We start from the raw sequence: 44,068 nt of genomic DNA, 5'->3' as shown, positions 1-44,068 counted from the left end.
GCACCCAGCGTGGCGACCACCACCGCGCTCAGGGCCAGGACCAGGTTGTACTCCCAGCCCTCCTTGACGATGAAAAAACCGTTGGCCCGATGCACGGTCCAGGCCGCGACGATCATCAACGACACGAATCCCGCCGCGGGGATCGGGGTCAGCAACCCGGCGGCCAGGCCCAGCCCGGCAGCTGTCTCGGTGGTCGCCGCGATGGTCGCGTGGTACTTGCCGGGCTTCATCCCGATGCTGTCAAACCACCGCGCGGTGCCAGGTATCCGGCCACCGCCGAAGAATTTGTTCAAGCCATGCGCGGCAAGCGTCAGACCCAACACCAGCCGCAGGATCAGTAACCCGAGATCGTAGGGAGTCATAGCGTCAAAACTAAAGCATCGGGCATAGCTGTAACAGCAGCGGCGGAGCAGCCGAGGGCGGGTGCCAGGTGTGGGACCATTGCTGGCGTTCCGGCAACGACGAGGGGGTGCGGTATGGCAGGAGTCGCGCGACGCCACGCCTGCCCATCAGGCACCCTGCGCGACGCGGTGGTATTGCTCGACGGCCGGACGCAGCATCCGCGAGAGATCCTGGGGAACAAAGGCCACGGCATCGACACGATGCGTCGCCACGCTTTGCCGGTGCCGCCCGCGTTCTGCATCACCACCGAGGTGGGGCTGCGTTATCTCGCAGAGCCGGGGCTCACGATCGATGCAATCTGGGAAGACGTTCTGGACCGGATGGGGTGGCTGGAGGAACAGACCTCGCGCACGTTCGGTCGAGGTCCGCGCCCGTTGTTGGTCAGTGTGCGCTCCGGAGCCACCCAGTCGATGCCGGGCATGATGGACACGATTCTGGACCTGGGCATCAACGACGTCGTCGAGCAGGCTTTGGCCGCGGAGACCACGGCCGAGTTCGCCCGCGATACCCGTCGACGGTTCAGCAGCATGTATCGGCGCATCGTCTCGGGCGGCGACGCCGGTCCCGAGCCCGACCAAGATCCCTACGCCCAGTTGCGCGCCGGCATCGAAGCCGTCTTCGCCTCGTGGCACTCCCCCCGCGCCGTCGCCTACCGCAACCATCACGGGCTCGACGAACAAAGCGGCACAGCGGTAGTGGTGCAGGCGATGGTGTTCGGCAATCAGCCGGTGAAGTCCGGCGCCGGCGTGCTTTCGTCACGCAATCCGATCACCGGAGTCAACGAGCCGTTCGGTGAGTGGCTGTCCGGCGGCCAGGGTGACGATGTGGTGTCCGGGCTCGTCGACGTCGAGCCGATCACTGCGCTGCGCGCCGAGATACCGGGCGTCTACGAGGAATTGATGGCCGCGGCCCGGCGGCTCGAACAGCTCCACGCCGACGTCCAGGAAATCGAATTCACCGTCGAAGACGGGAAGTTGTGGCTGCTGCAAACCCGCAGCGCCGAACGATCGGCACCCGCCACCGTGCGGCTGGCGCTGCAGCTGCATCGCGAAGGCCTGATCGACGACGCCGAGACGTTGCGCCGAGTGGCTCCGGCAGACGTCGAAGCGGTACTGCAGCCGGCATTGCAGCCGGAAAGCCGTCTGAGGGCCGAACTGCTGGCCAAGGGGTTGCCTGCCTGCCCGGGCATCGCGACCGGCACGGCCTACACCGACGTTGGCGAGGCATTGGACGCCGCCGAGCGGGGCGAGCCCGTCATCCTGGTGCGCGACCACACCAGGCCCGAGGATGTGCTGGGCATGCTGGCAGCCCAAGGCATCGTCACCGAGGTCGGTGGTGCGGCGAGTCACGCAGCGGTGGTCAGCCGCGAACTCGGCACGGTCGCCGTAGTGGGCTGCGGCGTCGGCGTCGCCGCAGCGCTGGCCGGCAAGGAGATAACTGTGGATGGCTACGAGGGCGAAGTGCGACAAGGGATTTTGGCGTTGACGGCATGGTCGGAAGGCGACACACCGGAGTTACGTGAGCTGGCCGAGATCGCGTTGCGGGTCAGTCCGCTGCGTGCGCATTCCAGCGGCGACTACCCCAGGATCGACCCGTCCGAGCCGGCTGCGCGTGCGGCCCTGGCAGCGGGACACACCGACGTCGTCTCCCCGACGCCACTGATCAGCATGCTGCACGCGATCCGCGCACGGACCAACCGATGAGCGAGCTAGCGGTGCTGCAGACCGTCCGGTTGAAGGGCCGGGTGAGTCCGTCCGACCTGGCCATGACCCTGGGCGCGGAGGTGACCGAGACGGTCCGCCGACTCGCCGCCGACGGGCTGCTCGTCGAGGGGCCCACCGTGCGGATAACCCCGGAAGGGCGCGCCCGGTTGTCCGAGTTGCTCGCCGCCGAGCGCCAAGGCATCGATGCAGCCGTGCTGACGGCGGCCTACGACGAATTCCGTTCGGTGAACACCGAATTCAAGGCTCTGGTCACCGACTGGCAGCTCAAGGACGGCCAGCCGAACAATCACGACGATGCAGACTACGACGCCGCGGTGCTGGCTCGTCTCGACGGCGTGCACCGACGGGTGCTGCCGATCATCGCCACGGTCACCGAGCAGCTGCCGCGGCTCGCCGGCTACCCAGTGAAATTGACTGCGGCACTAAAGAAAGTGAAGGCGGGCGAGAACGCTTGGCTGACAAGGCCGTTGATCGACTCCTATCACACGGTGTGGTTCGAGCTGCACGAGGAATTGATCCTGGCGGTCGGCCTCACCCGTGAGGAAGCCGCCAGATCCGGTGACGCGCAGTGACTTACGCGCAATGATCTACAAGGCCGCGTCCAGCAGCCGGAGATAGCTGTCGATGTCTGGTACCGCCGACTTTGCCGCGTGCACGCTGATCGCCACGGTGTCGCCAATACCGTGCACGCCGTGCGTCAAACCCATCGCCGTCGAGAGGGCGGGATAACCGGCCGTGAGCACCACCGGGGCTGCACCGAAAGTCAGGTCTGCCGCACCGCGGTAAACGCTGGACAACACGGTGTTACCCGCCACCTGGCCCGGCCGGACGTTCGGATCGAAACGCGATACCCCCCAACGCAACAACGACGCAGGGACTGCCGCGAAGGCTCGGTCGCCGGCGCGGGCCGCGGGGTGTCCGAACCGGCGGCGGGCGTCGGCGAGGTCGTTCGCGATGCGCTGCATCCGGTCGCCGCGGCCGAGGTTCGGGTACATGCCGACCACGGCGTTGCCGAAATGGTTATAGGCGAGCGGCGTACCAGGTTTGGCCATCGGCACCTCCGCGCCCAACGAATCAGTTTGCCCGCCAATCAATCCCGCCATCGCCTCAGCTACCGCGGCCAGCACCCCGACGGTGACCGTCGGCCCGGCTACTTGGCTCCGCCGTCGCACCAGCGTCCGTACTGAGCGGGCCGCGCCCGGACGCGTGTTCGTGGTTACCAACGGACGCAACCCCACCCCCGGCCGCACCAGACCGGCCTCGGTGTCCCGCACGAGTTGGCGGTGAGCGCGGGCGGCTGCAACGGCCAGCCGCGGTGGGAACCCGCCCCGCGGCACGGCCACCTGGTGCACCGGCTCGGGCCGGCCGAACAGCCAGGCTGCCATGGCCGAAGCCCGGGCGCCGTCACCCAATGCGTGCGCAACCTGCAGCACGGCCACGGCTCCGGGTCCGGCGACTCCCGGAATAGCGTGCACCGGCGTGAACACGTGTAGGCGCCACGGCATGTGCCGGACGTCGAGCTGGTCATCAGCCAGCCCGACCACCGCGGCCAGACAACCGTCCCAGTTGTCGTCGGCCAGTTCGTGGCGGACCACCTGATCGGTCCCGACCGGCGTGGGCACCCACCGCGGATAGCGCACGAGGCATTCGTCGGCCACCCGCATGGTCAGGTCCGGGCAGCGGCGGGCGCGCTCGCGGACACGCTCGATGGCCGCGCCCAGATCATCGGGTTCACCGCCGAAGGCATACAGCAGGAACTGATCGCTGGGGATCTTGGCCGACATCCAGTAGAACTGCGCGTCGACGGCGGCCATCCGGTGCCCGCTCACCACCTCAGCCGGATGAACCGATGAAAGTCAGGATCAGATTGGCGACCTTGTCCGGCTGCTCGAGCTGCAGGAAGTGCCCGGCCTGCGAGACGACGGATACCCCGCTGTCCTTGGGCAGTATCGGTTCCACCCAGCGCGTGAAAGCCGCTGTCATACAACCGTCGTCCTGGCCGTGCAGGTACAGCGTCGGCAGCCGCGGGGCTTCGGTCCAGTGCCGGTGCAATTCCGCATACTGCGCGGGAGGTCTGGTGTTGCGGATCGTGGCGCGGTACGGGCCCAACGCCGCGCGCCAACTTTGCGGCGTTCCGATCGCGGCGTCGACGTGGCGCAGATCGTCCTCGGCGCGGTAGCCGGGCGACCAACGCCGCCACAACAGCGGAACCACCCAGGATGCGGATCGCTCCGGCAACATGGGCAACTGGAAATAGCTGATGTACCAGCTGCGCACCAGCTGGCGGGACAGCTCGCGAAGTAGGCGGCCGCGGTCCGGTACCCCGTCTAGGGTCCGGAAGGCGCCCGACGGCGGCACGGACATGATGACCGCCTTGGCGAACGGGCTTTCGGGCATGGCCGCCAGGCCCGTCGCCGCGATCGCACCCCAGTCATGGCCGATTACCACGTCGCGCTCGGTGCCACCCGCAGCCGTCCGGACCCGCAGGGCGTCGTCCATCAACGCGCCGATGTGATAGCTGCCGTCGGCCGGGATCGCCGAGGGCGCGTAGCCGCGCATGAACGGCGCGACAACCCGCCAGCCGGATTCGGCCAGTCGCGGTGCGAGTTTGCGCCATCCGTATGCGGTGTCCGGAAATCCGTGTAGACACAACGCAATCGGGGCGTCGTCGGGTCCCCAGGTGAGCGCCTTCAGGTCACCGTTAGGACCTTTCACGTCGATCCAGCGTGGTTCAGACAACTCGACTCCTGTTCGCCGTTTGCTCGACCAGTCCAACGTAACCGGCCGTCAACGGGACAAGAACGGCGACCTCGGCCGCACCACGCCGACCAGGGCAGTACGGCTCAGGCGGTGGTGACGGCCTGCTCGAGATCGGCAATCACGATCTTGCGCATCCCGTGCATCGCCTTGGTAGCCGCGGCCGCCCGGGCCGGGTCCGGATCGTTGATCAACTCCAACAACCGATCCGGCACAATCTGCCAGCTCAGACCGAAACGATCCTTCAGCCAGCCACACTCGGACTCCGCGCCGCCATCGACCAGGCGGTCCCAGTAGTAGTCCACTTCGTCCTGGTCCTTGCAGCTGACCATGAACGAAACCGCCTCGTCGAAGGAGAACGCGGGGCCACCGTTGATCGCGAAGAACCGCGCACCGTCCAGGACGAACGTTCCGCACGCCACCGAACCCGGCTCCCCTGGGCCCACCTCGGTATACCGGGTGAATCCCTCGATGTGCGAGTTCGGAAATACCGAGGTATAGAACTCCGCCGCCTCCTCCAGGTTGTCGTCGAACCACAGTGAGGGCGTGATCGTTGGCATTGGTCGCCTCCTTCTTGTTTGGTCATCTGCAGGGATAGACCGCGGCGGCGACGAGAACTCATCGGCTCTGCGGTGACGAGGCCCCACGTTCTCCCGCTTGCCGAAAAAGATTACAAGTGTAATCATCCATCGGTGGGCTCGCTGGACGGCAAAGTCGCCGTCGTCACCGGAACCAGCCGCGGCGTCGGCGTCGGCATCGCGCACGAATTGCTGCGAGCGGGAGCCACGGTCGTGGGCTGTTCGCGCACGCACCTGGATGCCCTGCCGGGTGTCGAATCGGAACCGCAGTGGGCGCAACGCAGCGCCCAACTAGTCTGCGACCAAGGCGATTACCACGCGATCGATGCCTTCGTACAACACGTCGTAGACCGCTACGGCCGCATTGACATCCTGGTGAACAATGCCGGCGGCACCGTGCCTGCACCCCACGTCGATGACATTCCGGAGCTGGTGCAACGACTGCAGGGCACCCCGCGCAGCGCCGACGACTTCGAACGCACCGCACTGTTCCACGCGTTCGCGGTGCAGATGAACCTGATCAGCCCGATGTGGTTCGCGATCCGCGCCTACCGGCAGATGAAGACGCAGGACGGCACCGGTTGCATCGTCAACATCTCCAGCGGGGCCGGCCACCCCGCGGGGGCACCGACGCTGGTGTCCTACGGCGCCGCCAAAGCCGGGCTCAACCATCTGACTCGTTCGCTGGCGCAGGAGTGGGGGCCGAAGGTTCGTGTCAACTGCGTGGCGCTGGGCCCGACAATCACCGACAACTTCCGCGCGTTCGTGCTCGACAAGGACGACCCGACCGGCGCCGAATATTTCGCGAAGGTACCGATGAAGCGCGGTGGTGAACCCGCCGAGGTGGGCCGCACCGTCGTCTTCTTAGCCTCGGGCACAACCGATTTCATCAACGGGACCACCATCGAAATGGACGGCGGCATGCTGCCGGGCGTGCTCTACGAGGCCGGCCTGAAGACCATCACCGACTTGATGTGAGGAGATCGCGGTGGGCAACCATCTGAGGCGCAGGGTCATTCAGTATTCGACGGGCAATGTCGGCCGGCACGCCCTGCGGATGCTGATCGAGCGACCCGACCTCGAACTGGTCGGGGTGCACGCAGCCAGCCCGGACAAGGTGGGGCGCGATGCGGCTGAGCTGTGCGGGCTGCCCGCGCCCACCGGTGTGCTGGCCACCGACGACGCCGAGGCGCTGCGGGCCCTGGCAGCCGACTGCGTCGTCTACACCTCGCAAGCGGAGACCCGGCCCAAGGATGCGGTCAAAGAGATCGCCGGGTTCCTGCGGGCCGGGACGAATGTCGTCGGATCCTCCTTCGTCTGGCTGGTGGCCCCCGATCAGGCGGGTGACTGGCTGCGCGAGCCACTGCAGCGGGCGTGCGCCGAGGGTGATTCGACGCTGTACATAAACGGTGTCGACCCGGGTTTCTCCGGGGACACTCTGGCCTACACCGCGCTGAGCCTTACCGAACGCGCGACCAGCATCACGGTGCAGGAGATCTGTGACTACGCCAGTTATGACGACGCCGAATTCACCGGTGTCAGTTTCGGTTTCGGCGCGCCACCGGATCACACACCGGTGATGTTCTTGCCCGGTGTGCTCACTTCGATGTGGGGAGTCCAGGTGCGCAGCCTGGCCAAGGACCTGGGCGTGGAACTCGACGAGGTGCGGGAACGCTGCGAGAAGTGGGTCACGCCCGAGCCGATCGACTGCGTGATGATGCATGTGGACCCGGGACAGGTCGCGGCCGTCCGGTTCGGTGTCGACGGCATCCGCGACGGCCAGACGGTCATCACGATGGAGCACGTCAACCGGCTCGGAGCGGCCGCCGCGCCGGACTGGGCCTATCCGCCGGACGGCCGGCCCGGCGTGCACCGCGTCGTCGTAGCGGGAAGTCCGGGTGTCGAAATCAACACGCACCTGGGTGGGCACATCGATCACAACGAGGGCGGAGTGATCGCCACCGCGGCGCGCGTGGTCAACCTGATCGATGCGGTGTGCCGCGCCCCCAGCGGAATACTGGCCGCTCACGACCTCCGACCGCTCGACCACCTGCACGGCGTAATGCGGTGAGGTTATGACCAGGCCGCGCAGGCCACCCGGCGGGGCGCAGGCGCGCGCCGAACGCAGCCGTCAAACAGTCATCGACGAGACGGTGCGTTACGTGCTGCAGGAGGGGTTCGCCCCGCCCAGCATCAGGCAGATCACCGAACGCGCCGGAATGACTTGGGGCGCAGTTCAATACCACTTCGGTGATCTGCACGGCATCCTGATGGCGGTGGTGGACAGAGGATTTCGTGAGCTGCTCGACACGCTCGACACGCTGCCGGCCCGTGCGGCGCTGATCGCGACCGAACACCGGCCGGCATTCGTCGTCGAGGCAGTCTGGGAGGCATTCTCCAGCCCCACTTCGATGGCGGCTCTGGAAATCCTGATCGCCACCCGCGGCGCCCGTACCGCCTCCGCCAACGCGCACTTAGCGGCTATGTCGGCGCGGATGGCCGAGATCGGCGAGCACCTCGGCTCCGGTTTGGCACCGGCGCAGGCGACACGACTGGGCAACCTGATCTGGAGCACCATCCGCGGTCTGGTGGCGGTTCAGCTGACCTGGCCGAAGCCGTTGGACAGCAGCCGCGACCGCGAGATGCTGATCGAAGTCATCACCGCATACCTGGCTGAACAGCAACCCGAACCCAAGGAGAGACTGACCACATGAGCACCTCACAGACGGTCGAGTTCTCGGGAGTGGACGGGCTTGCGCTGATTGCCGACGAATGGAACCGCGGCGCCGACTCAGCCGCCAACCGACCGACGATTCTGATGTTGCACGGCGGCGGCCAGAATCGGTTCTCCTGGAAGAACACCGGCCAGATCCTGGCCGACGACGGATTCCACGTGGTCGCCCTGGACACCCGCGGACACGGTGACAGCGACCGCGCACCGAACGCCGACTACGACGTCGAGACGCTGACCGCCGACGTCATGCGTGTGCTGGACACGCTCGCCCGGCCGGTGGTCATCATCGGGGCCAGCATGGGTGGGTTGACGGGCATCCTGGTCGCAGACCGGGCCGGTCCCGAGAAGGTCACCAAGCTGGTGCTCGTCGACGTGGTACCGCGATTCGAGAAGAACGGCAGCGCCCGAATCCGCGATTTCATGCTCACCAACATCGACGGTTTCGAATCGTTGGAAGAGGCCGCCGACGCCGTCGCCGCCTATCTGCCGCACCGGACCAAGCCGCGCAGCCCGGAGGGCCTGAAAAAGAATTTGCGCCTGCGCGACGGACGCTGGTATTGGCATTGGGATCCGGCATTCATGACCAAGCCGGGAGACGACCCCGAACTGCGCACCGAGGGTTTCGAGGAGGCCGCCGCCAATCTCGCGATTCCGGTCCTGTTGATCCGCGGCAAGCTGTCCGATGTCGTCAGCCCCGAGGGCGTCGAGCATTTCCTGAATCAGGTGCCCCGCGCGGAGTTTGTCGAGCTGTCCAATGCTGGGCACACCGCGGCGGGCGATGACAATGATGCCTTCAGCGAAGTAGTGGTGGCTTTCGTGGAGCGCTCGAGCTAGCCAGGACGTGTAAGGCGCCGAGCTAGCCACCACCCCGAACGGCGCCGAGTGTGCAATTCCCGACGCGACACGCCGCTAAGCCGTCGCGTATTGCACTCTCGGCGGCAGGGGCGCGCCCTTAGTTGGCCGGTTTCTCGGCGTGCCCGCCGAACTGCTTGCGCATCGCCGACAGCGCCTTGTTGGCGAAGTCGTCGAGGTCGCGAGAGGCGAACCGGGACTGCAGGGCGGTCGTCAGCACCGGCGCGGGAACGCCCTCGTCGATGGCGGCAATCGACGTCCACCGTCCTTCTCCGGAATCGGAGACCCGGCCCGAGAATTCCTTCAAATCGGGCGATTCACGCAGCGCACTGGCGGTGAGGTCGAGCAGCCAGGAGCCGATAACACTGCCCCGCCGCCATACCTCGGCAACGTCAGGAATGTCGAAGTCGTATTGGTAGTACTCGGGATTGGACAACGGGGCAGTTTCGGCGTCGCCCTGTTCGATGCGGGTGCCGATGTCGGCGTTGCGCAGGATGTTCAGGCCTTCGGCGAGCGAGGCCATCATCCCGTACTCAATTCCGTTGTGCACCATCTTCACAAAGTGCCCCGCCCCGGCCGGCCCGCAGTACAGGTAGCCCCGCTCCGGTTGCGCGACTTCGCCGTCGCGGCCCGGGGTGCGCGGTGCGGCGTCGACACCCGGTGCGACGGTGGCGAGGATCGGCTCGGCGTGGTCGAAGGCATCCGAATCACCGCCGACCATCAGGCAGTAACCACGCTCCCGGCCCCACACCCCGCCGCTGGTGCCACAGTCCAGCAGCCGAATCCCGTTCTTGGCCAACGTCTCCGCGTGCCGGATGTCGTCACGGTAGTACGAGTTGCCGCCGTCGATGACGATGTCGCCCGACTCGAGGGTGTCGGCCAATTCGTCGATCACGCCGGTGGTGATGGTGCCCGCGGGTACCATCACCCAGACGACCCGGGGCGCTTCGAGCTTGTCCCGCAGCTCGGCCAGCGACGATACGCCGGTGACGTTGTCCTCGCAGGCCATCGCCTCCACCGCCTCAGAGCTGTGGTCGTACACCACACATTCGTGTCCGCCTTTCGCCACCCGGCGAACAATGTTGGAACCCATCCGACCAAGCCCAATCATGCCTAGCTGCATTGTTTTTCGCTCCTCACTTTTTGTTCTTGGGCATCCACGGCTCTTGCCAGGGGTGGTGACCTTCCAGTAGTGCATTCGCCGCCTCGGGGCCCCAGGTACCGCAGTCGTACGGGTGGATTTCGCCGGGCTTGTCCAGCAGCGGCTGCACGATTCGCCAGGTGTGTTCGATGCTGTCGATCCGGGCGAAGTGCTGGTGGTCTCCGGTCAGCGCGGCGTGAAACAGGTGTTCGTACGGGCGTTGCGGTTCGCCGAGATCCTCGGCGAACGAGGAGTCCAGGTGCACGTCCTGCCAATCGTCGCCCACCTTGCCCGAAAGCTGCAGGCGCATGCCCGATTCAGGGTCGATGCGTAACACAATCTGATTGGGCTCGGCCGGCTTGGCCACGGGCAGAAAGCAGAGACCGGGCGTGCGCCGGAGCAACAGCCTGACTTCGGTTACCTTCTCCGGCAGCCCTTTCCCGGCCCGCAGGAACACCGGCACCCCCGCCCACCGCCAGTTGTCGATCTCGGTGCGCAGTGCGACGAAGGTTTCGGTCTGCGAGTCCTTCGCCACTTCGGGGACATCGGTGTAGCCACGGTACTGACCGCGGACGCACTGTTCTGGCTGCAAAGCCGGTATGGCTCGCAACACCTCGGCCTTCTTGTCGTTGAGGTCGTCGGCGCTGGGGCCGACCGGAGGTTCCATCGCGACCAGCGCGAGCACCTGCAGCAGATGATTCTGCACCACGTCGCGCAGCGCGCCAACGGCGTCGTAGAACTTGCCGCGAGTCTCCACACCGAAGTTCTCACCCATGGTGATCTGGATTGCGGCAACGCTGTCGCGGTCCCACAGCTTTGCCAGCGCCCGATTGGCGAAGCGCAGAAACTCCAGCTCCACGACGGGTTGCTTGCCCAAGAAGTGGTCCACCCGCATGATCTGCTTTTCATCCAGCACCGCGCGTAACCGGGTGTTGAGTTCGCACGCGGATTCGTAGTCGTGGCCGAACGGCTTCTCCACCGCTACCCGCGCGTGCTCCAGCAGGCCCGCTTCACCGAGGTTCTCCACGATCGGAGCGAACAAGGACGGCGGCATCTCCAGGTAGAACAACGGCCGCTCTCTGGATTCGAGGCGCTCGGCCAGCTCCTGGTAGAGCTGGCTGTCGGTGACATCTCCATGCAGGTAGGACAGCCGGTCCGCTAGTCGCTCGAACGTGGCGTCGTCGAGGTCCTCACCGGAGTCTTCGATGGCTTCGCGAGCCAGTGCAACCACCTGCTCCACCGACATCTCGTCACTGGCCACCCCCAGGATGGGGCAGTCCAGCATCTCGCGGTATTCCAACCGGTAGAGCGCTCGGAAGGTCATTTTTCGCGCTAAATCGCCGGTGAGACCGAAAATTACGAACACATCTGATGCGCCTTCTTCGCCGTCGGCCAATTCCCCACCTCCAGGACGTTCAATTGGCTCTGCAGATTGGCTCTGCAGATTGGCTATGCAGAATTGCTTCCCCGCGGCGACCAAACTCAACCCTAGACACCGCGAATTCGCCCGACAAGGAGGACGCCCGGGCGCCCTGAGAAGATGACCGACATGAGCGATCCGCTTCATCTCGCCCTCTACGCGGTGGCCGGTCTCGCGGCGATCGAGGCCGCCGGACTGGTCACGCTAGGGGTACTGCTGCAGCGCAGCCGCGCGGAATTGGACGAGTTGCGGCAACGGACCGACGTCGGCCAGCGGCTCTGGTCCGGCGGACGCGAAACCGTCAAGACGCTGTGGAACACCGCCAACCTGATGCGCAAGGAAGGCTTCGGCGCCGTGGTGCGCAGTTCGATCGAAGACCTCGCCGATTGGGCGGAGGTGGAACGACCCGACCTGGCCAGGGTGACCCGGGACGGCCGGGTGGTGATCTTGTTCTCCGATATCGAGGAGTCCACGGCCCTCAACGAGCGGATCGGCGACCGCGCCTGGGTGAAACTGATTGCGGCGCACGACAAATTGGTTCAAGAGCGGGTGCGCAAACGCGAGGGACACGTTGTGAAGAGCCAGGGCGACGGATACATGGTCGCGTTTTCCCGTGCCGACCAGGCGGTGCGGTGCGGCGTCGACATCCAGCAGGCACTGGTCAGGGACGCAAAACGCAAGCGGCACCACGAGATTCGGGTACGAATCGGCGTGCACATGGGACGCTCGGTGCGCCGCGGCGATGATCTGTTCGGTCGCAACGTCGCGATGGCCGCCCGAGTAGCCGCACAGGCTGAGGGCGGTCAGATTCTGGTGAGTGAGCCCGTGCGCGACGCCGTCCACGAGTGCGACGACATCAGCTTCGACGACGGCCGCGAAGTCGAATTGAAAGGGTTCTCGGGTAGTTACCGGTTGTTCGCGGTCGAGGCCGAATCCGCGGGGGACTGAGGGTCCCCGCCGTCGGATTCGGCCAGCCGCTGGTGCAGCCGTGCCCGGATCTCGTCGGGTGTGTAAGCCCGCCGCTTGCGTTGATCGCGCACCACCAGGGCGCCGCCGGCCACCACGCCCGCGACACTCGCCAGCCCGACCCACTTCCAGATGTTGCGCATCAGAACAGGCTAACGCCGCCGCTCTCCCCTTACAGTGCTGTGGTGAACTCGAGCACTCTGAGCTTGGACCAAGTATTGGCGGAAACACGCACCGGTGACCTGTGGTTGTTCCGCGGGGTGTCCGGCCCCGACCGCGCCATTCAGACGTTGACGAACGCCCCGGTGAACCACGTCGGGATGACGGTGGCCATCGACGACCTACCACCGCTCATCTGGCACGCCGAACTGGGCGAGAAGCTCGTGGACATGTGGACCGGAACCAACCAGCGGGGCGTTCAGCTCAACGACGCCCGTCAGGTCTTTCAGCGGTGGACCGAGCGCTACCACCAGCGGTGCTGGTTCCGCGAACTGACGCCATATGCCAACCGTGAGCAGGAGAACGAACTGCTGCGCGTCATCGCCCGGATGAGCGGCACCGCATTTCCGACCACGGCGCGCCTGACGGGGCGTTGGCTGCGCGGACGCCTCCCCACCGTCAATGACTGGTTCCGGGGAATTCCGTTGGTGGACAAGAAGGTTCGGGAGAGAACCGAGCGCCGGAAAACGGCCCAGCGCAAGATGGGCCTGGAGACAGCGTATTGCGCCGAGACGGTGGCGATCACCTATGAGGCAATGGGACTGCTCGTCACCGACAAGGACACGAATTGGTTTGACCCCGGCAAGTTCTGGAGCGGCGACACACTGCCGTTGGCGCCGGGATATGAGCTGGGTAAGGAGATTGCGGTTATCGCCTGATCGGTCAGCCGATTTCCACGCGGGTGATCACCGGCGTGGGGTTTCGGGTCAGGTCCAGTACCGGGCAGTGCGCGTCGACGGCTTCCTGCAGTTCGCGGTAACGCTCGAGCGGTTCTGGCCCTTTGACGTTGACCACCACGCGGACTTCACCGAACCCGGCGCGCACGCCGTCGTCCAAGCCGAAGAAGCCGCGAACATCGAGGTCACCTTCAGCATGCGCGGTGATCTCGTCGACCGCGACGCCCAGCTTTTCGGCATAGAAGCGCCAAGTCACGATCTGGCAGGACAGTAGCGAGGCCAGGTAGTACTCCACCGGATTGGGAGCCTTGCCTTCGCCACCCAACTGAGGCGGCTCGTCGACCTCGACTCGGTATTGCCCGAGACTGACCGTGCTGGCGACCGCATCGTGGGCGCCGGCCGAGGCCCGGAAGACGACCTGCGCATTGGCCTTGTCCGCGGCTACCGCATCCTGGGTAGCGGCGATCACGCCCCCTAGGTGGGTCGTCGAGGCGGTCATATGGCTCCTTCCGGCAGGGTCTCGGTCATCCTAATGGCTTCGGACCGGCCGAATCGAGCCTACGGCTCAGCGTGAATTGAACTGCGCCACGATAAGCCCTATTGGTGCGTAATCAAATGCGGATTTGATATGAATCACGCCCGGCGGCGCTTTGTGAGGCAGCCCACAATAGCGCCGACGGGCGTAATCAAATAGTTAGCTGACGTATGGATTCGCGGTTATGATTCCGCCAACTCAGGTTCGCCGACCGGACCTGGTTCGGGTGCCGGTTCCGGCGCCGGCGGGGCGAGTTCGGGGGCCGGTTCCGGTGCCGGCGGGGCGAATTCGGGGGCCGGTGGCACCGGCTCAGGCGCGACGGCGTCGACGAGTTCGACAGGCCCCGCGGGTTCGCCTGGCAGGGGCGGCTCGCCTTCCAGCATCTCGAGATCCATCGGTAGGAACATGTGGTGAGTGAATCCTGACTGGTAGGCGCCCGCGCCGCCGATACGGACGCCACCGCCCTCACCGCTGGACACGGGGGTGCCGTCCGGCAGGGTGACCGCCGTGTGACCACCGTTCCAACCGATCACCAGGGCATTGGGGGCGGTTCCGTGCTGGAAGCCGCGAGCCGCCAATGCAGCCTCTTCGTTCCCGGTATTGAACCGGCTGCCGAACACGGGCCGCTCGACTGCAGCATTTGCTACCCACGAAGCCAACCCTGAACAGTCGGTTCCGGCGGGAGAATCGCCACCCGGGATATACGGTGTCCCGGATACCTGATTAACGAGCGCCAATAGCGTTGCTAGAGCAATCATGCGGCGGACGCTACCGAAATTATGAATAGGAAATCAAAATTTGTGGCGCTAATCACGGATTACGATAAATGTGGCGTTGACCTGCATATACATCTCAAAGATCACACTTAAATCAATAAGCGGGCACAAAAGTGATCTTTGTGACACAAGCTAATGCGTAGCAAATTAGCTTACATGTGGGGCATACCTACTGATGTGCTTTGTTGCAACTTGGACGAATGGCACAGCAATTGTGTTGATTGCGGCACAGCGCTTGCCGGCGCGCCCTTTCGGGCGCCGGTCGACGCCGGCCAGTGGACCACGCGTGCTTTGCCCGACCGCCGATACCCATCCCTGCGGCCCGGCCCGGGCTGACCTGGGCAAGACCGTTGTTGGTTTTCCCGGCAACGCTTACCGGCGCGGCAGGCTCCGCCTGGCCTGCCAGGTAACTCCGGGCACCGTGTTCGCCAAGTCCGCCCGACTCTTGGCGAAAGCCTTGATCGTCCGGTAGAAGGACCAAAGTTGGCGTGGGCTAGGGACTTTCGGTACCCAAGCCAGTTCCCAGTGGATTCCATTGATCGGGTCATCGAAGAACACCGCGTAATAGCCGGGCCAGTACTGCGGGTACTCCTTGGGTTCGTCGGTGACGAGAATGCCTCGCTCGAGCAGAAATTCGCGGTGAAAGCGGTCGACTTCCTTCCGCCCGCGAGCCCACAACGCGATGTGGTTGACGCCGACCGCCTGGTCGCTGTGCGCCAACTTCTCGCCGGTACGGGCCGGTTGGATGCCGATGTAGCTGTGCGGGTTGAGATATCGCGTCATGTAGTAAACGGACTGGTACTCCATGTTCAGGGACGAGAAGCTGTCGTAGCCGAGCCAACCGAACAGCGCATCGTAGAACTCAAGCGATCCGTCGTAGTCCAGCACCGCGAACTCGACGTGGCTGACACCCCGCCACCTCATGGGAACCTCCCCAGCGAATACTACACAGCGTAGTACATGGATGGGAACAATGTTCGTCGGCGCAAACCGAGAGTCAGACCGGCGTCCATATCCCGTTGTTCCAGAAGCCCCAGCTATTCACCGTCGGGTTGTACATCAGCTTCGCCCCCGGCGCCCACGACGGTGGCGGCGGCTTCGGCGGTGCCCAGCCAGGCGGGGGACCCCACGGTCCCCACCCGGCCATCGCACCTTGACCGGCCGGGCCTTGCCAGTCGTGGCATTGATTCCAGTCCCAGTTGTAGATGTCGTCCCAACCTGGATCCCAGAAATCACCCGGGCACCAGTGACTGCTGGGCGGTTGCGGTGCCGGGGCGGCTTGCGCCCAAGGGCTGCCTGCTATGCCGAAAGCCGACAGCGCCAACCCACCAGTCACCAGCACGAGCCACCGTCTTGTCCGCTCTTTGGTCGTCTCCAGCTTGGTCATCTACCAAGAATTTCCCTCAACCGAAAGCCAAGCAAGGCCTATTCCGGTCTGCGGCTAAAATTCCAGCTACCGGGCACAGCGCGGCTTGCACCAGAGGGGGACCCATGATCGGCAGAGCTATCGCGGCGTTGGCCCTTACCGTCGTACTCGCCGCACCCGCCCACGCGGACGCTTCCGACGACGCGTTCATCGCCAACCTCAGCACCTCCGGCATGAACTTCGGCGCACCGGACAAGGCCATTCAAGTGGCCAAGACTGTGGTTTGCGGTTCGCTGAAGGAGAATCCCAACGCCAGCAATGCGGACCTGATCGCCAAGGTCACCAACGCCACGAACTGGCCGGCACTCAACGCCGCCTACTTCACCGGCGCCGCCATCCAGGCCTACTGCCCGCAGTATGGCTCCCTCACTCCCCCAAGCGTTCCGAGCAAAGTACCCACCGCGCCCAGTACGACACCCTCGTCTCCGTCCACGCCGTCAGTTCAGCCGGCGTCCAGTTAAGACAGCACACTCTCCTCGGCTGACTAGACGATCAACCGGAACTCCACCGCATCACGTCGCCGACCATCATCTCCTAGCGGTACACGTCCCTGCGGTGACGAATTGCGATGACCTCGACACGAATTCGGTTCTCATCGATGTCGTAGATGACCCGAAACTCGCCCCTTCTGGCCGAATAGGTGCCAGCCAGTTCATTGCGGAGTGCCTTGCCGACACGGCGGGGATTCTCCGCCAGCGGTCCGTAGATGAACTGGAAGCAGGCCGCAGCGACCGCCTGAGGAAGTTCTGCTGTCAGTGCCCTACGCGCCCCCGGAGACAAGACCACTTCATAGGTCACTGAGGCAGTCGCCCGTTGGCTCGCATCTCCTTCGCCACGTCATCGGCAGTGTGGAAGTTCCCTCGCGCGACGTCTTGCTGCCCTTGCCGAAGCTCCTTCATAAGTTCTGAGTCGCTCAAAATATCGAGCGTCTCCATGATCGAGTCGTAGTCGTCGGCACTCATGATCACTGCGGCACGACGACCCTGTCGAGTCACCTCGATACGTTGATGTGTTCGCACTGCCTCATCAACGAGTCGTGACAAGTTCGCCCGGACCTCGGCAAGCGGCAATGTTGTCATGTACAGAATTCTAGCGTGACGCTGACATGCGGCTACAGCCTTGAACCGAGCCCGCACCTAGACGTTGAACCGGAACTCCACCACGTCGCCGTCGGCCATCACGTAATCCTTGCCCTCAATCCGCACCTTGCCGGCCGCCTTGGCCGCCGCCATCGACCCGGCGGTGATCAAGTCGTCGTAGGACACGATTTCGGCTTTGATGAAGCCCTTCTCGAAATCGGTGTGGATCACCCCGGCCGCTTTAGGCGCGGTGTCACCCTGATGAATGACCCACGCGCGGGCTTCTTTGGGCCCCGCGGTCAGGTATGTCTGCAACTTGAGGGTGTGAAAACCGGCGCGTGCCAATGCATCCAGGCCGCGTTCGGTCTGCCCGATCGACTCCAACAGCTCCGCGGCCGACTCGTCATCGAGTTCGACGAGCTCGGATTCGATTGCCGCATCGAGGAATACCGCGTCGGCGGGCGCGACGAGTTCGCGCAGTTCGGCAACCCGGGCGGGGTCGGTCAGCACCGACTCGTCGGCGTTGAAGACATAGAGGAACGGTTTGGTGGTCAGCAGATTCAGCTCACGCAGCAAAGACGTGTCCGTGCCCGCGGCAAACAGCGTCTTGCCGCCGTCGAGGATCTGCTGCGCTGCCACGGCCGCCTCGTGCACGGGTTTACGGTCCTTGTGGGTGCGGGCCTCTTTCTCCAGCCTGGGCAGTGCGCGCTCAAGGGTCTGCAGGTCAGCCAGGATCAGCTCGGTCTCTACGACCTCGATATCGGACCTGGGATCGACCTGTCCGGCGACGTGCGTCACATCGTCGTCGGCGAACACCCGCACCACCTGACAGATGGCATCGCACTCCCGGATATGGGCGAGGAACTTGTTGCCCAGCCCGGCCCCCTCAGACGCCCCCTTGACCAGTCCGGCGATATCGGTGAATGTCACCGGCGCCGGCACCACGCGTGCCGACCCGAACAACTCCGCGAGCTTGTCCAGCCGCGGGTCAGGCAACGAGACCACGCCTTCGTTCGGCTCGATCGTTGCGAACGGATAGTTCGCCGCCAACACGTTATTCCGCGTCAGCGCGTTGAACAGGGTCGACTTGCCGACGTTGGGCAGACCCACAATTCCCAGGCTTAGGCTCACGGAAAATCAAGTCTAGGGGCACCACGATGGCGACTGTCCCAGCCATATACGGGGCTTTCGCCGTATTGCCGGTACGGTCAACGTGTGTCAGCGCAGCGGGAGAGTGCGGCGGTGGAGCCAGGTCACCGCTCGATCGTCCCCAACATCCCAGGTGTGCCGTGGTGGGCGGCGGTAGTCATCGCCGTCGGATTGACGGCCGTTGGCTACGCGATCGACGCCGGCCAGAAGGAACTGACCCACGTTTTCGCCGCGTGTTACATCGCCGGGTGCGTAGCCGCGGTCCTTGCGGTGCGGCAGGCCGCGGTGTTCACCGCCGTGATCCAGCCGCCGCTGATCCTGTTCTGCAGCGTGCCCGCCGCGTACTGGCTGTTCCATGGCGGCAAGGTCGACAAGTTCAAGGACCTGCTGATCAATTGCGGTTATCCGCTGATCGAGCGCTTCCCGCTGATGCTGGGTACCGCCGGTGGCGTGTTGTTGCTCGGAATGATCCGGTGGTATTTCGGCAAGCACGCCCCGACAACCACCCGCACCAGCCGAGCGGCAAAAGCCGGTTCCGAAGATGCTCCCAAAGACGAGCCGCAGACGTCCTGGTTCAGCGGCATCGTCGCCAAATTCACCGAGCTGCTGACCGGCGACTCCGACGACAACGCCGAAACTGCCGCGCGACCGGCACACGTCAGGAACCGCAGCGCCCGAACCAGCCGGACCGCTCGCAGCGACGGCCGATCGGCTCAGCGCGCAGCCCGCAACGGCAGCCGGCGCGCCAGGCCGTCGCTGGACGACACGTACGAATCCGATGGCGAGCGGCCGCGTCGCAGCCCCCGCAGACCGTCCGCGGACTACGACCCCGCCGACCCGCCGCCGCGCCCGCGTCGGCGCCGTCCGCCCGAGGAGCCCGACCTGGGCGCGCCGCCGCCCCGGGAAATGCGCCGCGAGCCACACTCCCGCCGCGCCTCCTACGAGCGCTCCTACGACCGAGCGGAGCCGCGCGGCCGGCGCTTCAATCCGTACGAGACCTACGACCGGCCGGAGCCGTCCGAGCGCAGCGAACGCCGCAACCGCCACGAACGCCGCCCCAGCTACGACCGCTATGACGCGTACGAGCCGCCCTACGAGCCGCTGTATGAGCCGCGGCGCCGCCGGGCCGCGCCCAACGGGTCAAACAGGACCAACGGGACCAGCGGGATTAATAATGGCGCCCCGAGCCACCACCCGATCTCGCAGGTCCGCTACCGCGGCCAAGCACCTGCAAACGATCCGCGCGACGAACCCGGCCGCCGCAGCCGGTCGCGCACCCCGCGCCGGGAGTACGACGACTAATTCCGGGACCGGGCCGGCCGGATCTCCCGCGGAAGGGCGAACACCAGCGTCTCGTTGGCAGTCGTCACCGGTTGAACCATGTCGTAGCCGTATTCGGCCAACCGGTCCAGCACACCGCGCACCAGTACCTCCGGTACCGATGCCCCGGACGTGACGCCGACCGTGGTGACACCGTCCAGCCATGCCGGGTCGATGTCGTCTGCCCAATCGACCAGGTGCGCCGCGCGCGAGCCGGCGCCCAGCGCGACCTCGACCAGCCGCACCGAGTTCGACGAGTTACGCGAACCGACGACGATCACCAACTCGCATTCGGGCGCCATCGCCTTGACCGCTACCTGGCGGTTCTGGGTTGCGTAGCAGATGTCGTCGCTGGGTGGATCCTGCAGCTTGGGGAAACGCCCACGCAGTCGCTCGACGATCTCCATCGTTTCGTCGACCGACAGTGTGGTCTGCGACAACCACACGACCTTGTCCTCGTCACGAATGGTGACGCGGTCGACCGCTTCCACCCCGTCGACCAACTGCACGTGTTCGGGAGCTTCCCCGGCTGTCCCCACGACTTCCTCGTGGCCCTCGTGGCCGATGAGCAGGATGTCGTAGTCGTCGCGGGCGAAGCGCTTGGCTTCGTTGTGGACCTTGGTGACCAGCGGGCAGGTGGCATCGATGGTCTTCAAGTTGCGTTCGGCCGCGGCCGCGTACACCGTCGGTGCCACCCCGTGCGCGGAGAAGACGACGATCGCCCCCTCGGGGACCTCGTCGGTTTCCTCGACGAAGATCGCCCCGGCGGCGGCCAGGGTGTCGACCACGTGCCGGTTGTGCACGATCTCGTGCCGCACGTAAACGGGCGCGCCGTGCTTCTCCAGCGCCCGCTCGACCGTCTCGACCGCCCGGTCCACGCCGGCGCAGTAGCCGCGCGGCTCAGCCAGCAGTACCCGCTTGCGGTCTGACACTCCGGATACCGGGCTGACCGATATCGAAGCGCCGGGAAACCCCATGTCAATAGTCGGCGCCATGCCCTTCAGGGTACGTTCCGCTGCGACCGACACGCCATTTCGCGGCACGCAGCTTGGCGTTAGCCGCTGTGTGAGGCAGGCTGGGACGCATGGCTACTGCACCGTACGGAGTTCGGCTGCTGGTCGGCGCGGCGACAGTCGCCGTGGAGGAGACCATACGGCTCCCGCGGACCATCATGATGTACCCGATGACACTCGCCAGCCAGGCAGCACACCTGGTGATGCGCTTCCAGCAAAATCTGGCCGAACTGGTTGTCAAGGGCGATACGACACTGGAATCGATATTTCCGCCCAAGGACGAGCAACCCGAATGGGCCACGTTCGACGAGGACCTGGAGGTCGTCGACGGCGGCGCCGTCGGGTTCTCCAACATTCCGGTCGACGGAACAGACGGCGAACGCCGCGCCGAAGGCCGGTTCGCGTTGTATTCGGTGTCCGACACCGCCGAGGCCGGTGACCTGCCGACCGCACCGGTCGCATCCCGGCAATCCAAGTCCGCTGCCGAGTCCAACGTGCCGACACCGGCCGTTGTCACCGAACTCGACTACCCGCAGCTGACCCTGGCGCAATTGCGCGCCCGGCTGCAGTCGCTGGATGTCGCCGAACTCGAAACCCTGCTGGCTTATGAGCAGGCCACCAAGGCCCGTGCCCCGTTCCAGACGCTGCTCGCCAACAGGATCACTCGCGCGAACGCCAAGTGACCCGCGCCTCGCAGCGAGAACCCGCCGCGAATTCAGCGGATAATCCGTTCCCGGTCCGCGCGGTCGCCATCCGGGTCGCCGGCTGGATCGACAAATTGGGCACGGTGTGGGTCGAGGGACAGCTGGCCCAGATCAATCTGCGGCCGAACTCCGGCACGGTGTTCATGGTGCTGCGCGACCCGGCGGCCGACATGTCGCTGACGGTGACCTGCTCGCGCGACCTGGTCCTGAACGCTCCGGTGAAACTGACCGAGGGTACCCAGGTCGTGGTCTGCGGCAAGCCCTCGTTCTACACCGGTCGCGGCACATTCTCGTTGCGGCTCAGTGAGATTCGCGCCGTCGGCATCGGCGAGCTGCTGGCCCGCATCGAGCGGCTGCGCCGGCTGCTGGACGCCGAGGGACTCTTCGATCCACGGCTCAAACGTCCAATTCCGTTCCTGCCGAACGTGATCGGATTGATTACCAGCCGCGCCAGCCATGCCGAGCGGGACGTCACGACGGTGGCCACGGCCCGTTGGCCTGCGGTTCGGTTCGCGATCCGGCACGCGGCCGTTCAGGGGGTCAACGCCGTCGCGCAGCTTGTCGAGGCATTGGGCGACCTGGACCGGGATCCGGAGGTCGACGTGATCGTGATCGCGCGCGGCGGGGGCAGTGTGGAGGACCTGCTGCCGTTCTCCGATGAGACGCTGTGCCGGGCGATCTCGGCCTGCCGCACCCCGGTGATCAGCGCGGTCGGACACGAGCCGGACAATCCGCTCTGCGATCTGGTCGCCGACCTGCGCGCAGCCACCCCGACCGACGCCGCCAAGAAGGTGGTCCCTGACACCGCCGCCGAGCAACGGCTGATCGACGACCTGCGCCGACGCAATGCCGGCGCGTTGCGTAACTGGGTGTCCCGCGAGGAACGGGCACTGGCCCAGCTGCGCAGCCGACCGGTCCTGGCCGACCCGGTGCGCATGGTCACCACCCGCGCCGAGGAGATGCACCGCGCCCGACTGGCGCTGCGCCGCGACATCAACCGGATGATCAGTGCCGAATCCGAACGCGTCGATCACCTGACGGCGCGGCTGGCCACTCTGGGCCCAGCGGCCACCCTGGCGCGCGGCTATGCCGTGGTCCAGGTGCTCACCGAAGACGAGGCGGCGACGGAGGTCGTGCGCACGGTCGACGACGCGCCGAACGGCGCCCGGCTGCGAATACGCGTGGCCGACGGCGCGATCACCGCGACAAGTGAAGGACGCACCGATGAATGACGCCGAGAGTGGTTCCACTACTCCCATTAGTTCGTTGGGCTATGAAGATTGCCGAGATGAGCTAATTGAAGTCGTGCGCTTACTGGAACAGGGTGGCCTCGACCTCGATGCGTCGCTGCAGCTGTGGGAAAGGGGCGAACAGCTAGCCAAACGCTGTGAACAGCACTTAGCTGGTGCGCGCCAACGGATTACCGACGCACTGGCCGCCGGTGAGGCCGAGCAGAGCTGACTTCGGCGAAATTCAGCGGTCCGTTTTCATTCCGAATTGGAACACGTTTCAGTTAAGCTCCCCCGCATGGGTGATGCATCTCTGACAACCGAACTCGGCAGCGTGCTGGTGACCGGAGGTTCAGGCTTCGTCGGCGCGAATCTGGTCAGGTCGCTGCTGGAGCGGGGCCATCAGGTCCGCTCCTTCGACCGCGCTCCGTCCCCACTTCCCCAGCATCCGAAGTTGGAAGTACTGCAGGGCGACATCACCGATAAGGCTGTCTGCGAGGCAGCCGTGGCGGGCATCGACACGATCATCCATACCGCCGCGATCATCGAACTGATGGGTGGCGCATCGGTGACCGAGGAATACCGGCAGCGCAGCTTCTCGGTCAACGTCGGCGGCACCGAGAACCTGGTGGAGGCCGGGCGCAAAGCGGGCGTCCAGCGTTTCGTGTACACGGCGTCCAACAGCGTGGTGATGGGCGGCCAGAACATCGCCAACGGCGACGAGACGATGCCCTACACGAATCGGTTCAACGACCTCTACACCGAGACCAAGGTGGTCGCCGAGAAGTACGTCCTCTCGCAGAACGGCGTGGACGGGATGCTGACCTGTTCGGTCCGGCCGAGCGGGATCTGGGGCAGCGGCGATCAGACGATGTTCCGCAAGCTGTTCGAGAGCGTGATCAAGGGCCACGTCAAGGTTCTGGTCGGTCGCAAGTCGGCGAAGCTGGATAACTCCTACGTGCACAACCTGATTCACGGTTTCATCCTGGCCGGTGAGCACCTGGTGCCCGGTGGCACCGCCCCCGGTCAGGCCTACTTCATCAACGACGCCGAACCGATCAACATGTTCGAGTTCGCCCGTCCGGTGGTGGAGGCGTGTGGCGAAAAGTGGCCCAAGATAAGGGTTTCCGGCCCGGCGGTGCACTGGGTGATGACCGGGTGGCAGCGGTTGCACTTCCGGTTCGGATTTCCCGCGCCGTTGCTGGAACCGCTGGCCGTCGAGCGACTGTATCTGGACAACTACTTCTCGATCGCCAAGGCGCGCCGCGACCTCGGTTACGAGCCGCTGTTCACCACCGAGCAGGCCTTGAAGGAATGCCTGCCGTACTACGTCGACCTGTTCCACCGGATGCAGGGCGAGGCCGAGGCGGCCAAGCGGGCGGGAAAGGGCGCCGCTGCCGCCGGAAAGTCCGCAAGCGGCGCGAAATAGTTTGTCCGCTAACGGAAACTGACCAACTGGTCGCCCCACGCGCCACGAATGCGGGCGTCGACGTCGTGTACAGCGTCGTGTTTGCCTATGACCAGACAGGTGCGATCGTCGGCTTGGTATCGCGGCCAGCGCGGCTCTCCAGGCGGACCGTCGGGACTGCCCTGGGTGGCGAAGTTGATCCACCGCGTCTGCATCCGGGTGGAGACAGCGGTCGCGGTCTTGGCCCCGCCGAGCTTCAACGTCAGGTCCTGCGGACCGCCGAGATTGCCCCACACGTACGGCAGTTCGGTGGCGTGCGCGGCGCCGACCAACAAAACCTTGTACAACGGCGTGGCGTAGTCGAACCGGTACATGTAAACCGGCGCCACCGCGCTGTGTCCGTCGGCCAACCACACCGTGGGCATCCGGAAGCCGATGTCGGTGGCCATCCGGACGGTGCGCGCCTTTCGGCGGCCCGAATACGCCGAACCGATCTCATCCACCGAGGGCAGTTGCAGGTCGGGCTGTTCGGCGCTGATCTGGTCGAACATCGAGGTGATGGCGCGGGGGGTGATCGGCATCAGCGACGAGCGCATCAGCCGGAACAGCGCCGCCTCGTGTTTGTTGGTGCCGATGACCAGCGGGATCGGGAGCGACCGGCCTTCCTGGGCCAGCTTGACGGGCAGGTCGTGCAGCAGGTCCCCGTCGACGATCGGGACGAATGCCAAGGTCCCGGGGTTGCTGACCGGCACTTCGTCGAACACCTGTTGGGTGGCCGCGACCAGGACCGACGACGGCACCTCGGCAACCTGCCGCGCTTCGGATGCGTCGAGTCCCAGCTTGTCCAGCACGGCCAGGGCGACGCGGCGTCCCCTGTCGCGGTCGTAAACCGAGGTGGCCGGTGAGCTCTGCGCTATGGCGCGGACGAACAAACCCTCGGCCGCCGGGCTGGTGAGCAGCGTGGTGACCAGGCCGGCGCCGGCGGACTCGCCGAACAGCGTCACGTTGTCCGGGTTGCCACCGAAGGCGGCGATGTTGTCGCGGACCCAGGCCAGGCCGAACAGCACATCGCGCAACCCGATATTCGTGTCGAACGGCCGCTGCCAGCTGCTGAACGACGACAGATCCAGAAAACCCAGTGCGCCGAGCCGGTAATTGAGCGTCACCACTACGACGTCGCCACTACTTGCCAGCGCGCGGGCGTCGTAGAGCGGCTGACTGGCCGACCCCAGGACATATGCGCCCCCGTGCAACCACACCATCACAGGTTTTGCCGCGCCCGCCTCGGTGCCGGAGGGCGCCCAGACGTTCAGCCGCAAACAGTCCTCACCCAGCGGGGCACCCAGATCGAGCGGCATCCGGGGAACCACCGGCTGCGGACAAGCCGGTCCGAAGCTGGTGGCGTCGAAGACCTCAGTGAACCGCTCGGGGGGCTCCGGCGCCCGGAACCGCAGGTCCCCCACGGGGGGCGCCGCATACCGGATGCCTTTCCAGATCGTGACGCGACCGTCCGTGGAACCCCGGACGGGCCCGTGGGTGGTCTCGACGACAGTCATACTTTCCTTCTGGTCCTGCTGGTCTTCTGGTCCTGCTGGTCCTGCTGGCGAGCGGGGCTAAAGTTACGGAGCGCGCAACACCGACGCGGAGGGCGGCCCGGTTCTTCCAATGAACACCGAGTTCACGCTTACCCAGAAGCGAGCCCTGGCGATCTTCACCCTCATTGCCGTGCTGTTCGGCGCCTATTTTCTGCGCGACTATTTCGTGCTGATTGTAGTGGCCGCTGTCGGCGCGTATCTGTTCACGCCGCTATTCGAATGGCTCAAAAAACGCTTCAACACCGGCCTGGCGGCCACCTGCACCCTGCTCTCGGCGCTGGCCATCGTGATCGTGCCAGTAGGGCTGCTGGTCGCGCTGGCAATCGTGCAGATCGCCCGCATGGTCGACTCGGTCGCCGACTGGGTGAAGTCGACCGACCTCAGCACGCTGGGCGACAAATCCCTGCACCTGGTCAACGAGCTGCTGGGCAAAGTGCCGTTCGTCCACCTCACGATCAGCGCCGAGATGCTCCGCAAGGCGATCGTCTCGGCCGCCCAGAGCATCGGCCACTGGTTTTTGGGAGTGTTGCAGCACACTGCCGGCAGCTTGGCGGGCACCATCACCTCGGCCATCATCTTCTTGTACGTATTCGTCGCTCTGTTGGTGCACCGGGAAAAGATTCGGACGTTGATCGCCCAACTCAACCCCCTCGGTGAAGACGTCACTGACCTCTATCTGAAGAAAATGGGGTCGATGGTGCGTGGCACCGTCAACGGCCAATTCGTCATCGCCTTCTGCCAGGGCGTCGCCGGCGCGGCCTCGATCTACCTCGCCGGCTTCCACCAGGGCTTCTTCATCTTCGCGATCGTGCTGACCGCGCTGTCGATCATTCCGCTCGGCGGGGGGATCCTGACCATTCCGTTCGGCATCGGCATGGCCATTTTCGGCAACATCGGCGGCGGCATATTCGTGGTGCTGTTCCACTTTGTAGTGGTCACCAACATCGACAACTTTCTGCGACCAATCCTGGTACCCCGCGAGGCCCGGTTGAACTCTGCGCTGATGCTGCTGTCGGTGTTCGCCGGTATCCGGATGTTCGGGCCGTGGGGCATCATCATCGGACCGGTGCTGATGATCCTGATCGTCACCACCATCGACGTCTACCTCGCGGTGTACAAGGGCGTGGAGTTCAAGCCGGTTGACGAGCCACCCGTGCGCCGCCGCTGGTGGCACAAGGCGGCGCCGCGACAGACTAAGTCAGCCGCTGAGTGAGGAACTCGACGACGCGCTTGCGCGCCTCGTAAGCCGGGTGGCCGTCGACTTCACGCACCTCATCGGTGAGCACCGAGTGAGCCGCGCGGGTGAACCCGTGTTCGTTGCCGGGACCGGAATCGATCTCGATCACCTCGAACGCATCGCCGAGCCGCTGCTTGAGGGTGGTGAACCGCTCACCCGGCGACAACTTGTCCGCGCTGAATCGCAATCCCAACGCGCACAAGCCCTGATCGGTGCAGCGATCCGCGACGACGCCCAGTTCGGCGGCACTGAGTCCGGGGTCGCGGCGCTGTTTGGCGGTCAGCGGGAAGGGCACCGACGGCTGACTGAGCACGGGGGCCAGCACGCTGTCGTCGACGGCAGCGGCCAACGCGAAGCCGCCCGTGAAGCACTGGCCGATCACGCCGACACCCAGGCCCGGGGTAGACGCGTTCAGGTCGCGGGCCAGTGCACGCAGATACACCGCTACCGGCCGTTGCGTGTCGGTGGTCATCGCCGCGAATTCTCGTGCCACACATGCCCGCCCGATCGCGGCGACCAGATAGGGCATGGACACCGGCCGCCCCGGCTTACCGAACAGTGACGGTATGGCCACCGTGAAACCGCTGTCCACCAGGTGATTGCCCAGGCCCAGCACGCCAGGGTGAATCCCGGGCAGCTCCGGGATCAGCACCACGCCCGGACCGGACCCCTTGCGGTAGACGTCATGGGTGTAGCCAGCAGCGCTGAACGGCGCGACCGACCAGCCGGCGAGATCTGCTTCTGGTGCGGTCACCGATCGACCTCCTGGCGGTAGTTCGGCTAGCGAGACGGTAACGGCTGCTGCGATTGCGTAGCCGCGGCAAGGGTACGGAACTGCTCGGGCGTGCCGGCACCGGTGATCGCCACCTGGGTGGGACCGGCCGGACTGGCGAGCCGGGTCGTCCATACCGGCTCGAGCGAACCTTTTTCATCGGCACCCTGATAGACCACCCAACTGGTCCCCGCGACATCGACCGTTCCACTCGGATACATACCGGAGTGGATGGATCCGACCAGCTTGTCCTCGTCGGCATTGCTCTGGGTCAGCCTCAGATACAGGCCGGTGGGGCTGATGAAGCCCACAGTCGATGTCGACGCACGCAACCGTTGACCCGCAGACGCATCAGTGCGCCCATCCTCGATACCCCCGCGCCCGCCCGAATTCGGTTGCCAACCGGCAGGCAGCTGGGGCAGCCGGATCGGAAAACCCAGCGTCGCGGCGTCAGCGCGCAAAGCCGACGAGGCGTCGTAGGACGGCACGGTCCCCCGATTCGTCCCGCCCGGCTGAAACGAACACATGCCGACCATGCCCGCGAGCAGAATGCAGCCGACCACCAGGGGCGCCAGCGACCAGAACATATCGCGACCGTCCTGCAACAACCGCGGCTTGGCCGGCTTGGGAGTCGGATGCGGCTCAGTGGTCACTCCCCGAGTATCCCAGCTCCAGCCGAGTGTTCCGCTTCTGGGAGAATCCCAACCATGACTGCACAGGGACCCGGCTCGCCGGCAAGCACGGCCGCGACCCCCAGCTCGTCCCCCGCGCGCCAGTCGCGCGGCGAAGCCCCCGACCGCAACCTGGCCATGGAACTGGTCCGCGTCACCGAGGCCGGCGCCATGGCGGCGGGACGGTGGGTCGGCCGCGGCGACAAGGAGGGCGGCGACGGTGCCGCGGTCGACGCGATCCGCCAACTGGTCAATTCGGTGTCGATGCGCGGCGTCGTGGTGATCGGCGAGGGCGAAAAAGACGAAGCGCCGATGCTCTACAACGGTGAAGAGGTCGGCAACGGCGACGGCCCCGAATGCGACTTCGCCGTCGACCCCATCGACGGCACCACGCTGATGAGCAAGGGCATGCCCAATGCCATCTCGGTACTGGCGGTCGCCGACCGGGGGGCCATGTTCGATCCGTCGGCCGTCTTCTACATGAACAAGATCGCGGTGGGTCCGGAGGCGGCGCACGTGCTGGACATCACCGCGCCGATAGCCGAGAACGTCCGGGCGGTGGCCAAGGTCAAGGCTTTGTCGGTAGCCGACATGACGGTCTGCATTCTGGATCGCCCGCGGCACGCGCAGTTGATTGCCGACGTCCGCGACACGGGTGCACGCATCAGATTGATCACCGACGGTGACGTTGCCGGCGCCATATCTGCGTGTCGGCCGGGCTCGGGCACCGACATGCTTGCCGGTATCGGCGGCACCCCGGAGGGCATCATCACCGCTGCCGCCATCCGCTGCATGGGCGGCGCGATCCAGGCGCAGCTGGCGCCCAAGGACGAGGCGGAACGTCGCAAGGCCCTCGATGCCGGCCACGACGTGGAGCGGGTGCTGACCACCAACGACCTGGTGTCTGGGGAGAACGTCTTCTTCTGCGCCACCGGCGTGACCGATGGGGATCTGCTCAAGGGCGTGCGCTATCAGCCCGGGGGCTGCACCACTCAATCGATCGTGATGCGGTCGAAGTCGGGCACCGTACGGATGATCGAGGCATACCACCGGCTGTCCAAGCTCAACGAATACTCCGCGATCGACTTCACCGGCGACACCAATGCCGCCTATCCCCTGCCCTGATCGACCCGCGCATCCCGGACCGGGGACAACCCTGACCGACCCGCACGACCCTGACGGACCCGCACAACCCTGACCGACCCGCACGAAAAGGAAGGCACCCATGGCCGCTGACGCCGGCGATAACGACACCGAATACCGCATCGAGCATGACACCATGGGTGAGGTCCGGGTGCCGGCGAAAGCATTGTGGCGCGCCCAAACTCAACGAGCGGTGGAGAACTTCCCGATCTCGGGGCGCCCGCTGGAGCGCGCCCAGATCCGCGCCCTGGGTCTGCTGAAGGGTGCCTGCGCGCAGGTGAACAAGGACCTGGAGCTGCTGGCGCCGGAGAAAGCCGACGCGATCATCGCCGCGGCCGCGGAGATCGCCGACGGCCGGCACGACGACCAGTTCCCGATCGATGTCTTCCAGACCGGTTCGGGCACCAGTTCCAACATGAACACCAACGAGGTGATCGCCAGCATCGCGGCCGCCAACGGGGTGAAGGTGCACCCCAACGACGACGTCAACATGTCGCAGTCGTCCAACGACACGTTCCCGACCGCGACCCACATCGCAGCCACCGAAGCCGCGGTGACCCACCTCATTCCGGCGCTGCAGGTGTTACAGAACGCGTTGTCCGACAAGGCTTTGGAATGGCAGACGGTGGTGAAGTCGGGTCGCACGCATCTGATGGACGCCGTCCCGGTCACCCTCGGCCAGGAATTCAGCGGGTATGCCCGTCAGATCGAGGCCGGCATCGAACGAGTGCGGGCGACGCTGCCCCGTCTCGGCGAACTCGCCATCGGCGGCACCGCCGTCGGAACCGGCCTGAACGCCCCGGAAGGATTCGGTGCCAGAGTGGTGGCGGTGCTGGTGGAGTCCACCGGACTGCCCGAACTTCGCACGGCGACAAACTCTTTCGAAGCTCAGGCGGCGCGGGACGGTCTAGTTGAGGCGTCCGGCGCACTGCGCACCATCGCGGTGTCGCTGACCAAGATCGCCAACGACATCCGCTGGATGGGTTCGGGCCCGCTGACCGGGCTGGCCGAAATTCAGCTACCGGATCTGCAGCCGGGCAGCTCGATCATGCCAGGCAAGGTCAATCCGGTGCTGCCGGAAGCGGTTACCCAGGTCGCGGCTCAGGTGATCGGCAATGACGCCGCCGTCGCTTGGGGTGGTGCCAGCGGTGCCTTCGAACTCAATGTCTACATCCCGATGATGGCCCGCAACATCCTGGAGTCGTTCAAGTTGCTGACCAACGCCTCAAGACTGTTCGCCGAGCGCTGCATCGTGGGGCTGCAGGCCAATGTCGATCGCCTGCGCGAGCTGGCCGAGTCGTCGCCCTCCATCGTGACGCCGCTGAACTCGGCTATCGGTTACGAGGAGGCCGCCGCCGTGGCCAAGCAGGCGCTCAAGGAACGCAAGACCATCCGGCAGACTGTCATCGACCGTGGCCTGATCGGCGACAAGTTGTCGATCGAGGAGTTGGATCGGCGCCTCGACGTGTTGGCAATGGCCAAGGTCGAAGCGACCGACTAGGCAAGGATCGGCGGTCCGCGGATGACTGCGGGTCGCGATTGCATGGTTGCCTCTACGGGGGCGACCGGTGAGAGTGAGGGTATTCAGCAATGACGGTTCCCCCCAGCGGCCCGTACGGTCAGGATCCCTACGGTCAGGATCCGTATGGCGCCAATCCATATGGCCAGCAACCGCATTGGGGTGGCCAGCCGCAGGGCCAGCCCCAGGGGCCGCCGCAGGGCGGCCAGTACCCCTACCCCCCACCTGGCGGCCAGTATCCACCCGGCACCGATCCCTACGGCCAGCCTGGCTATCAGCCGTACGCTCAACCAGGACAACAGGTTCCGCCCGGTTGGCAGCCTGGCGCCTACCCGCCCGGACCGCCGCCGTCCAACTCCAAGCTGCCCTGGCTGATCGTCGCCGGCATCGCGGTGTTGGGCGTCATCGTGCTGGTGGTGATCCTGGCGGTCAATCTCAACAGCGGTGACGAAAAGCCTTCGGCCGGTCCGTCGGAGACGACGAGCGTCGCGACCTCGGCTCCGCAGAATTCACTGCAGACCGCCACCGACTGCACCCCCAACGTGTCGGGCGGCAACAAGCCCACCGGGGACACCGTCAGCGCGGGCAAGCTGTCCTTCCCCGCCAGTGTGGCGCCCGGATGGTCGCCGTTCGTGGACGACCAGAACCCGAACCTGATCGAAGCGGCCGGCCTGGGCCAGGAGGTGCCCGGCGCCAACCAATGGATGATGCAGCTGGAGGTCGCCATCACGAATTTCGTGACCAGCATGGACGTCAACGCGCAGGCATCGAAGTTGATGGACTGCATCGCCAACGGCCCCGGCTACAACCAGGTGTCGCCCACACTCGGGCCCAAGAAGACGTCGTCGCTGACCGTTGACGGGGTCAAGGCCGCGCGGGTGGACGCTGACATCACCATCGCCGACACCACCCGCGGCGTGAAAGGTGATTCGGTGACGATCGTGGCGGTCGACACCAAACCGGTCACCATCTTCCTCGGCGCGGTCGCCATCGGCGACGCGGCGTCGGCCACCACGTTGAACAATGTCGTTGGAGCCCTGAAGGTTTCGAAGAAGTAATCCGCTATCCCGCAAGGGTCGGCGCGGATACATGAGTCGGTTCGGAGCGGCCGCGCAGGACGGTGGAATAGCTTCCGGACCAGTGCCTGCGCTCGGCGTCGTCGGCGCGGTCCAGCGCCGAGCCGGAACACAGACTTCGCTGTTCGGATGTCTTGGCGAGGTCAGCCAATCGGGCCGCCTCGTTGACGGCGTCGCCGATTACCGTGTATTCGTAACGATTTTCGGCACCGATGTTGCCGGCGAAGACTCGTCCGGCCGAGACGCCGATGCCGAAATCCACCGGGAGTTGGCGCAGCTTGTCGCCGAGGGCTCGCGCTGTCGCCAGCGCCGAGGACGCCGGGTCCTTCGTCCACAGCGGGGCGCCGAATACGACCAGCGCGGCGTCGCCCTCGAATTTGTTGATCAGCCCCTGGTGGTCGTCGACGGTGCGGACGACGATCCGGAAGAAATCGTTGAGCACCTGAGCAACCTGTTGCGGCGGCAGGCTTTCCGCGAGCCGCGTGGAACCAACCAGATCGATGAAGAGGACCGCGGCCTCCACCACGTCACCGGAAAGCGAGGATCCTTGCTCCAGGGCGCGGCGGGCGACATCGGTTCCGACGTGGCGGCCGAACAGGTCCCGGATCCGGTCGCGTTCCTCCAGGCCCGCGACCATCCGGTTGAATCCGGTTTGCAGGCGCCCGATTTGAGAGCGCTCGTAGACCCCCACATAGGTATCGATGTGGCCGTGCTCGACCTCGGCCATGGCGTCGGCCACCTCGCCCACCGGGTCCGAAATCGATCGGGATGTCAGGATCATGGTCGGCAGACCCAACACCAGCGCGGCCAGCGACACCACCAGGACCGGCACATCCAGTGACGTCGACTTGTCGATGAGCACGCCGTAGGAACGCAGCACGACCAATGCCGCTATCACCGCGAAAGGGATGGCGCTGCACAGAAACCACAGCAGCACCAGCCGCGCGAACACGCCGGGGACCGTCATGCGTGGTTCACGGCCACGAGTGGCAACCGACATGATGGGCCGCAGGGTGCGTTGCCCAAGTAACAGTCCGGTGCCCGCGGCGGCAGCGCCGCCGAGCACCAGACCCAAGAAGATGGGTACCAACAGTGCCGCCCCGCCGTTGCGGTTCAGCAGGATCAGGACCCCCCCGCAGGTAACCCAGACCGCCGCGAGCAAGGTGGATTGCCGGCCGGCGATTTTCATCGCGGCGTCCCGTTCGTTCTCGGTGGGCTCCCGCCCGTCGACGTACCAGCGCAAGGTGGGCGCCAGGATCACCGCCCCGCCCACCGCGACACCGGCTACGCCGACCAGGATCAGCATTGCCACCAATCCGGTGTTCTGCTCGGCGAAACCGGCGTTGGCGAGCGACGTTTGACCCCGCAGCGGGATCAAAATGGCGACTGCGTCGACCGCGGCAAGAAGGTAGGCCAGGGCCAGGTCGGTTCCGTACCGGACCGACAGCCGGGCGACGGACTTCGGCGCCTGCGTCTCGCCCCTAGGCACCGTTGTTCGGCCCGCCCGAGTTCTGCCCGGGTATGTCCGTGATCGGCAGGTTCGGCATCGGCTTGGGCGACGGAGTGTTCGGCAACCCGGGGATGTCCCCGGGAGGAATGTCGTGCAGGACGTTGGCGGGCGGTCCGTTGTCCCGGCTGCCGTAACTGCTGCCGGGGGTCCGCGGACCCAGCAGTTCGCTGACGCTCACCAGGCGGTAGCCGTTGGCTTTGAGCACTGGGATGAACTGGTACACCAGATCGACGGTGCTGGAATAGGTGTCGTGGAACAACACCACCGATCCCGGCTTGATCTGGGTCATCAGCACCTGCCGGGTGGCCGCGGTGTTCGAGTCGTTAGCCCAGTCGAAAGGGATGACGTCCCAGAGGATTTCGGCCAGGCCGAAGGTGGCTGCGGTTTGCCGGACCATCGGATTGGACAGCCCGCCGGCCGGACGGTAGAGGCCGGGCTTGCGGCCCGTCGCGGCGGCGATCGCATCGTTGGCCTTCGAGAACTGACCGGCGACATCCCCGGCCGGGATCGTCGTCATGTTGGGGTGTTCCCAGGTGTGGCTGCCGATTTCCATTCCGGCCTCGGCGATCCGCTTGGCGCCCGCCGGGTTGGCCGCCACCTTGTTGCCGATCAGGAAGAACGTGGCCTTAGCGTCGTTGCCTCGCAGGATCTGCAACAACCGGTCGGTGTAGGGGCTGGGGCCGTCGTCGAAGGTCAGCGCCACACACTTGACCGTCGAGCAGTCGAGACTGTCGGCGCGGGTGACGTGCCCGGTCAGGCCGCCGATCACCAGCACAGCCGCCGCGGCAACGACACCCGAGACCATGCGCCAGTAGCGCCAGGCCTGGTTGTCGGGTCGTTTCGGCACGCGTGCAGCTTACCGAAAACCGACGCGCCGACCGCACCGTCAGTGTGGCCCGGTGATCTCCTCGAGCATCTCGGTGACCAGGGCAGCGATCGGTGACCGCTCGCTGCGCAGCAGCGTGATGTGAGCGAACAGCGGATGCCCTTTGAGCTTTTCGATCACCGCCGCCACCCCGTCGTGGCGGCCAACCCGCAAGTTGTCGCGCTGTGCGATGTCATGGGTGAGCACCACCCGGGACCCGCTACCCAGCCGGGACAAGACCGTCAGCAGCACGTTGCGTTCCAGGGACTGCGCTTCGTCGACGATGACGAACGAGTCGTGCAACGAGCGGCCCCGGATGTGAGTCAGCGGCAGCACCTCGAGCATGCCGCGGGACAGCACCTCCTCCAGCACCGCGGGACTGGCCAGGCCTTCGAGGGTGTCGAAGACCGCCTGCGCCCACGGGCCCATCTTTTCGCTCTCGCTGCCCGGCAGGTAGCCCAGTTCCTGCCCACCCACGGCGTAGAGGGGGCGGAACACCACCACCTTGCGCTGGGTGCGGCGCTCCAGCACCGCCTCCAGGCCTGCACACAGGGCGAGCGCGGACTTTCCGGTGCCGGCCTTCCCCCCCAGCGACACGATGCCCACCGACTCGTCGAGCAGCAGGTCGAGAGCCACCCGTTGCTCGGCCGAGCGGCCACGCAAACCGAACACCTCACGGTCGCCGCGGACCAGTTGTACGCGTTTGGCGGGGGTGACCCGGCCCAATGCGTGCGAACTGCCACCGAGCAATCGAATTCCGGTGTGGCACGGCAGGTCCCGAGCCTCAGCGAGGTCTATCTCACCGTCGGCGAACAGGGCGGCGATGTCCTCGGCGGCCGTCTCGATTTCGCGCATCCCCGACCATCCGGACGCCACGACGTCCTGCGCGTGGTACTCGTCGGCAGCCAGGCCCACCGCCGCGGCCTTGACCCGCAGCGGAATGTCCTTACTCACCAACGTGACTCGCTTGCCCTCCGCGGCCAGGTTGGCGGCGCAGCTCAAGATCCGGGAGTCGTTACTGCCGGTCCGGAACCCTGCCGGCAGTACCGCGGGATCGGTGTGGTTGAGCTCGACATGCAGCGAACCACCTTGAGCGCCAACCGGAATGGGCTGATCGAGTCGCCCGTGCTCGAGCCGGAGATCGTCGAACAACCGCAGCGCCTGGCGGGCGAACCAACCCAGCTCGTGATGGTGGCGCTTGGCTTCCAGTTCGCTGATTACCACCAGCGGAACCACCACTTCATGCTCGGCGAACCGGCTGCAAGCCCAGGGGTCGGACAGCAGCACGGAGGTGTCGAGCACGTACGTCCGGATTTCGGTCACGGGGCGCTCCTCGAGCGAATGACGCCCGGGCGGACCCACGCGAGCGTGTCGGCGGGGGCCGCGGCACCAGGACCGGGGCCGGTCCTGCCTTGATGGTGACCGGTGCAGAAACCGGAGGTGCCGCCCTGGCAGCGGTGTAAGTCGCTGGCCATCAACGGCGACGCTACTCCGCTGGCCGCATCCCCGCAGTGCAGGCGCGCCGAGACACCGAAATCCGGTCTGGGCGCTGAATTCGACCTAGTCCGTGACGAATTGCCGGAGGGCAGGCTCGTCGGCCAGACCCCAAGCCGTGATCCGCTCGGAGATCGCCTGTTGCAGCTGCGCCTCGTCAAAGATTCCGGCGGCCGCGACGTTCTCCAGCTTGTCCCGGTAGGCCTCGATGTCGGCGCCGGGGACTTCGAGGTCAGCGGCGCGAGCGGCGATCGCGGCGATGGTCTCGTCGCGGGCGTAATCCAGCAGGTGGGTCACCAGGTTGGCGAAGAACTCCTCGTGCCGGGCCTCGTCCTTGGCGATCTTGTCGACGAGGCCGGCCAAGATCGGCTCTTCGATCCGAGCCGCGAGATTGCGGCAGAAGGTGCCGTACGAGCGCTCGCTCAACGTCATGTACACCAGGGTCTCGACCTGCGAGTACGTCTCGGCGCGGTACCCCTTCATCACATATTGGACCCGGGCCTCCTCGTTTTCGACCGGGTCGACCTCACGGGTCACCACCAGATATTGCCGCAACGCGATGGCGTGCAGGTGTTCCTCGGCGGTCCACCGACCGATCCACCGGCCCCAGTAATCCTCGAGGATGAAGTGTTCGACGAACTCGCGATGGTGGGCCGCGAGATTGTCCTTGAGCAGCAGCAGGATCTCGCACGCGTCGGTGATCGCCCGAGGCAGCGTGGCCTGGGACGGCTCCCAGTCGCGACCACCGAGGAATGCGAAGTTCACACCGCGGTCGAACGGTACGTAGTCGTGTGCGAACCAGAGGTTCTCGGTCGCCAGGTGGCGTGTCCAGTTCGCTTCGACGACGGGCTCTAATTCGAGTGTCAGCGCGTTAGCGACAGGTTTCTGTGCCATGCGGTTACTGTAACTCGTATACACAGACGCTTTCAAATTTGCGCAGGCGTGTCGCTGCTCAGTTGCGCGATCGTGACTGCCGCGAGCGTGAAGCTGGCTGCACAGTCGCCCGCGAGCGTGAAGCTGGCTGCACAGTCGCCCGCGAGCGTGAAGCTGGCTGCGCAGTCGCCCGCGAGCGTGAAGCTGGCTGCACAGTCGCCCGCGAGCGTGAAGCTGGCTTCACCGTCGGCGAAGGGGCCCGCGGGCCCAGGTATTCGAGACTGGCGGGGCGGCGGTTACTCAGCGACCGACCAGGCTCCAGTCCTCCAGGCCCTCGTACAACGGGAACTCCCTGGCCAGGCGCGTGACCCGGTCCCGCAGCCCCGCGGTGTCGGCCGAGGTGCCGGCCGCCAGCGCGGTGGCGATGATGTCAGCCACCTCGGTGAACTCGGCGTCGCCGAAGCCGCGGGTGGCCAGGGCCGGCGTACCGATCCGCAGACCCGACGTGACCATCGGCGGTCGGGGGTCATTCGGGACGGCGTTGCGGTTCACGGTGATACCGACCTCGTGCAGCAGGTCCTCGGCGGCCTGACCGTCCAACGGCGAGTTCCGCAGGTCCACCAGCACCAGATGGACGTCGGTGCCGCCGCTGACCACCGACACTCCCGCCTTGGCCACGTCGTCGGCCAGCAGTCGCTCAGCCAGGATCCGGGCACCGGACAGCGTCCGCTGCTGGCGCTCGGCGAACTCCGGTGTGCCGGCGATCTTCAGCGCGACAGCCTTGCCGGCAATGATGTGCATCAGCGGTCCGCCCTGCTGGCCCGGGAACACCGCCGAGTTGATCGCCTTGGCGTACTCCTGCTTGCCCACGATCATTCCGGAGCGGCCCCCACCCAGTGTCTTGTGGATGGTGGTGGACACCACATCTGCGTGTGGCACCGGCGAGGGGTGCAACCCTGCGGCAACCAAGCCGGCGAAGTGCGCCATGTCGACCCACAACTTGGCGCCTACCTCGTCGGCGATCGAGCGGAACGCCGCGAAGTCCAATACCCGCGGGTAGGCCGACCACCCGGCGATGATCACCTTCGGACGGAATTCGAGCGCCTGCGCCCGCACCACGTCCATATCCACCAAATGGGTCGTCGGATCGACCCCGTAGAAACCGTTCTCGTACAACTTCCCGGAGAAGTTCAGCCGCATGCCGTGGGTCAGGTGCCCACCATTGGCCAGATCCAGGCCCAGCAGCCGTTCGCCCGGCGACATCAACGCGTGCAGCACCGCAGCGTTGGCCTGCGCGCCCGAATGTGGCTGCACGTTGGCGAAGTCGGCCCCGAACAGCGCTTTGGCCCGGTCGCGGGCGATGTTCTCGACCACGTCGACGTACTCGCAGCCCCCGTAGTAACGCCGGCCGGGCAGGCCCTCGGCGTACTTGTTGGTCAGGACGCTGCCTTGGGCCTGCAGCACCGAACGCGGCACGAAATTCTCTGACGCGATCATCTCCAGGGTGTCGCGCTGGCGCCCGAGTTCCTTGCCCAGCAGCTCGGCGATATCAGGATCGACCTCGGCGAGCGGAGCGGACATCACAGCGGAAGAAACACGGGCATCAGGTGCAGCAGTCACGGGCGTCAGTCTATCGAGCGGGCCCCTGCACAGCGGAATCGCGTTTTGACCGCCCCGGTTTAATGGCCACCCGCGTTCCTGCAAGACTGACACAATGCCACGGCCGAGCGAGCCGAGCCCTTATGTGGAGTTCGACCGGAAGCAATGGCGTGCGCTGCGTATGGCGACGCCGTTGGCCCTCACCGAAGAGGAGCTGATCGGGCTTCGTGGTCTCGGCGAACAGCTCGACCTGCTGGAGGTCGAAGAGGTTTATCTGCCGCTGGCCCGGCTCATTCACCTGCAGGTGGCCGCCCGGCAGCGGTTGTTCGCCGCCACCGCGGAATTCCTCGGCGAACCGCAGCAGAACCCGGACCGGCCGGTGCCGTTCATCATCGGCGTGGCGGGCAGCGTGGCCGTCGGAAAATCCACCACGGCACGCGTGCTGCAGGCGTTGCTGGCGCGCTGGGATCACCATCCGCGGGTAGACCTGGTGACCACGGACGGCTTTCTCTATCCGAACGCCGAACTGGATCGGCGAAACCTGATGCACCGCAAAGGTTTTCCGGAGAGCTACAACCGCCGTGCGTTGATGCGGTTTGTCACGCTGGTGAAGTCGGGTTCGGAATACGCTTGCGCGCCGGTGTATTCACACCTGCGCTACGACATCATTCCCGGCGCCAAACACGTGGTGCGCCACCCCGACATCCTGATCCTGGAAGGCCTCAACGTCCTGCAGACCGGTCCGACGTTGATGGTCTCGGACCTGTTCGACTTCTCGCTGTACGTCGACGCCCGCATCGAGGACATCGAACAGTGGTACGTGTCGCGGTTCCTGACGATGCGCAGTACCTCGTTCGCCAACCCGGAATCACACTTCCACCACTACTCGGAGTTGTCGGATCCGCAGGCCGTCGTCGCCGCCAAGGAAATCTGGCGGTCGATCAACCGGCCCAATCTGGTGGAGAACATCCTGCCGACCCGGCCCAGGGCAACCCTGGTGCTGCGCAAGGACGCCGATCACTCCATCAACCGGCTCAGGTTGCGCAAGCTGTAGCTCAGCGCTGCGAGCCCACCCAATCCGCCTGACGGAAAGGCCGATACGGGGCACGCACCGCGTCGTCGCTGCGGCGGCCCCGTATCGGCGGGGAGGGGAGCTACGCCGTCAGGCGGCGCACTCCCAGGTACTGCAAGCCGGCGAAAGCGGCGGTGTACACGCCACTGGCCAGCGTGGCGCCCACCCCCATCGCCGTCATCGGCACCAGCTCAGCGGCGGCGATCGCCGCAACGGTGTAGACGATGTTCGCCGCGACCACGCCGATCCCGGCGCGACGCAGATCGGGCAGCGCGGCCAGGCTGAACACCGCCAGCCCGTAGAGCACGAAGAACGCGCCCACGCTGTACTCCTGGCCAGAGGTCAGGCCGGTCAGCCTCGACACCGGGTCTGCGGCAGCGGCCACCACCAAGCCCAGCAGGCCCGTCAGGGTGGCGTCCGCCCGCATCGCAAAACGCAGCAGCGAGTCGGTGGAATCGGACAGGGGGCGGGCTGTCACACCGTGTATTGCGGTCATGTCGGGTTCTCCTTGGCTCCGTTGGTTCGGGTCGAACACGTTTGACGGTGCCGTTGATGCACTGCCAGATCGACGCGTGGCGCTGCCAATTACTGCCACGCAGTCAATGACCAGGGAGTTCGGCGGAGTATTCCCAATCACACCGCCTTGGCCTCGAGCACGCTGAATGGCGAAGCGGTCGGCACCACCCGCGTCAGGCGGTAGCCGGCTCGCTCGAAGAGCCGTCCATACTCGGCGGCCGAGCGCTCGCGGGCATCCAATGCGAGCAACATCTCCAGGTCCAGCCAGTTGCCCGCGTACTCCCGGTGGTGTTCGGGAAGGACGAATTCGACGAGTAGCAGATGAGTTCCGGGCGCTGCGGCGTCGCGGACATTGCGCAGGATTCGCACCGCGTCGTCGTCCGGCCAATCGTGGATGACGCTCTTCATGATGTACGCGTCGCCACCTTCGGGTACCGCCTCGAAGAACGAACCCTCGACGATTCGCACGCGGTCCCCGACGCCCTGTTCGGTAAGGAGCGCAGGAGCCCCCGCCACAACCTGGGGCTGATCGAACAGCACACCACGGGCCCCCGGAGTCGCGATGAGGACCTCGGCCAGCAGTCGGCCGTGGCCACCACCGACGTCGACGATGGTGGCGAACGGGCTGAAGTCGTAAGCCGCGATCACCGGTCCGATGGAAAGCGCGGACCCGGCGGTCATCGCCTGGTTGAAGATCTCGGCGAGTTCGGGCTCGGACGCCAGATATTCAAATGTCGGCTTGCCACGCAGCACCGGGACGACGGATCGTCCGGTGCGAATGGCGTCGGGCAGGTGGCTCCAGTGCTCGCGGTGCTGCGGCGAACCCAGCCAGCGGGCCCACCCGGCCATCGGGATCTCCGCATCCCGACGAAGGGTGTCCGCGAGCGGAGTGAGGTCGTAGCGGCCATCGCGGCGCTGCCGGAAGATGCCCCGGCCGATCAGCGCCCGCAGTAGCCGCCTGATCGCATCGGCGTCGGCGTTGACCGCGTCAGCCAATTCCTCCGCGGACAAGGGTCCGTTGGCCAGTGCGTCGGCGATGCCGAGTTCGGCGGCCGCCGTAATCGCCTGCGCCACCCACCCGTCGATGATCATTTCCATGATCGCGGCTGGCGGCGGCGCCATCCGGCGCCGCAACTCGGCGAGGTAATGCCGAACAGTTTCGAGGGTTAGCGCAACTTTGGCAGGTGGTGGTTTGGCTGGCATAGCGGTCTCTCCGTCTCACGGTCAAAAGGGGTATCGGCAGCGCCCGAGGGCTTCGAGCGAGAATCGCTCAGTCGGCGGAAACAGTAACCCGGCCACGCAGATCCGCGGCGATCAGCCGCGCCGCCGCGTTCTGCCAATTGTGCAAGGACCGTTGCGGCACTTCGGTTACCAGCCATTGCCAGGCCTGCCGGGCGGTCGGGTCCAGACCGGCGGCGGTGGCGTTCTGCGCGTACGCCCGTACTCCGACGACGTAAGGGAAGTACAGAGAGTTGTAGTAGCGCCACTGTTCGGTGGTGCCGAAATCGCCGCCGTCGCGCGGCTTGAGCCGGCTGATGCCGTCGGCGAGGACCGCTTTGAGCTCGTTGGCGCGCTCTACCGGGTGGTCGGGAGCGCCGCGGGCCGCCAGTCGCTCGTTGATCACCGGCAAGGCGGTCAGTGGGCTGGCGACCAGTTTTGTCAGGTCGCCGTAGTGCCCCAGCGCTCGCCGGGTGAGCCGGACGAATGTGTCGTCGTCGATGTCGTCGAGCGGGTCCGTCGAGCGCAGCGGCAGCGCCGCCTCGGCGTTGCGCAGGGCGGCGCGGTCGGCCCGCAGTTCGGGCGATTTGGAGAACGTCAGCCGGTCCAGTACGCCGGCCAACGGGTCGGCCAGCACCTGTGCCGAGATCGCGATTGCCAGGCTGGTGAACAGCAGCACCGTCAGTGCCGTTTGCGCGCCGGGATCAGTGCGGGTGACGGCCAAACCGATCAGCGCCTGCCCGCCGAACAGCAACGTCACCACCGCGCACCCAGCCAACGACCGCAGCATGTCCGCGCGCAGCGCTTGGCCCTCGTCGAACGCGTCCCACAGGGCCACCGCGCCACCAAGCAGCAGCACGTCGAACCCGGTCGATGCCAGGGCCAGCCAACTCGGCACCAGACCGAGCGGGATCACCAGGATCGCGTTGGCCAGCGCGAAGAACAGCGTCGCGACCACCACTGCCCCGGTGACCGGCGCGGGCCGGACCGGCCGCACCACGTTACGCACCATCGCCCCCAGCGTGGACAGCGAGATCACCGCGGACATCAGCCAGTGGCCGAGCCGCAACGGGCCGTCGACGTTGCCAGCCAGCCTCGCCGCCAGCAAAGTCAGTGCGGCGACGAGGGCGACCAGCAGCAGCTCGCCGGTTCGTCCCCTAGGGTGGTCAGCGGGACGGGCCAATTCGAGGAGCACGGCGAACCAAGCCACGCCGGGCACCGCCACCAGATACACCTCGACCTGGCTGAGCAGGTGAGCATGCGTCACGCTGGTATTACGCACCGCGTCCAGCGCCACCACCAAGGCGAATCCGCACAACCCGATCGAGGCCAATACCAGCACCGGCTTGCGCGGATCACGGGCCAGCAGATACAGCCCCAGCCAACCGCTCAGCGTGAACACCACCGCCGACAGCGCAGCCATGGATCCAGTCTGTCACGCGGCTGTTGATCGAGTGTCGCCATCCGAGGTGCGGGGCACACACCTCGGCAAGACGCGCCGACTCGCAACGCCGACTGGCGGCCTCGATCGGGCTATGCCTATGTGGTGGTGGTGACGAGGCTGGCCTGCAACGGCGAGATGGCCGCCAGCGCCGCCTGCAGCGCACTCATCTGGCCGTTCAAGAAGCCGGAGAGCTGGCTGCCGATGTTGCCCACGCCGGAGATCATGGCTGCGGTGTCGGCCGCCAACGTACTGGTGTTGGCGAAACCGGAGATGGCGTTGCCGAGGTTCTGGAAGCCCGACAGCAACGACCCGGAGTTGTACCAGCCCGACGTCAGCGCCCCGTTGGCGTTGGCGAAGCCCGAACTCAGATCGCTGGAGTTGAAGAAACCGGAAGTCCCACTGGAATTTCCGTTGAAGAAACCCGAGGACAACGACCCGGAAGAGTTCCCAATACCGAGCAGTCCCGGTATCGAGAGGTTGAGTTGGCCGGGGAGGCTCATGTTGAAGGGGATCTGGATGTTCGCCCCGACCGCGAGGTCGTTCAAGACGATCGGGTTGATAACGATGGGGTCGATCGCTGGGGTCAGGAGGGTTCCAGCGACTGCGACATTGAAAAGACTGAGGGCGGAAACCGACATGTTGACCGGGATGCCGAACTGCGGGATCGGTTGGATGGTGATCGGGTAGAAGAACCCGGTGATCGGAATGGCCACGTTGGTAGCTGCCACCAGGTCGATCGGAACCGCCGGGAGATTGATCGGGATGGTAATGCCCTCAAGGCCTTGGCCGTCGGCCAGCATGAATGAACCGAGGTTCATGCTGCCGGTGTTGAAGGAACCGGTGTTGAGGTCGCCTGCGTTGGCGAAGCCGGTGTTGACGCTGCCGCCGTTGAAGCTGCCGGTGTTGCGATCCCCCGCGTTGGCATCACCGGTATTGAGGCTGCCGGCGTTGAAACTTCCCGTGTTGTAGCTACCGGTGTTGCCGACGCCGGTGTTGTAGCTGCCGGTGTTGCCGATACCGGTATTGCCGATGCTGGTGTTGCCGATACCGGTGTTGTAGTCACCGGCATTGCCGATGCCGGTGTTTCCATCACCAGAGTTGAAGAACCCGATGTTGTTGTTCCCGGAGTTGAACAGCCCGATATTGCCGCTACCAGCATTCAACCCACCAAAACCGCTCAGGTGGTTACCGAAGAGCCCAATACCAGAGTTGTTGTCACCCCAGTTAGCAAAACCGATATTGCCGTTACCGCTGTTGCCGAACCCGAAGTTGCCGTTGCCGGTGTTGCCGAACCCGATGTTGCCGCTACCGGAGTTGCCGAACCCGATATTGCCATCACCGAGGTTGCCGAATCC

At 65.7% G+C, this 44,068-nt stretch carries 44 protein-coding genes and 2 pseudogenes; 19 read left to right on the top strand and 27 right to left on the bottom strand.

The genetic code is table 11. From position 1 onward, the window contains the following. On the bottom strand, positions 1 to 362 hold a 362-nt coding region (locus tag A5636_RS22235), incomplete at its 3' end, for a DoxX family protein (protein ID WP_065160794.1). Positions 363 to 476: 114 nt separating this feature from the next. Between A5636_RS22235 and A5636_RS22230 the strand changes: the two genes are divergently transcribed. Together A5636_RS22230 and A5636_RS22225 are read left to right on the top strand one after the other, a co-directional pair. After that, positions 477 to 2,105 carry a pyruvate, phosphate dikinase gene (locus A5636_RS22230; RefSeq protein ID WP_081287934.1) on the top strand — a complete coding sequence of 543 codons (1,629 nt, stop codon included), beginning with the start codon at positions 477 to 479 and terminating at the stop codon, positions 2,103 to 2,105. After that, the gene (locus A5636_RS22225; protein ID WP_065160793.1) at positions 2,102 to 2,698 is read left to right on the top strand and encodes a hypothetical protein; all 597 of its coding nucleotides are present in this window, start codon (positions 2,102 to 2,104) and stop codon (positions 2,696 to 2,698) included. The genes A5636_RS22230 and A5636_RS22225 overlap by 4 nt, the downstream gene beginning before the upstream one ends. A 15-nt stretch (positions 2,699 to 2,713) precedes the next feature. Here the strand turns inward: A5636_RS22225 and A5636_RS22220 are convergent, their stop codons facing one another. From A5636_RS22220 to A5636_RS22210, 3 genes are all read right to left on the bottom strand, one after another. Next, positions 2,714 to 3,955: a WS/DGAT domain-containing protein gene (locus A5636_RS22220; protein WP_081287936.1), complete on the bottom strand. Its 1,242-nt coding sequence runs from the start codon at positions 3,953 to 3,955 to the stop codon at positions 2,714 to 2,716. Positions 3,956 to 3,959: 4 nt separating this feature from the next. Beyond that, on the bottom strand, positions 3,960 to 4,865 hold the full coding sequence (locus A5636_RS22215) for an alpha/beta fold hydrolase (RefSeq protein ID WP_065160801.1): 906 nt from the start codon (positions 4,863 to 4,865) through the stop codon (positions 3,960 to 3,962). A gap of 104 nt (positions 4,866 to 4,969) precedes the next feature. Next, positions 4,970 to 5,443, bottom strand: a complete 474-nt coding sequence (locus A5636_RS22210) for a VOC family protein (protein WP_065160792.1) — start codon at positions 5,441 to 5,443, stop codon at positions 4,970 to 4,972. Between the two features lie 132 nt (positions 5,444 to 5,575). On the opposite strand from A5636_RS22210, the gene A5636_RS22205 reads away from it, so the two are divergent. From A5636_RS22205 to A5636_RS22190, 4 genes are all read left to right on the top strand, one after another. Beyond that, on the top strand, positions 5,576 to 6,439 hold the full coding sequence (locus tag A5636_RS22205; protein WP_065160791.1) for an SDR family NAD(P)-dependent oxidoreductase: 864 nt from the start codon (positions 5,576 to 5,578) through the stop codon (positions 6,437 to 6,439). A 79-nt stretch (positions 6,440 to 6,518) separates the two neighbouring features. After that, complete coding sequence (locus A5636_RS22200) at positions 6,519 to 7,532, top strand: NAD(P)H-dependent amine dehydrogenase family protein (RefSeq protein ID WP_065160800.1); 1,014 nt, start codon at positions 6,519 to 6,521, stop codon at positions 7,530 to 7,532. Positions 7,533 to 7,536: 4 nt separating this feature from the next. Continuing rightward, a complete protein-coding gene (locus tag A5636_RS22195; protein ID WP_065160790.1) occupies positions 7,537 to 8,175 on the top strand; it encodes a TetR/AcrR family transcriptional regulator in 639 nt (212 codons plus the stop codon). Next, positions 8,172 to 9,029: an alpha/beta fold hydrolase gene (locus A5636_RS22190; RefSeq protein ID WP_065160789.1), complete on the top strand. Its 858-nt coding sequence runs from the start codon at positions 8,172 to 8,174 to the stop codon at positions 9,027 to 9,029. The genes A5636_RS22195 and A5636_RS22190 overlap by 4 nt, the downstream gene beginning before the upstream one ends. A gap of 118 nt (positions 9,030 to 9,147) precedes the next feature. Here the strand turns inward: A5636_RS22190 and gnd are convergent, their stop codons facing one another. Both gnd and A5636_RS22180 read right to left on the bottom strand, forming a co-directional pair. Continuing rightward, the gene (gene gnd, locus A5636_RS22185) at positions 9,148 to 10,170 is read right to left on the bottom strand and encodes a phosphogluconate dehydrogenase (NAD(+)-dependent, decarboxylating) (RefSeq protein WP_065160788.1); all 1,023 of its coding nucleotides are present in this window, start codon (positions 10,168 to 10,170) and stop codon (positions 9,148 to 9,150) included. 13 nt (positions 10,171 to 10,183) lie between these two features. Continuing rightward, positions 10,184 to 11,584 carry a glucose-6-phosphate dehydrogenase gene (locus tag A5636_RS22180; protein ID WP_065160787.1) on the bottom strand — a complete coding sequence of 467 codons (1,401 nt, stop codon included), beginning with the start codon at positions 11,582 to 11,584 and terminating at the stop codon, positions 10,184 to 10,186. A gap of 144 nt (positions 11,585 to 11,728) precedes the next feature. On the opposite strand from A5636_RS22180, the gene A5636_RS22175 reads away from it, so the two are divergent. Beyond that, entirely contained in the window at positions 11,729 to 12,556 is an 828-nt protein-coding gene (locus A5636_RS22175; RefSeq protein WP_065160786.1) for an adenylate/guanylate cyclase domain-containing protein, read from the top strand. Here A5636_RS22175 and A5636_RS26905 read toward each other — a convergent pair. Beyond that, positions 12,514 to 12,717 carry a hypothetical protein gene (locus A5636_RS26905; protein ID WP_065160785.1) on the bottom strand — a complete coding sequence of 68 codons (204 nt, stop codon included), beginning with the start codon at positions 12,715 to 12,717 and terminating at the stop codon, positions 12,514 to 12,516. The two genes, A5636_RS22175 and A5636_RS26905, sit on opposite strands and share 43 nt — an antisense overlap. A gap of 42 nt (positions 12,718 to 12,759) precedes the next feature. Here A5636_RS26905 and A5636_RS22165 point away from each other — a divergent pair, with 42 nt between their 5' ends. Further along, positions 12,760 to 13,452, top strand: a complete 693-nt coding sequence (locus A5636_RS22165) for a guanylate cyclase (protein WP_065160799.1) — start codon at positions 12,760 to 12,762, stop codon at positions 13,450 to 13,452. Between the two features lie 4 nt (positions 13,453 to 13,456). On the opposite strand, the gene A5636_RS22160 is transcribed toward A5636_RS22165, so the two are convergent. The 4 genes and pseudogenes from A5636_RS22160 to A5636_RS25795 form a co-directional block, all read right to left on the bottom strand. Continuing rightward, the gene (locus tag A5636_RS22160; protein ID WP_065160784.1) at positions 13,457 to 13,969 is read right to left on the bottom strand and encodes an OsmC family protein; all 513 of its coding nucleotides are present in this window, start codon (positions 13,967 to 13,969) and stop codon (positions 13,457 to 13,459) included. Between the two features lie 311 nt (positions 13,970 to 14,280). Continuing rightward, positions 14,281 to 14,819 (bottom strand): annotated as a pseudogene (locus tag A5636_RS22155) (hypothetical protein); the annotation flags it as partial. A gap of 334 nt (positions 14,820 to 15,153) precedes the next feature. Beyond that, positions 15,154 to 15,705: a VOC family protein gene (locus A5636_RS22150; protein WP_065160783.1), complete on the bottom strand. Its 552-nt coding sequence runs from the start codon at positions 15,703 to 15,705 to the stop codon at positions 15,154 to 15,156. A gap of 73 nt (positions 15,706 to 15,778) precedes the next feature. Then, positions 15,779 to 16,168, bottom strand: a complete 390-nt coding sequence (locus A5636_RS25795) for a hypothetical protein (RefSeq protein WP_172827295.1) — start codon at positions 16,166 to 16,168, stop codon at positions 15,779 to 15,781. Positions 16,169 to 16,272: 104 nt separating this feature from the next. Here A5636_RS25795 and A5636_RS22145 point away from each other — a divergent pair, with 104 nt between their 5' ends. Then, positions 16,273 to 16,668, top strand: coding sequence for a DUF732 domain-containing protein (locus A5636_RS22145; protein ID WP_065160782.1), 396 nt, complete (start codon positions 16,273 to 16,275; stop codon positions 16,666 to 16,668). Between the two features lie 73 nt (positions 16,669 to 16,741). Here A5636_RS22145 and A5636_RS22140 read toward each other — a convergent pair whose 3' ends face one another. Genes A5636_RS22140 through ychF form a run of 3 tightly spaced genes read right to left on the bottom strand, consistent with a single transcriptional unit; the run spans position 16,742 to position 18,417 of the window. Then, positions 16,742 to 17,005, bottom strand: coding sequence for a type II toxin-antitoxin system RelE family toxin (locus tag A5636_RS22140; RefSeq protein ID WP_065160781.1), 264 nt, complete (start codon positions 17,003 to 17,005; stop codon positions 16,742 to 16,744). Beyond that, positions 17,002 to 17,286, bottom strand: a complete 285-nt coding sequence (locus tag A5636_RS22135) for a type II toxin-antitoxin system Phd/YefM family antitoxin (protein WP_065160797.1) — start codon at positions 17,284 to 17,286, stop codon at positions 17,002 to 17,004. The genes A5636_RS22140 and A5636_RS22135 overlap by 4 nt, the downstream gene beginning before the upstream one ends. A 57-nt stretch (positions 17,287 to 17,343) precedes the next feature. Continuing rightward, the gene (ychF, locus tag A5636_RS22130; RefSeq protein ID WP_065160780.1) at positions 17,344 to 18,417 is read right to left on the bottom strand and encodes a redox-regulated ATPase YchF; all 1,074 of its coding nucleotides are present in this window, start codon (positions 18,415 to 18,417) and stop codon (positions 17,344 to 17,346) included. A gap of 84 nt (positions 18,418 to 18,501) precedes the next feature. Between ychF and A5636_RS22125 the strand changes: the two genes are divergently transcribed. Beyond that, positions 18,502 to 19,737 carry a DUF6542 domain-containing protein gene (locus A5636_RS22125; protein ID WP_216638861.1) on the top strand — a complete coding sequence of 412 codons (1,236 nt, stop codon included), beginning with the start codon at positions 18,502 to 18,504 and terminating at the stop codon, positions 19,735 to 19,737. On the opposite strand, the gene A5636_RS22120 is transcribed toward A5636_RS22125, so the two are convergent. Beyond that, the gene (locus tag A5636_RS22120) at positions 19,734 to 20,750 is read right to left on the bottom strand and encodes a 4-hydroxy-3-methylbut-2-enyl diphosphate reductase (RefSeq protein ID WP_065160779.1); all 1,017 of its coding nucleotides are present in this window, start codon (positions 20,748 to 20,750) and stop codon (positions 19,734 to 19,736) included. The genes A5636_RS22125 and A5636_RS22120 overlap by 4 nt on opposite strands. A gap of 89 nt (positions 20,751 to 20,839) precedes the next feature. On the opposite strand from A5636_RS22120, the gene A5636_RS22115 reads away from it, so the two are divergent. The 4 genes from A5636_RS22115 to A5636_RS22100 all read left to right on the top strand — a co-directional run bounded on the left by A5636_RS22115 (position 20,840) and on the right by A5636_RS22100 (position 24,130). Then, positions 20,840 to 21,451, top strand: coding sequence for a lipid droplet-associated protein (locus A5636_RS22115; RefSeq protein ID WP_065160778.1), 612 nt, complete (start codon positions 20,840 to 20,842; stop codon positions 21,449 to 21,451). Continuing rightward, a complete protein-coding gene (xseA, locus tag A5636_RS22110; RefSeq protein WP_065160777.1) occupies positions 21,448 to 22,704 on the top strand; it encodes an exodeoxyribonuclease VII large subunit in 1,257 nt (418 codons plus the stop codon). The genes A5636_RS22115 and xseA overlap by 4 nt, the downstream gene beginning before the upstream one ends. Further along, positions 22,697 to 22,933: an exodeoxyribonuclease VII small subunit gene (locus A5636_RS22105; RefSeq protein ID WP_065160776.1), complete on the top strand. Its 237-nt coding sequence runs from the start codon at positions 22,697 to 22,699 to the stop codon at positions 22,931 to 22,933. The genes xseA and A5636_RS22105 overlap by 8 nt, the downstream gene beginning before the upstream one ends. Positions 22,934 to 22,999: 66 nt before the next feature. Further along, positions 23,000 to 24,130: a 3-beta-hydroxysteroid dehydrogenase gene (locus A5636_RS22100; RefSeq protein ID WP_065160775.1), complete on the top strand. Its 1,131-nt coding sequence runs from the start codon at positions 23,000 to 23,002 to the stop codon at positions 24,128 to 24,130. Between the two features lie 8 nt (positions 24,131 to 24,138). On the opposite strand, the gene A5636_RS22095 is transcribed toward A5636_RS22100, so the two are convergent. Continuing rightward, a complete protein-coding gene (locus tag A5636_RS22095) occupies positions 24,139 to 25,665 on the bottom strand; it encodes a carboxylesterase/lipase family protein (RefSeq protein ID WP_065160774.1) in 1,527 nt (508 codons plus the stop codon). A 109-nt stretch (positions 25,666 to 25,774) separates the two neighbouring features. On the opposite strand from A5636_RS22095, the gene A5636_RS22090 reads away from it, so the two are divergent. Continuing rightward, on the top strand, positions 25,775 to 26,917 hold the full coding sequence (locus A5636_RS22090; RefSeq protein WP_065160773.1) for an AI-2E family transporter: 1,143 nt from the start codon (positions 25,775 to 25,777) through the stop codon (positions 26,915 to 26,917). Here the strand turns inward: A5636_RS22090 and A5636_RS22085 are convergent. Next, complete coding sequence (locus A5636_RS22085; RefSeq protein ID WP_065160772.1) at positions 26,898 to 27,695, bottom strand: dienelactone hydrolase family protein; 798 nt, start codon at positions 27,693 to 27,695, stop codon at positions 26,898 to 26,900. The genes A5636_RS22090 and A5636_RS22085 overlap by 20 nt on opposite strands. Positions 27,696 to 27,721: 26 nt before the next feature. Beyond that, positions 27,722 to 28,366, bottom strand: coding sequence for a DUF4245 domain-containing protein (locus tag A5636_RS22080; protein WP_065160771.1), 645 nt, complete (start codon positions 28,364 to 28,366; stop codon positions 27,722 to 27,724). A 54-nt stretch (positions 28,367 to 28,420) separates the two neighbouring features. Between A5636_RS22080 and glpX the strand changes: the two genes are divergently transcribed. The 3 genes from glpX to A5636_RS22065 all read left to right on the top strand — a co-directional run bounded on the left by glpX (position 28,421) and on the right by A5636_RS22065 (position 32,104). Further along, positions 28,421 to 29,509, top strand: a complete 1,089-nt coding sequence (glpX, locus tag A5636_RS22075) for a class II fructose-bisphosphatase (RefSeq protein ID WP_065160770.1) — start codon at positions 28,421 to 28,423, stop codon at positions 29,507 to 29,509. A gap of 100 nt (positions 29,510 to 29,609) precedes the next feature. Further along, entirely contained in the window at positions 29,610 to 31,028 is a 1,419-nt protein-coding gene (locus tag A5636_RS22070) for a class II fumarate hydratase (protein ID WP_065160769.1), read from the top strand. An 89-nt stretch (positions 31,029 to 31,117) separates the two neighbouring features. Further along, positions 31,118 to 32,104: a hypothetical protein gene (locus A5636_RS22065; protein WP_065160768.1), complete on the top strand. Its 987-nt coding sequence runs from the start codon at positions 31,118 to 31,120 to the stop codon at positions 32,102 to 32,104. A gap of 4 nt (positions 32,105 to 32,108) precedes the next feature. On the opposite strand, the gene A5636_RS22060 is transcribed toward A5636_RS22065, so the two are convergent. From A5636_RS22060 to glyA, 5 genes are all read right to left on the bottom strand, one after another. Next, positions 32,109 to 33,545 carry an adenylate/guanylate cyclase domain-containing protein gene (locus A5636_RS22060; protein ID WP_065160795.1) on the bottom strand — a complete coding sequence of 479 codons (1,437 nt, stop codon included), beginning with the start codon at positions 33,543 to 33,545 and terminating at the stop codon, positions 32,109 to 32,111. Between the two features lie 58 nt (positions 33,546 to 33,603). Then, positions 33,604 to 34,479 (bottom strand): polysaccharide deacetylase family protein, encoded by an 876-nt coding sequence (locus tag A5636_RS22055; protein WP_065160767.1) that lies wholly within the window; start codon positions 34,477 to 34,479, stop codon positions 33,604 to 33,606. 39 nt (positions 34,480 to 34,518) lie between these two features. Continuing rightward, positions 34,519 to 35,820: a PhoH family protein gene (locus tag A5636_RS22050; RefSeq protein ID WP_065160766.1), complete on the bottom strand. Its 1,302-nt coding sequence runs from the start codon at positions 35,818 to 35,820 to the stop codon at positions 34,519 to 34,521. 237 nt (positions 35,821 to 36,057) lie between these two features. Next, a complete protein-coding gene (locus A5636_RS22045; RefSeq protein ID WP_065160765.1) occupies positions 36,058 to 36,885 on the bottom strand; it encodes an acyl-ACP desaturase in 828 nt (275 codons plus the stop codon). A 279-nt stretch (positions 36,886 to 37,164) separates the two neighbouring features. Further along, a complete protein-coding gene (gene glyA / locus A5636_RS22040) occupies positions 37,165 to 38,445 on the bottom strand; it encodes a serine hydroxymethyltransferase (protein ID WP_065160764.1) in 1,281 nt (426 codons plus the stop codon). Between the two features lie 133 nt (positions 38,446 to 38,578). Between glyA and coaA the strand changes: the two genes are divergently transcribed. After that, positions 38,579 to 39,517, top strand: coding sequence for a type I pantothenate kinase (coaA, locus tag A5636_RS22035; RefSeq protein WP_065160763.1), 939 nt, complete (start codon positions 38,579 to 38,581; stop codon positions 39,515 to 39,517). Between the two features lie 100 nt (positions 39,518 to 39,617). Here coaA and A5636_RS22030 read toward each other — a convergent pair whose 3' ends face one another. From A5636_RS22030 to A5636_RS22015, 4 genes and pseudogenes are all read right to left on the bottom strand, one after another. Next, on the bottom strand, positions 39,618 to 40,031 hold the full coding sequence (locus A5636_RS22030; RefSeq protein WP_065160762.1) for a hypothetical protein: 414 nt from the start codon (positions 40,029 to 40,031) through the stop codon (positions 39,618 to 39,620). Positions 40,032 to 40,168: 137 nt separating this feature from the next. Next, a complete protein-coding gene (locus A5636_RS22025; protein ID WP_065160761.1) occupies positions 40,169 to 41,254 on the bottom strand; it encodes a methyltransferase in 1,086 nt (361 codons plus the stop codon). A 67-nt stretch (positions 41,255 to 41,321) separates the two neighbouring features. Beyond that, complete coding sequence (locus A5636_RS22020; protein ID WP_065160760.1) at positions 41,322 to 42,692, bottom strand: hypothetical protein; 1,371 nt, start codon at positions 42,690 to 42,692, stop codon at positions 41,322 to 41,324. A 116-nt stretch (positions 42,693 to 42,808) separates the two neighbouring features. Beyond that, a pseudogene (locus A5636_RS22015) lies at positions 42,809 to 44,068 on the bottom strand (hypothetical protein); the annotation flags it as partial.

It is taken from the genome of Mycobacterium asiaticum, assembly GCF_001673315.1.
Taxonomy (GTDB): Bacteria; Actinomycetota; Actinomycetes; order Mycobacteriales; family Mycobacteriaceae; genus Mycobacterium; species Mycobacterium asiaticum_B.
Note: the sequence above shows the minus strand (reverse complement) of the source record. Positions and strands in the feature narration are given on the sequence as shown.

Excerpts from the sequence above, each read along its gene's own strand:
- A5636_RS25795 (WP_172827295.1), bottom strand. The coding sequence starts at position 16,168 with ATGACCAAGCTGGAGACGACCAAAGAGCGGACAAGACGGTGGCTCGTG.
- A5636_RS22090 (WP_065160773.1), top strand. The coding sequence starts at position 25,775 with ATGAACACCGAGTTCACGCTTACCCAGAAGCGAGCCCTGGCGATCTTC.
- A5636_RS22105 (WP_065160776.1), top strand. The coding sequence starts at position 22,697 with ATGAATGACGCCGAGAGTGGTTCCACTACTCCCATTAGTTCGTTGGGC.
- A5636_RS22225 (WP_065160793.1), top strand. The coding sequence starts at position 2,102 with ATGAGCGAGCTAGCGGTGCTGCAGACCGTCCGGTTGAAGGGCCGGGTG.
- A5636_RS22025 (WP_065160761.1), bottom strand. The coding sequence starts at position 41,254 with ATGCCAGCCAAACCACCACCTGCCAAAGTTGCGCTAACCCTCGAAACT.
- glpX (WP_065160770.1), top strand. The coding sequence starts at position 28,421 with ATGACTGCACAGGGACCCGGCTCGCCGGCAAGCACGGCCGCGACCCCC.
- A5636_RS22200 (WP_065160800.1), top strand. The coding sequence starts at position 6,519 with ATGCTGATCGAGCGACCCGACCTCGAACTGGTCGGGGTGCACGCAGCC.
- A5636_RS22135 (WP_065160797.1), bottom strand. The coding sequence starts at position 17,286 with ATGACAACATTGCCGCTTGCCGAGGTCCGGGCGAACTTGTCACGACTC.
- glyA (WP_065160764.1), bottom strand. The coding sequence starts at position 38,445 with ATGTCCGCTCCGCTCGCCGAGGTCGATCCTGATATCGCCGAGCTGCTG.
- A5636_RS26905 (WP_065160785.1), bottom strand. The coding sequence starts at position 12,717 with ATGCGCAACATCTGGAAGTGGGTCGGGCTGGCGAGTGTCGCGGGCGTG.
- A5636_RS22115 (WP_065160778.1), top strand. The coding sequence starts at position 20,840 with ATGGCTACTGCACCGTACGGAGTTCGGCTGCTGGTCGGCGCGGCGACA.
- coaA (WP_065160763.1), top strand. The coding sequence starts at position 38,579 with ATGCCACGGCCGAGCGAGCCGAGCCCTTATGTGGAGTTCGACCGGAAG.
- A5636_RS22065 (WP_065160768.1), top strand. The coding sequence starts at position 31,118 with ATGACGGTTCCCCCCAGCGGCCCGTACGGTCAGGATCCCTACGGTCAG.
- A5636_RS22120 (WP_065160779.1), bottom strand. The coding sequence starts at position 20,750 with ATGGCGCCGACTATTGACATGGGGTTTCCCGGCGCTTCGATATCGGTC.
- gnd (WP_065160788.1), bottom strand. The coding sequence starts at position 10,170 with ATGCAGCTAGGCATGATTGGGCTTGGTCGGATGGGTTCCAACATTGTT.
- A5636_RS22095 (WP_065160774.1), bottom strand. The coding sequence starts at position 25,665 with ATGACTGTCGTCGAGACCACCCACGGGCCCGTCCGGGGTTCCACGGAC.
- A5636_RS22190 (WP_065160789.1), top strand. The coding sequence starts at position 8,172 with ATGAGCACCTCACAGACGGTCGAGTTCTCGGGAGTGGACGGGCTTGCG.
- A5636_RS22175 (WP_065160786.1), top strand. The coding sequence starts at position 11,729 with ATGACCGACATGAGCGATCCGCTTCATCTCGCCCTCTACGCGGTGGCC.
- A5636_RS22230 (WP_081287934.1), top strand. The coding sequence starts at position 477 with ATGGCAGGAGTCGCGCGACGCCACGCCTGCCCATCAGGCACCCTGCGC.
- A5636_RS22030 (WP_065160762.1), bottom strand. The coding sequence starts at position 40,031 with ATGACCGCAATACACGGTGTGACAGCCCGCCCCCTGTCCGATTCCACC.
- A5636_RS22150 (WP_065160783.1), bottom strand. The coding sequence starts at position 15,705 with ATGAGGTGGCGGGGTGTCAGCCACGTCGAGTTCGCGGTGCTGGACTAC.
- A5636_RS22145 (WP_065160782.1), top strand. The coding sequence starts at position 16,273 with ATGATCGGCAGAGCTATCGCGGCGTTGGCCCTTACCGTCGTACTCGCC.
- A5636_RS22210 (WP_065160792.1), bottom strand. The coding sequence starts at position 5,443 with ATGCCAACGATCACGCCCTCACTGTGGTTCGACGACAACCTGGAGGAG.
- A5636_RS22020 (WP_065160760.1), bottom strand. The coding sequence starts at position 42,692 with ATGGCTGCGCTGTCGGCGGTGGTGTTCACGCTGAGCGGTTGGCTGGGG.
- A5636_RS22070 (WP_065160769.1), top strand. The coding sequence starts at position 29,610 with ATGGCCGCTGACGCCGGCGATAACGACACCGAATACCGCATCGAGCAT.
- A5636_RS22045 (WP_065160765.1), bottom strand. The coding sequence starts at position 36,885 with ATGGCACAGAAACCTGTCGCTAACGCGCTGACACTCGAATTAGAGCCC.
- A5636_RS22160 (WP_065160784.1), bottom strand. The coding sequence starts at position 13,969 with ATGACCGCCTCGACGACCCACCTAGGGGGCGTGATCGCCGCTACCCAG.
- A5636_RS22195 (WP_065160790.1), top strand. The coding sequence starts at position 7,537 with ATGACCAGGCCGCGCAGGCCACCCGGCGGGGCGCAGGCGCGCGCCGAA.
- A5636_RS22100 (WP_065160775.1), top strand. The coding sequence starts at position 23,000 with ATGGGTGATGCATCTCTGACAACCGAACTCGGCAGCGTGCTGGTGACC.